This window comes from Actinomadura sp. B10D3, assembly GCF_039871695.1.
Classification (GTDB): domain Bacteria; phylum Actinomycetota; class Actinomycetes; order Streptosporangiales; family Streptosporangiaceae; genus Spirillospora; species Spirillospora madurae.
This window is the reverse complement of the sequence record NZ_JBDPLY010000029.1, coordinates 1-55918: the sequence shown is the minus strand read 5'-3', so window position 1 is coordinate 55918 and position 55918 is coordinate 1. Positions and strand designations below refer to the sequence as shown.

General features: G+C 72.8%; 54 protein-coding genes (1 of these 54 cut by a window edge). 21 read left to right on the top strand and 33 right to left on the bottom strand.

The window, feature by feature from the left end; genetic code table 11:
* Positions 1-94: the 3' end of a TetR/AcrR family transcriptional regulator gene (locus ABGB11_RS33025; protein ID WP_347639369.1), read on the top strand. It extends 575 nt beyond the left edge of the window; only the last 94 of its 669 coding nucleotides appear in the window; its start codon lies beyond the left edge, outside the window; it ends in the stop codon at positions 92-94.
* Positions 95-381: 287 nt separating this feature from the next.
* The gene (locus ABGB11_RS33020; protein WP_347639367.1) at positions 382-612 is read left to right on the top strand and encodes a hypothetical protein; all 231 of its coding nucleotides are present in this window, start codon (positions 382-384) and stop codon (positions 610-612) included.
* A gap of 136 nt (positions 613-748) precedes the next feature.
* Here ABGB11_RS33020 and ABGB11_RS33015 read toward each other — a convergent pair whose 3' ends face one another.
* The gene (locus ABGB11_RS33015) at positions 749-1048 is read right to left on the bottom strand and encodes a Dabb family protein (RefSeq protein WP_347639366.1); all 300 of its coding nucleotides are present in this window, start codon (positions 1046-1048) and stop codon (positions 749-751) included.
* Between the two features lie 30 nt (positions 1049-1078).
* Positions 1079-1534: a flavodoxin gene (locus ABGB11_RS33010; protein ID WP_347639364.1), complete on the bottom strand. Its 456-nt coding sequence runs from the start codon at positions 1532-1534 to the stop codon at positions 1079-1081.
* Between the two features lie 166 nt (positions 1535-1700).
* Between ABGB11_RS33010 and ABGB11_RS33005 the strand changes: the two genes are divergently transcribed.
* The 5 genes from ABGB11_RS33005 to ABGB11_RS32985 all read left to right on the top strand — a co-directional run bounded on the left by ABGB11_RS33005 (position 1701) and on the right by ABGB11_RS32985 (position 6794).
* Entirely contained in the window at positions 1701-3353 is a 1653-nt protein-coding gene (locus tag ABGB11_RS33005; RefSeq protein ID WP_347639362.1) for a phosphatidylglycerol lysyltransferase domain-containing protein, read from the top strand.
* 70 nt (positions 3354-3423) lie between these two features.
* The gene (locus tag ABGB11_RS33000; RefSeq protein ID WP_347639360.1) at positions 3424-4590 is read left to right on the top strand and encodes a serine hydrolase domain-containing protein; all 1167 of its coding nucleotides are present in this window, start codon (positions 3424-3426) and stop codon (positions 4588-4590) included.
* A 19-nt stretch (positions 4591-4609) separates the two neighbouring features.
* On the top strand, positions 4610-5305 hold the full coding sequence (nfi, locus tag ABGB11_RS32995) for a deoxyribonuclease V (RefSeq protein WP_347639358.1): 696 nt from the start codon (positions 4610-4612) through the stop codon (positions 5303-5305).
* Between the two features lie 85 nt (positions 5306-5390).
* Positions 5391-5960 (top strand): TetR/AcrR family transcriptional regulator, encoded by a 570-nt coding sequence (locus ABGB11_RS32990; protein WP_347639356.1) that lies wholly within the window; start codon positions 5391-5393, stop codon positions 5958-5960.
* A gap of 72 nt (positions 5961-6032) precedes the next feature.
* Positions 6033-6794, top strand: a complete 762-nt coding sequence (locus ABGB11_RS32985; RefSeq protein WP_347639354.1) for a glucose 1-dehydrogenase — start codon at positions 6033-6035, stop codon at positions 6792-6794.
* A gap of 58 nt (positions 6795-6852) precedes the next feature.
* Here the strand turns inward: ABGB11_RS32985 and ABGB11_RS32980 are convergent, their stop codons facing one another.
* The gene (locus tag ABGB11_RS32980; protein ID WP_347639352.1) at positions 6853-8229 is read right to left on the bottom strand and encodes an amidase; all 1377 of its coding nucleotides are present in this window, start codon (positions 8227-8229) and stop codon (positions 6853-6855) included.
* A 72-nt stretch (positions 8230-8301) separates the two neighbouring features.
* Between ABGB11_RS32980 and ABGB11_RS32975 the strand changes: the two genes are divergently transcribed.
* Positions 8302-8859 carry a TetR family transcriptional regulator gene (locus ABGB11_RS32975; RefSeq protein ID WP_347639350.1) on the top strand — a complete coding sequence of 186 codons (558 nt, stop codon included), beginning with the start codon at positions 8302-8304 and terminating at the stop codon, positions 8857-8859.
* A gap of 1030 nt (positions 8860-9889) precedes the next feature.
* Positions 9890-10585 (top strand): MHYT domain-containing protein, encoded by a 696-nt coding sequence (locus ABGB11_RS32970; RefSeq protein ID WP_347639348.1) that lies wholly within the window; start codon positions 9890-9892, stop codon positions 10583-10585.
* 77 nt (positions 10586-10662) lie between these two features.
* Here the strand turns inward: ABGB11_RS32970 and ABGB11_RS32965 are convergent, their stop codons facing one another.
* From ABGB11_RS32965 to ABGB11_RS32935, 7 genes are all read right to left on the bottom strand, one after another.
* Positions 10663-12216, bottom strand: coding sequence for a tannase/feruloyl esterase family alpha/beta hydrolase (locus ABGB11_RS32965; RefSeq protein WP_347639346.1), 1554 nt, complete (start codon positions 12214-12216; stop codon positions 10663-10665).
* Positions 12217-12308: 92 nt separating this feature from the next.
* Entirely contained in the window at positions 12309-13118 is an 810-nt protein-coding gene (locus tag ABGB11_RS32960; RefSeq protein ID WP_347639344.1) for an SDR family NAD(P)-dependent oxidoreductase, read from the bottom strand.
* 8 nt (positions 13119-13126) lie between these two features.
* Positions 13127-14683, bottom strand: coding sequence for an AMP-binding protein (locus ABGB11_RS32955; protein WP_347639342.1), 1557 nt, complete (start codon positions 14681-14683; stop codon positions 13127-13129).
* Position 14684: 1 nt separating this feature from the next.
* Positions 14685-15926 (bottom strand): thiolase family protein, encoded by a 1242-nt coding sequence (locus ABGB11_RS32950; RefSeq protein ID WP_347639340.1) that lies wholly within the window; start codon positions 15924-15926, stop codon positions 14685-14687.
* A 31-nt stretch (positions 15927-15957) separates the two neighbouring features.
* Positions 15958-17244 carry an MFS transporter gene (locus ABGB11_RS32945; protein WP_347639338.1) on the bottom strand — a complete coding sequence of 429 codons (1287 nt, stop codon included), beginning with the start codon at positions 17242-17244 and terminating at the stop codon, positions 15958-15960.
* 148 nt (positions 17245-17392) lie between these two features.
* Positions 17393-18547 carry a helix-turn-helix domain-containing protein gene (locus tag ABGB11_RS32940; protein WP_347639336.1) on the bottom strand — a complete coding sequence of 385 codons (1155 nt, stop codon included), beginning with the start codon at positions 18545-18547 and terminating at the stop codon, positions 17393-17395.
* 171 nt (positions 18548-18718) lie between these two features.
* Complete coding sequence (locus ABGB11_RS32935; protein WP_347639334.1) at positions 18719-18964, bottom strand: hypothetical protein; 246 nt, start codon at positions 18962-18964, stop codon at positions 18719-18721.
* Positions 18965-19089: 125 nt separating this feature from the next.
* On the opposite strand from ABGB11_RS32935, the gene ABGB11_RS32930 reads away from it, so the two are divergent.
* Positions 19090-19539, top strand: a complete 450-nt coding sequence (locus ABGB11_RS32930) for a YdeI/OmpD-associated family protein (RefSeq protein WP_347639332.1) — start codon at positions 19090-19092, stop codon at positions 19537-19539.
* Here ABGB11_RS32930 and ABGB11_RS32925 read toward each other — a convergent pair.
* Both ABGB11_RS32925 and ABGB11_RS32920 read right to left on the bottom strand, forming a co-directional pair.
* Positions 19508-20902, bottom strand: coding sequence for a HAMP domain-containing sensor histidine kinase (locus tag ABGB11_RS32925; RefSeq protein WP_347639330.1), 1395 nt, complete (start codon positions 20900-20902; stop codon positions 19508-19510). The two genes, ABGB11_RS32930 and ABGB11_RS32925, sit on opposite strands and share 32 nt — an antisense overlap.
* The gene (locus ABGB11_RS32920; RefSeq protein ID WP_347639328.1) at positions 20899-21585 is read right to left on the bottom strand and encodes a response regulator transcription factor; all 687 of its coding nucleotides are present in this window, start codon (positions 21583-21585) and stop codon (positions 20899-20901) included. Before ABGB11_RS32920 ends, ABGB11_RS32925 begins: the two co-directional genes overlap by 4 nt.
* Before the next feature lie 27 nt (positions 21586-21612).
* On the opposite strand from ABGB11_RS32920, the gene ABGB11_RS32915 reads away from it, so the two are divergent.
* On the top strand, positions 21613-22137 hold the full coding sequence (locus ABGB11_RS32915; protein ID WP_347639326.1) for a hypothetical protein: 525 nt from the start codon (positions 21613-21615) through the stop codon (positions 22135-22137).
* A gap of 123 nt (positions 22138-22260) precedes the next feature.
* Entirely contained in the window at positions 22261-23592 is a 1332-nt protein-coding gene (locus tag ABGB11_RS32910; RefSeq protein WP_347639324.1) for an MFS transporter, read from the top strand.
* Here ABGB11_RS32910 and ABGB11_RS32905 read toward each other — a convergent pair.
* Both ABGB11_RS32905 and ABGB11_RS32900 read right to left on the bottom strand, forming a co-directional pair.
* Entirely contained in the window at positions 23576-24208 is a 633-nt protein-coding gene (locus tag ABGB11_RS32905; protein ID WP_347639322.1) for a PaaI family thioesterase, read from the bottom strand. The genes ABGB11_RS32910 and ABGB11_RS32905 overlap by 17 nt on opposite strands.
* 121 nt (positions 24209-24329) lie before the next feature.
* Positions 24330-25766, bottom strand: a complete 1437-nt coding sequence (locus tag ABGB11_RS32900) for a serine/threonine-protein kinase (RefSeq protein ID WP_347639320.1) — start codon at positions 25764-25766, stop codon at positions 24330-24332.
* A gap of 103 nt (positions 25767-25869) precedes the next feature.
* On the opposite strand from ABGB11_RS32900, the gene ABGB11_RS32895 reads away from it, so the two are divergent.
* Complete coding sequence (locus tag ABGB11_RS32895; RefSeq protein ID WP_347639318.1) at positions 25870-26418, top strand: DUF4870 domain-containing protein; 549 nt, start codon at positions 25870-25872, stop codon at positions 26416-26418.
* A 45-nt stretch (positions 26419-26463) separates the two neighbouring features.
* Here the strand turns inward: ABGB11_RS32895 and ABGB11_RS32890 are convergent, their stop codons facing one another.
* From ABGB11_RS32890 to ABGB11_RS32880, 3 genes are all read right to left on the bottom strand, one after another.
* On the bottom strand, positions 26464-27288 hold the full coding sequence (locus ABGB11_RS32890; RefSeq protein WP_347639316.1) for an LLM class F420-dependent oxidoreductase: 825 nt from the start codon (positions 27286-27288) through the stop codon (positions 26464-26466).
* Between the two features lie 69 nt (positions 27289-27357).
* Positions 27358-28107, bottom strand: a complete 750-nt coding sequence (locus ABGB11_RS32885; protein ID WP_347639314.1) for a hypothetical protein — start codon at positions 28105-28107, stop codon at positions 27358-27360.
* Positions 28108-28145: 38 nt separating this feature from the next.
* Positions 28146-28835, bottom strand: coding sequence for a cyclase family protein (locus ABGB11_RS32880; RefSeq protein WP_347639312.1), 690 nt, complete (start codon positions 28833-28835; stop codon positions 28146-28148).
* Between the two features lie 45 nt (positions 28836-28880).
* Here ABGB11_RS32880 and ABGB11_RS32875 point away from each other — a divergent pair, with 45 nt between their 5' ends.
* Positions 28881-29708, top strand: coding sequence for a HipA family kinase (locus ABGB11_RS32875; RefSeq protein WP_347639310.1), 828 nt, complete (start codon positions 28881-28883; stop codon positions 29706-29708).
* 11 nt (positions 29709-29719) lie between these two features.
* Positions 29720-30124, top strand: coding sequence for a DUF3037 domain-containing protein (locus tag ABGB11_RS32870; RefSeq protein ID WP_347639308.1), 405 nt, complete (start codon positions 29720-29722; stop codon positions 30122-30124).
* Between the two features lie 18 nt (positions 30125-30142).
* Here the strand turns inward: ABGB11_RS32870 and ABGB11_RS32865 are convergent, their stop codons facing one another.
* From ABGB11_RS32865 to ABGB11_RS32820, 10 genes are all read right to left on the bottom strand, one after another.
* Positions 30143-31051: a hypothetical protein gene (locus ABGB11_RS32865; RefSeq protein ID WP_347639306.1), complete on the bottom strand. Its 909-nt coding sequence runs from the start codon at positions 31049-31051 to the stop codon at positions 30143-30145.
* Positions 31052-31171: 120 nt separating this feature from the next.
* Complete coding sequence (locus ABGB11_RS32860; protein WP_347639304.1) at positions 31172-32098, bottom strand: hypothetical protein; 927 nt, start codon at positions 32096-32098, stop codon at positions 31172-31174.
* Between the two features lie 77 nt (positions 32099-32175).
* Positions 32176-33018 (bottom strand): GNAT family N-acetyltransferase, encoded by an 843-nt coding sequence (locus tag ABGB11_RS32855; protein ID WP_347639448.1) that lies wholly within the window; start codon positions 33016-33018, stop codon positions 32176-32178.
* A 137-nt stretch (positions 33019-33155) separates the two neighbouring features.
* A complete protein-coding gene (locus ABGB11_RS32850) occupies positions 33156-34748 on the bottom strand; it encodes an alpha/beta hydrolase (RefSeq protein WP_347639302.1) in 1593 nt (530 codons plus the stop codon).
* Positions 34749-34900: 152 nt separating this feature from the next.
* Positions 34901-36490 carry an alpha/beta hydrolase gene (locus tag ABGB11_RS32845; RefSeq protein WP_347639301.1) on the bottom strand — a complete coding sequence of 530 codons (1590 nt, stop codon included), beginning with the start codon at positions 36488-36490 and terminating at the stop codon, positions 34901-34903.
* Positions 36491-36665: 175 nt separating this feature from the next.
* The gene (locus ABGB11_RS32840; protein WP_347639299.1) at positions 36666-38327 is read right to left on the bottom strand and encodes an alpha/beta hydrolase; all 1662 of its coding nucleotides are present in this window, start codon (positions 38325-38327) and stop codon (positions 36666-36668) included.
* Positions 38328-38583: 256 nt separating this feature from the next.
* Positions 38584-39777 (bottom strand): flavodoxin-dependent (E)-4-hydroxy-3-methylbut-2-enyl-diphosphate synthase, encoded by a 1194-nt coding sequence (gene ispG, locus ABGB11_RS32835; RefSeq protein ID WP_347639297.1) that lies wholly within the window; start codon positions 39775-39777, stop codon positions 38584-38586.
* Positions 39778-39892: 115 nt separating this feature from the next.
* A complete protein-coding gene (locus ABGB11_RS32830; protein ID WP_347639295.1) occupies positions 39893-41092 on the bottom strand; it encodes an RIP metalloprotease in 1200 nt (399 codons plus the stop codon).
* Positions 41093-41130: 38 nt separating this feature from the next.
* Positions 41131-42348, bottom strand: coding sequence for a 1-deoxy-D-xylulose-5-phosphate reductoisomerase (gene dxr / locus ABGB11_RS32825; protein ID WP_347639293.1), 1218 nt, complete (start codon positions 42346-42348; stop codon positions 41131-41133).
* Positions 42349-42377: 29 nt separating this feature from the next.
* Positions 42378-42758, bottom strand: a complete 381-nt coding sequence (locus ABGB11_RS32820) for a helix-turn-helix domain-containing protein (RefSeq protein ID WP_347639291.1) — start codon at positions 42756-42758, stop codon at positions 42378-42380.
* A 122-nt stretch (positions 42759-42880) separates the two neighbouring features.
* Here ABGB11_RS32820 and ABGB11_RS32815 point away from each other — a divergent pair, with 122 nt between their 5' ends.
* Positions 42881-43729 (top strand): NAD(P)H-binding protein, encoded by an 849-nt coding sequence (locus ABGB11_RS32815; RefSeq protein ID WP_347639289.1) that lies wholly within the window; start codon positions 42881-42883, stop codon positions 43727-43729.
* Between the two features lies 1 nt (position 43730).
* On the opposite strand, the gene ABGB11_RS32810 is transcribed toward ABGB11_RS32815, so the two are convergent.
* Complete coding sequence (locus tag ABGB11_RS32810; protein ID WP_347639287.1) at positions 43731-44777, bottom strand: HAMP domain-containing sensor histidine kinase; 1047 nt, start codon at positions 44775-44777, stop codon at positions 43731-43733.
* 252 nt (positions 44778-45029) lie between these two features.
* On the opposite strand from ABGB11_RS32810, the gene ABGB11_RS32805 reads away from it, so the two are divergent.
* A complete protein-coding gene (locus ABGB11_RS32805; protein ID WP_347639456.1) occupies positions 45030-45416 on the top strand; it encodes a hypothetical protein in 387 nt (128 codons plus the stop codon).
* Between the two features lie 9 nt (positions 45417-45425).
* On the opposite strand, the gene ABGB11_RS32800 is transcribed toward ABGB11_RS32805, so the two are convergent.
* The 4 genes from ABGB11_RS32800 to ABGB11_RS32785 form a co-directional block, all read right to left on the bottom strand.
* Complete coding sequence (locus ABGB11_RS32800; RefSeq protein WP_347639285.1) at positions 45426-46643, bottom strand: ABC transporter substrate-binding protein; 1218 nt, start codon at positions 46641-46643, stop codon at positions 45426-45428.
* A gap of 467 nt (positions 46644-47110) precedes the next feature.
* Positions 47111-47476, bottom strand: coding sequence for a hypothetical protein (locus tag ABGB11_RS32795; RefSeq protein WP_347639283.1), 366 nt, complete (start codon positions 47474-47476; stop codon positions 47111-47113).
* A 221-nt stretch (positions 47477-47697) separates the two neighbouring features.
* Entirely contained in the window at positions 47698-49197 is a 1500-nt protein-coding gene (locus ABGB11_RS32790; RefSeq protein ID WP_347639281.1) for a CoA-acylating methylmalonate-semialdehyde dehydrogenase, read from the bottom strand.
* Positions 49194-50498, bottom strand: coding sequence for an aspartate aminotransferase family protein (locus ABGB11_RS32785; RefSeq protein WP_347639279.1), 1305 nt, complete (start codon positions 50496-50498; stop codon positions 49194-49196). Before ABGB11_RS32785 ends, ABGB11_RS32790 begins: the two co-directional genes overlap by 4 nt.
* A gap of 145 nt (positions 50499-50643) precedes the next feature.
* On the opposite strand from ABGB11_RS32785, the gene ABGB11_RS32780 reads away from it, so the two are divergent.
* Positions 50644-52260 carry a PucR family transcriptional regulator ligand-binding domain-containing protein gene (locus ABGB11_RS32780; protein ID WP_347639278.1) on the top strand — a complete coding sequence of 539 codons (1617 nt, stop codon included), beginning with the start codon at positions 50644-50646 and terminating at the stop codon, positions 52258-52260.
* Between the two features lie 61 nt (positions 52261-52321).
* Positions 52322-53116: an alpha/beta hydrolase gene (locus tag ABGB11_RS32775; protein ID WP_347639276.1), complete on the top strand. Its 795-nt coding sequence runs from the start codon at positions 52322-52324 to the stop codon at positions 53114-53116.
* Here ABGB11_RS32775 and ABGB11_RS32770 read toward each other — a convergent pair.
* Positions 53079-54077, bottom strand: a complete 999-nt coding sequence (locus ABGB11_RS32770; protein ID WP_347639274.1) for a hypothetical protein — start codon at positions 54075-54077, stop codon at positions 53079-53081. The two genes, ABGB11_RS32775 and ABGB11_RS32770, sit on opposite strands and share 38 nt — an antisense overlap.
* Positions 54078-54171: 94 nt before the next feature.
* Here ABGB11_RS32770 and ABGB11_RS32765 point away from each other — a divergent pair, with 94 nt between their 5' ends.
* Together ABGB11_RS32765 and ABGB11_RS32760 are read left to right on the top strand one after the other, a co-directional pair.
* Positions 54172-55326, top strand: a complete 1155-nt coding sequence (locus tag ABGB11_RS32765) for a glutamate--cysteine ligase (RefSeq protein ID WP_347639272.1) — start codon at positions 54172-54174, stop codon at positions 55324-55326.
* Between the two features lie 17 nt (positions 55327-55343).
* A complete protein-coding gene (locus ABGB11_RS32760) occupies positions 55344-55820 on the top strand; it encodes a methyltransferase domain-containing protein (RefSeq protein ID WP_347639270.1) in 477 nt (158 codons plus the stop codon).
* Positions 55821-55918 lie beyond the last annotated feature (98 nt).

The following is a 55918-nucleotide window of genomic DNA, read 5'->3' as shown; positions in this document are numbered from 1 at the left end:
GGTCCGCTGGTTCCGTCCCGGCGGCCGGCTGAACGCCCAGGGGCTCGCCGAGCACTACCTCAAGGTCATGTTCGACGGGATCAACCTGCACTAGCCGCGGCGCGCCCGCGTCCCGCCCCGCCGGACGCGCCGGTCGTCACCCGAGCGCGCCGTGGACCGCCGGACCGGCGTCCGGCGGCGGCTCCGCCTTCATCCCAGGTCATGCCTCCGGTGGCCCCATTCGGGCCGACCAGATACATACATTCGGCCACATCGGCGCGGTATCCCACCGTTCGGCGCCCCCAGCCTCCATAGTGTGCTTAGTCACTGTTTGCCGAGTAGGGGTGACGCTTTGGTCCCGGAGGACGCTGTTGCCGGAGAGATCTACGGGGGGAGGTCGGCATGACGACCCATCAGGGTGCCGCCGGCCAGGGCGAACCCACGCCCCCGGCCCTGCGCGCCGCCACCGTGCGCGCTCTTCAGGAGCAGTTCCCGGGTGTACGCGTCTGGTACGGCGAGGCGACGGGGTCGTGGTGGGCCATGGTGCCGCTGCGCGACGGGCCTCGACTCCTGGAGGCTCCGGCTCCCCAGCAGCTCCGCGACGACATCATGAACCTGCGGTCCCTCGGATGACGGCGGACGGGGCGGTGTGCCGCCCGCCGGAAACGGGGCGCGATCCGTCCCCGGCGGACGTCTCTGAGGAAATTAACCCGAAAACTCTTCAGACACAAGCGCTTGCTCGGTTCCACGCCCTCCCGTGCCCGCGCCGCTACGCCTCGTACTGGATGGACGCGCGCTCGACCGCGATCGGCGTGATGTACTCGTCCACCACCGCGCGGTGGACCGGGTCGTCGCGGTAGGCCAGGTAGGCGTCCCGGTCGGCGAAGTCCGCGACCACGACGAAGTCGTACGCGCCGGGGTTCACGCCCGCGTTCACCCCCACGCTGTACTCCCTGATCTCCGGAATCGCTCCGGGGAGCTCGCGCAGCCTGGCCGCGACCTCGTCCTGCTGGCCGGTCGTCGTCCCCTCGGCCCACCTGAACATCGCCACATGCCTGAAACCACTCATGATCGGCACGTTACCGGTGACTCCCCCGGTTCAAACGCCGCCGAGTTCGGCCGCCGTGATCGCGCCGAGTTCCCAGCACGCCTCCAGATCGTCCTTCCCGGGCTCGCCGAGCACCACCACGGGCGGCTGGACGGCCTTCCACTTCAGGCCCGTGGTGATGGAGTCCAGCGCCCGGAGCGCACCCGCGGCATCGCTGTTGCCGTGCAGGAACGCCCCGAACGGGCGGCGGACCGTCTCCTCCAGGCACGGGTAGTAGATCTGGTCGAAGAAGTGCTTCAACGCCCCGGACAGGTACCCGAGATTGACGGGCGAGCCGAGCAGGTAGCCGTCCGATTCGAGCACGTCCACGGCGGTCGCGGCCAGCGCCGCGCGGCTCACCACCTCCACGCCCTCGACCTCGTCGGTGGACGCGCCGGCGCGCACCGCCTCGACCATGGCCTGGACGGACGGCGACGGCGTGTGGTGCACGAGCAGCAGCCTCTTCATCGCCACGAGGCTAGCGGGGTTCCCCGCGACCCCCGCCCGGGTATGGCTTGTGAAGCCCTGACCAGCGAGTCCGGTTCCAGGCCGGCGCCGAGGGCCGTCGTCAACGTCCGAACGCGGGAATGGGTTCCAGGGGATCTTGGTTGAGGGCTCAGCGGAGGTGTCCTTCGTGCAATCAGCGAAACCCGCGGTACCGCCGTGGGCACGGCCGGTGTGGCCGCTCGCCCTCGCCGCGCTCCTGGTCTCCGTGCTCATCGCGGTGCCGGCGTTCTCGCAGTCCCCGCAGTGGCTCGGCCGGCTGTCCCGGCTGGTGACCGGCAGCCCGCTCGCCCCCGCGCACGCCATCGCCATCGGCCTCGCGCTCGCCCTGCTGGCCCGCGGCGCCCTGCTGCGCCGCCGCGCCGCCTGGTACGGCCTGGTCACGCTGGTCCTCCTCGGGCTGCTCGCGGTCCTCGCGGGCGACGACCCCCTGTGGCGGCTGCCCCTGCTCGCCGCCGTCCTCGGCGGCCTGTGGCTGGAGCGCGACCGGTTCCCGGTCCGCCCGCACCCCGAGCGCGTCCGCGCGGCCGTGCGGACCGGCGCGGTCCTGGTCGCCGCCGCCACCGCGGCGTCGCTGGTCTTCGGCGGCGTGTCGATCCGCTCGGTCGGGCACGTCGCGACCGGGCTCGGCGCCACCGGCGGGCCCACCGACGGCGCGTCCTGGCTGCCGGGCGTGCTCGGCCTCGCCGGCGCCGCCGGGCTCCTCGTGCTGATCAACACCCTGCTCGCGCCCGACCCCGCGCCGCCGCCCGGCGACGAGGCGGAGCGCCGGCGCGTCGCCGGGCTCGTCGCCCACCCGGGCTCGGACACCCTCGCCCCGTTCGCCCTGCGCCGCGACAAGGCGTACGTGTTCAGCGCGGACGGCCGCGCCGCGATCGGCTACCGCGTCCTGTTCGGCATGGCGGTCGCGGGCGGCGACCCGGTCGGCGACCCCGCCTCCTACCCCGCCGCCGTCCGCGCGTTCCGCGCGATGTGCCGGACGACCGGCTGGCGCCCGGCCGTGCTCGGCGCGAGCGACGGCCTGCTCGCGGCCTGGGGGCCGGGCCGGGCGATCGGGTACGGCGACGAGGTCGTCCTCCGCCCCGACGAGTTCTCCCTGTCCGGGCGGCAGATGCGCAACGTCCGGCAGGCCGTGAAGCGCACCGGGAACGCGGGCGTCACCTCCGAGATCGTCCTGGAACGCGACCTGGACCCCGTGCTCCGCGCGAAGCTGCTGGACGTCGCGTCCCGCTCCCTGGGCGGCGCCGCCGAGCGCGGCTTCTCCATGAACCTCGACGAGCTGCTGACCGGCTACCACCCGGGCGCGGTCGTCGCCATCGCCTACGACCAGGACAAGGAGCCCATCGCCTTCCAGCGGTACGTCTCCGCGGGCCAGGGCATCAGCCTGGACGCGATGCGCCGCGCGCCCGGAGGGCCGAACGGCGTCAACGAACGGCTCATCGTCGAGATGGTCCGGTACGCGGGCGAGCGGGGCCACGGGGTCGTGTCGCTGAACTTCGCCGCGTTCCGCGAGCTGCTGGACGCCGACGAGCGGACCCTGCCGGAGAAGGCGGGCTACCGGGCCCTGCACCTCCTCGACCCGTGGATCGCGGTCGAGTCGCTGTACCTGTTCGACAGGAAGTTCAGGCCGTCCTACCGGCCGCGCAACGTCGTCTTCCGGTCCTGGCTCGACCTCGCGTGGCTGGCCGCCGCCCTGCTCACGCTGGAGTTCGGGCGGACGCGCCCCGCGCAGCGCGCCGCGGACCCGGTCACCGAGCCCGTCCACCATCTCGGCCGCTTCTAGCGCGCCACCCGGCACGGCGGGCGATCCTAGAACGTGATTCCATAGAGCTCCCCGGTGAGAGGATCGCGCCATGAGCACGGTGCAGGGTCACTGCGACCCGGCGTTCGCCGGCGTCCGCGAGGTGTTCGAGCAGAACTTCGCCGAGGGGCGCGAGCTGGGCGCCGCCGTCGCCGTCTACGCGGGCGACCGCAAGGTCGTCGACCTGTGGGGCGGCGTCGCCGACCGCCGCACCGGACGCGAATGGCTGCCCGGCACCCCCTGCTTCGGCTTCTCCTGCACCAAGGCGGTGACGGCCGCCGCGGCGCTGCTGCTCGCCGAGCGCGGCGCCTACGAGGTCGACGGCCCGGTGACCGCCTGGTGGCCGGAGTTCGGCGCCGAGGGCAAGGACGGCGCGACCGCGGCCCACCTGCTGTCGCACCAGGCCGGGCTGCCCGCGTTCGCGCGTCCCGTGACGGCGGAGGAGGCGGCCGACGCCCCGGCGCTCGCGTCCGAGCTGGCCGCGCAGAAGCCCGAGTGGACGCCGGGCGAGGCCCACGGCTACCACGCGCTGACCTACGGGTGGCTGGCCGGGGAGATCGTCCGGCGGCTGTCCGGCCGGACGGTCGGCGCCTTCGTCCAGGACGAGTTCGCCCGCGGCCTCGACCTGTGGATCGGGGCGCCCGAGGACGTGATCGAGCGGGCCGCGAAGCTGTCGGCGGGACGGCGCCGCGGCGGCGGCACCGACGCCCCCCGGCCCGGCGCGCCCGACGTCCTCAAGCGGCTCGCCGAGGCCTACCTCGACCCGCAGAGCCTGATGAACCGGTCGCTGAACAACCCGCACCCGGGCAAGGGCGGCTACAACAACCCGGTCGTGCTGCGGGCCGGCTGGCCGTCCGCCGGGATGATCGCCACCGCGCCCGGGCTCGCCGGCTTCTACCGCGACCTCGTGGCGGGCCGGATCCTGCGCCCGGACACGCTGCGGGACGCCCTGCGCCCGCGCGTCGCCGGCGCCGACCGGACACTGCTCGTGGACAGCTCGTTCGGCCTGGGCTTCATGCGTCCCTCGCAGACGTTCTACACGCCCAAGGCGGGGCGCGAGTCGGCTTTCGGCCACACCGGCGCGGGCGGCTCGATCGGCCTCGGCGACCCCGAGGCCGGGCTCGCGCTCGCCTACCTGCCCAACCTGATGGGCGACCAGGCGTCCGGCGACCTGCGCGCCTTCCGGCTGACGCAGGCCGCGTACGCGTCGCTGTCCTGACCGCCGGTAGCGTCCCCGCATGGACGTACGCGATCTGCACCCCTGGCCGCCCACGCCGCAGGAGGCCGAGGCGATCCAGGACCGGTTGCGCCCGCTGCTCGACCTGGACGTCCCGGGCCCGGCCGCGCCGCGCACCGTCGCGGGCGTCGACGTCTCCTACGCGGGCGACGGCGGCGGTGCCGGCGACCGCGTGGCCGCCGCCGCGGTCGTCCTCGACGCGGCGACCCTGGAGGTCGTGGAGGAGTCGGTCGCCGTCGGCACGGCCGCGTTCCCGTACGTCCCGGGACTGTTCGCGTTCCGGGAGCTGCCCACGCTGCTGCGCGCCCTCCGCGCGCTCACGACGACACCCGACCTGCTGGTGTGCGACGGGTTCGGGATCGCGCACCCGCGGCGGTTCGGGCTGGCCTGCCACCTCGGCGTCCTGACCGGCCTGCCGTCCATCGGCGTCGGCAAGACGGCGTTCGTCGGCACCTACGACCCGCCCGGCCCGCGGCGCGGCGACGCGAGCCCGCTGCTCGACGGGGGCGAGGTCGTCGGGCGGGTGCTGCGGACGCGCGACGGCGTGAAACCGGTGTTCGTGTCCGTCGGGCACCGCACCGATCTCGACACCGCGTGCCGGGCCGTCCTCGCCCTCGCGCCCGAGTACCGCCTCCCGGAGACGACGCGGCGCGCCGACCGGCTGTCGCGCGAGGCACTGGCCGCGCCGTCCGGGTAGCGCTCTCCCCTGGGAGATGGCAGGCTCGTCCAGTAAGCAGGCGTGGACCACCCCAGGTCACGCGCTATATCGCTGGACGGTGCCCATGGACACCCGCCCGATGCGGGCCGACGCCCGCCGGAACTACGAGCGACTCATCACGACGGCCCGCGTCGCGTTCATGGAGCACGGCACGGGGGCGTCCCTCGACGACATCGCCAAGCGCGCGGGTGTCGGCTCGGGCACGCTCTACCGGCACTTCCCCACCCGCGACGCGCTGCTGCACGCCGTCCTGCGGGAGCGGATCGACGGACTCCTCGCGCGCGCCGAGGAGCTGCTCGCCGAGCCCGATCCGGACGCCGCGCTCTGCCTGTGGCTGCGCACCTACCTGTCGGGCGCGGCCACCCCGCGCGGCACCTCCACCGTGATCATCGAGGCGATGTCGGCGGAGTGGGCCGACACCGGGCTCGGCGCCGCCGCGGCGGCGATCTGCGAGGCGCTCGGCCGGCTCCTCGACCGCGCGCAGCGCGCGGGGGCGATCCGCGCCGACATCGACCCGGGCGACCTGCTGCGGCTCACCAACGCGATCGGCGTCGCGTCCGAGCGAACGCCCGACCGCGAGGCGTACGCGGCCCGGATGCTCGCGCTCCTTTTCGACGGCCTGCGCACGGCGTAGGACCCCCGCCTTGTTCCGTTGACCAAGCGTTCGCTAGGTTTTATCCGACGGCAGCGGCGACGAGGAGCGTTGATGGGGCAGCTTGACGGCAAGGTGGCACTGATCACCGGCGGCGCGCGCGGCATGGGCAAGGCGCACGTCCGCCGGTTCCTGGACGAGGGCGCCAAGGTCGTGTTCGGCGACGTCCTGGAGGAGGAGGGCGCGAAGCTCGCCGCCGACCTCGGGGACGACGTCCGGTTCGTCCGGATGGACGTGTCCAAGCAGGGGGACTGGGAGCGTGCCGCCGACATCGCGACCAGTACGTTCGGGGCCCTGAACGTCCTGGTCAACAATGCCGGGATCCTCCGGCACAAGACCATCGAGGACATGACGCTCGACGAGTTCCGCACGATCCTGGACGTGAACCTCGTCGGCCAGTGGCTCGGCGTCAAGACCGTCACCGCCCCGATGCGCGAGGCGGGCGGCGGCTCCATCGTCAACGTGTCGTCGACCGAGGGCTTCATCGGCGCCGCCGGCCTCGCCGCCTACAGCGCGAGCAAGTTCGGCGTCCGCGGCCTGACGAAGTCCGCCGCGCGCGAGCTCGGGCGGTACGGGATCCGGGTGAACTCCATCCACCCCGGCGCCGTCCTGACGCCCCTGACCATGCAGGACGACATCGTCTCGGCCACCGCCGACAACGCGGACGCGTTCATGAAGGCCCTCCCCCTCGGCCGGATGGGCAAGTCGCAGGAGGTCTCCGGGCTGATCGTCTACCTGGCCTCGGACGACTCGTCCTACTGCACGGGCAGCGAGGTCCTCGTCGACGGCGGCATGCTGACCGGCGCCGGGTACTGAAGCGCGACGGGCCGCCGGTACCGGCTCGGACCCCCGCACCGGCGGCCCGTCGCGTGCTCTAGGGGCGCAGGGCCGTCCATCCCTCGACGGCCTCCAGCTGCGCGGCGAGCGAGATGAGCGTGGCCTCGTCGGAGTCATGCCCGAGGAGCTGGGCGCCGATGGGCAGCCCGGCCTTGGTGAACCCCGCCGGCACGTTCACCCCCGGCCAGCCGATGACGTTCCACGTCCACGCATAGGGGCACGCCGCCGCGACGCCCGACTGCGTCTTCTGGTACCCCATCCCGTCGAACGCCCCCACCTTCAGGGGCGGCTGCGCGGTGGTGGGCGTCAGGACGACATCGGCGACCTGGAAGATGCGGCCGATCCTCCTGCGCAGATACGGGTCCATCCTCTTCGCGAGAGGCAGCAGCCGCTTCCCGACCAGCCGGCCCATGCGGGCCTCCACCTCGGTCCTGTGCTCCGGCCTCGGGTTCGGCATCGAGTCCAGCCAGTCGGCGACACCGGACGTCCCCCGCGGGACGAGCCCGAGCGCCACGGGCCCGTAGTCGGGGTCGGCGGGGAACACCTTGTGCCCGAGATCGGCCAGCCTCCGCGCGAGCCGCTCCACCGCCGCGCGGATCTCCGGGTCGAGCCAGCCGCTGACGCCGAAGGCCGTCCGGAACGACACCGCGATCCGCAGCCGCCGCGGCTCGCGCCTCGCGGCCTCGGCGAACGGGGTCAGCGGCGGGTCGACCTGGTACACATCGTCGGGATGGCTCCCGCTGAGCACGTCGAGCAGCAGGGCCGCGTCCCCGACGCTCCGCGCGATCGGGCCCCACACCGTGATCCCGTTGAACGGGTCGGTCTGCGGGTATCCGGAGACCCGTCCCCGCTGCGGCTTGATGCCGACCAGCCCCGTCCACGCCGCCGGGATGCGGATCGACCCGGCCCCGTCCGATCCCACGGCCCCCGCGACCATGCCGGCGGCGACGGCGGCCGCCGACCCGCCCGACGAACCGCCCGGCGTGTACTCCGGATTCCACGGGTTCCTCGCGACGCCGTACCCGGGCGACTCGCTGAACGGCCAGAGCCCGATCTCGCACGTCGTCGTCTTCCCCACGATCACGGCGCCGGCCGCCCGCAGCTTGCGGACGACCTCCCCGTCCTCCACCGCCGGCCGGTGGTCCCCCATCACCGCGAACGGCGTGGTCTCGCCGGCCAGATCCGTGTCGTCCTTGATGGCGACGGGCACCCCGAGCAGCGGCAGCCGCTCCCCCTCCGCCAGCCGCTTGTCGGCCTCCAGCGCCTCCTGCCCCGCCGCCTCGCTGCGCACCACCCGGAAGGCCCCGAGCGACTCCTGCCGCCCGATGACCTCCAGGCTCTCCTCGACCAGCTCACTGGAGGAGATCTCGCCCCTCGCCAGCGCCTCCGCCTGCCCGGCCAGCCCCAGCTCCACCCACGCCTCCCGGTATCGTTCGTTCGAACGAACGATACGTAAGATGCCCGTTCTAGGGAAGACTGTGCAGCGATGAGCGCCCGCGATCAGATTCTCCAAGCCGCCCTCCGCCTCATCGGCGAGCAGGGCATCGGCGCCGTGACCAACCGGGCCGTCGCCCGCGCGGCCGGCGTCTCCCTCGGCTCCCTGACCTACCACTTCCCCAACCAGGAGGACCTGCTCCGCGAGGCCCTGCACACCTTCGTGGACGCCGAGATAGCCCGCATCACCGCCTACGTCACATCCCTCGCAGAATCGGGCATCGCCCCCATCGAGGCGGCCGACCAGGTCGAGAAGGCCGTCGTCGACTTCGCCTACGGCCCCGAGCAGATCGCGAATCTGGAACTCCACCTGCACTCGGCCCGCGACCCCGCCCTGCGCGCGACCTCCGCCCGCTCCGTCGAGGCCTACGACCGGCTGGCCGCCGCGATCCTCGACGCCCTCGGCATCCCGGACGCCGAACGCCACGCCCCCGCGATCGTCGCGATGCTCTACGGCCTGGCCGTCCGCCGCCTGGCCACCGGCGACACCGCCGCCACCGGCACCGCCGACGCCTTCCGGCTCCTCCTCCTCGGCGCCCTGCCCCGCTGAGAAAAGCTTCTGGCCCGCACGGCCCAAGAGCGGGAAGAACAAGGCCGTGCAGGCCAGAAACCTGTCTCAATCAGGAACCTCAGTCGGAACCTCAGCCGACGTTCGCTCTGCTCTCCGCCTGTGCACCTCCGCCGTGTCTCCGATGTGACGCCTGCAACGCTAAGCCGCCAGAACCCCCAACAGGGGCCCCTTAAGGCTCCTTTAGGGAACCGCTGAGCCACCCTTATTCAGACCCCCTCCGAAGCCGTCCGGGGACGTCGACGAGAGAGCCACCCACCTGCGAGAACCAGGGAGGAGGGGATCTCCATGACCCTCGAAATCACCGAAACAACAATGACCGCGACGGTAAGTAACGGGGCCATCGGCGCCTACCCCACGGCACGCCTCGTCCCGTTCACGGTGGGCGGCCCGATCTAGCCCCAGTCCGTAGTGACCCCGGACTGGGCCGGCAGCACCCTCACGCCGCCGTCCGACTCCGAGCCGCCACCTCATGCCACCCGGGTAATGGACCAGAGAAAGTCTCGACAACCCTGGTCTACTGAGAATCCAATTCGCGTCCGGACGCCCGGCGGGTGAGATCTTTGTCATGAACATAAAAATGGTGGACCATACGCAACCAAAACGCCTGCCCAGCAAAGGCTGACGCCGGATCTGACTACACAGCGTGCATGGCGAAGCGCGCTGAGATGATCTTGTCATCACCGGTGAAGTCCTGTTTACTTGGGCCGCTTCCCCGGCCGGAGGGTCAACACATTCTCGGTGCGGTGCAGCAGAGATCTTGAATCGCTACCCAACGTGATCGGTCACCTTTTTTCAGTTGACCGTTCTCGTCGCATTACTCATCACAGGATGAGGGTTTGGAGTCGTCTTGGGCCACATGGAAATGGGAACGGGAATGGGGCATTGGACCTACGCCCCGCTGCTGAGCTATCTGGTGTCATGTCTCGGCTGCGGCCTCGGCCTGGTATGCACGAGCCGGGCATGGGTGGGCACCCGCTCCGTTCGCACCCTGTGGCTGGCATGGTCGGCGGTGTCGATCGGCGGCACCGGAATCTGGGCCATGCACTTCACCGCGATGGTGGGCACCACCATCGCGGGCTCGACGGTGACCTGGAACGTTCCGCGTACGGTGCTGAGCCTGCTGATCGCGGTCGTGATCGTCGCGGTCGGCATGTTCCTGGTCGGCTACAGCAGGCCCGGGCTGCCGGCGCTGCTGGTGGCCGGCCTCGTGACCGGCGCCGGCATCGCGGTCATGCACTACACCGGCATGTCGGCGATGCAGGTGCAGGGGTCGATCCACTACGACATGCGCATCGTCGCACTGTCAGTGGTGATCGCCGTCGTCGCGGCCACCGCCGCCCTGTGGGTGATCCGCGACGTCCGCAACAGGCTGGCGATGGCCGGAGCGATCCCGATCATGGCAACGGCGGTCAGCGGTATGCACTACACCGGCATGGCGGCCGCCGGCTTCACGATGGACACCGCCGCACCGGAACCGCACGGCGCGGGGGTGCTCTCCCTGACCTGGCCGCTGATCATCTGGATCGGCGGCTGCCCCGTCATCACCTTGATGCTCATCGCGCTGGCGCCGACCGGCGAGGAAATCCTCGAAGACAAGCACTACGAAGAAGTCGTTCACCAGCTCAAAGAACGACGCCAAGCAGTCCCGGACGCAGCCCAGGCCACCCATCTCCGCCCTGGCCCCCCATACGGCACCAAGCGCTGAACACGGTTCCGTCTTCTCCGAACGCCGTGCCACCGGTCGGGTCGCCCCGGGGATGACGGCGTTTCGGGCTCATCGGATCATTTCTTGGGCTCGCATTCTAGTGTTCTGCCATTCCAGTGGCACCATTTCTGGTAGCCCGATCGCAGAGGAGCACCTAGCCAGGGGTAGGTGTCGTCTGGCGGGTTTTTCGGCATGACGCCCTTGAAGTTGGCGGCGTCGTCGATGCTCCCGGTTCCCGTGTACTTCGCTTGCATCGGGTAGGGGTAGACGGGTCGGGTGCGCTTCTGACCTTCCCTGGTGTCGGCTGCGATGATCTGGTGCGGAGAGGTTCCCTTCTCCACCCAGTCGTAGAGTGGGTTGAAGAGGTCGAATTTGTGAGGGCCGTGGCCGCTCGCGCAGTGGTAGACGCCTGGGAACAGGAAGAGCCGCGCGAATTCCTGGGTTGCCTTCAAGCCGCCCATTCGTTCGGTGACGGCGTGGTAGTAGGCGATGGTGCTCTGAGCGGGAATGCCGGGGTCCGCCCAGCCGTGCCAGAGGATGAGCTTGCCGCCGCGGTCGCGGTAGCGGGTGAGGTCGGGGTCGGCGGAGTCGTAGATGCCGCTCATGCGGCGGAGCTTCTTGAAGGTCGTGATGTCGAACCGGTGGTCGTCCAGGGTGAAAGAGGAAGGTGGGTTGGTCCAGGACGACATGTATTTCAGGTAGTTGAGGCCGAGTGTGCCCAGGATGCTGGTCTTGCCGGCGGGGGCGATCACGTAGTCGCGCCAGGCCGCCTCGGAGCCCAAGGGCAGGCCCGAGGGGTAGAGCCGACGGCCCTTGCGGTCGACCGGTCCCCCGTAGAGCTTGCGGACGACGTCCACCTCTTCCGCAGTGAGGCAGTCCTGCTGCGTCCTTGTGCAGCGAAGGGCGGCCGGGTCGAAGCGGCAGTTCCGCGGATCGTCGATGAGACCGTCCTTGAGCCCGTCTGCTGGGTCGCAGGCGGCCATGACCTCTCTGTGGAGGAACGGCAGCTTGTCGGGGTCGAGGATCTGGCGGCCGTCGGCGCCCTTGTTGACCCGGGCGTTCCATGGGAGCAGTTCACCGGATAGGGCGGTGAGCATGTTGCTGGGGGCGCCGGCGATGATGCCGTCGAAGTCGTCCGGGAAACGCTGGGCCTCCATGAGGGCCTGCCGTCCGCCGTTGGAACACCCGTTGAAGTAGGAGTACCTGGGGGCCTGCCCGTAATAGGCCTTGATGATGGCCTTGGAGGCGAGTGCGATGACGTGCTCGGACCTGTAGCCGAAGTCGACGCGCAGTTGCGGGTCCGAGTGCGCCCACAGGCCGTCCGTGGAACCGGCGCCGGTATGGCCGCCTCCGCCGGACGCGATGGCGGTCCCGCCGTCATCGGGAGGCGCGCATCCGCCGGGCAGATGCTGCATGGGGTCGTCCGGCTGCACCGTGCCGCAGAGGCCCCCGCAACCCAGTTGGAGGTAGCGCCCGTTCCAGGAGCCGGTCGGCAACCGAAGCTCGAACTCCACCTGTGGCGAGACGTAGCCCTTGATCAGGCAGTGCTCTTCGGGGATGGCGCTGATGATCCTTGTGGGGGCGTCCCGCAGGCCTGAGAGGTCGAGGGTTTCGAGACGCTCGCAGGCCATCTTCGGCGAGGGTGAGGCCGCGGAGTGGGCTGCGGGGAACTGTGACGCTCCCATCAGCAGGCACATTCCGAGGAGCGCTCCGAGGCGTAGTTTCACTGGTTCGCGAACCCGAGGGAGATGCCGCCGTCGACCAGGAGCTCGATGCCCGTGATGTAGCGGGAGCGGTCGCTCGCCAGGAACAGTGCGGCGTTGGCCACGTCCCAGGCGGTGCCCATGTGCCCCATCGGGACCTGGGAGTCGCGCTTGGCCCACATCGCCTCGACGTCGTCGGCACGGTAGGCGTCCGCCAGGTTCGCGGTCGCCTCGACCATCGGGGTCTTCATCAGGCCGGGCAGGACGGCGTTGACCCGGACCCGCCGGTCCGCGAACTCCGCGGCGGTGGTGCGGGTCAGGTGGTTGAGCGCCCCCTTGCTCGCGTAGTAGGTGGCATAGGGCACGCCGGTCCACCGGATGCCCGCGACCGAGGAGATGTTGACGACCGATCCGCCGCCCTGGTCGACCATGGCCGGGATCACGTGCTTCATCGTGAAGAACGCTCCCTTGAGGTTGATCGCGAACACGCGGTCCCATTCGGTCTCGTCGAGGTCGGTGACCCCGCCGACGGCGGCGATCCCGACGTTGTTGTCGAGGACGTCGATCCGCCCGTGCCGGGCCAGCACGTCCGCGACGACCTGCCGGACCTGCGCCTCCGAGGTGACGTCCAGGGGCACCGCCTCGCAGGTTCCCCCCTCCGTCCGGATCAGCTCGCAGGTCTCCTCGGCGGACTCCTGACTCCGGTCGGCGCAGATCACCGTGGCGCCCTCGCGGGCGAACAGGACCGCGGTGGCCCGCCCGTTGCCGGTGCCGGGGCCACTCGAACCGGCCCCGACGACGAGTGCGACCTTGTCCTTGAGCTCGTTCATGGTTCTCCTCAGATCACGCGGGTCCGGTTCGCCCAGAAGGGGGCGCGGACGTCCTTCTTCAGGACCTTGCCGTTGGCGCTTCGGGGCAGTTCGTCGACGAACAGCACGCGCTTGGGGGTGCGCACCGGTCCGAGCCGCTCCCGGCACAGGGCCTTCAGCTCCTCCTCGGTGACGTCCTTGCCCTGGCCGGTCTCGACCACGGCCGTCACCGCCTCGCCCCAGTCCTCGTGGGGAACGCCGACGACCGCGCAGTCCCGTACCGCCGGATGCGACCAGATGACCTGCTCGACCTCGCCGGGGTAGACGTTGAACCCGCCGGTGATGATCAGGTCCTTCTTTCGGTCGGTGAGGTGGAGGTAGCCCTCGGCGTCCAGATGCCCCAGGTCACCGGTGTGCAGCCATCCGTCGACGATGGTCTCGGCGGTCAGCTCGGGGTTCTTGTAGTACCCCTTCATCACCAGGTCGCCGCGCACGCAGATCTCGCCGGTCTCCCCCGGGCCGACCTCCTCGCGGGTGTCGGGGTCGAGGATCGCCACGGTCGCCATGGGGTACGGGCGCCCGCATGAGGCGAGCCGGCCGTCCGGTGCGGGCATGCCGTCGACGAGGTGCTCCTCCGGACGCATGAAGGTCACCGCGGCGGGCGCCTCCATCTGCCCGTAGCACTCGATGAAGACGGGTCCCAGGCGCTCGATGCCCTGCCGGAGCTTCTCCAGGGACATCGGGGCCGCCGCGTAGACGAGGTACCGCAGCGAGGACGTGTCCACCTCGCGGTTCTCCAGCGCGTCCAGCAGGCGGTAGATCACGGTCGGGGGCAGGAACAGGTCGGTCACCCCGTGGCGCTCGATCGCGTCGAGGACGTCGTCCGGCGCCGCCCGCGGGATGATCACCACCGTGCCGCCCCGCGCGGAGGCCTGGAGGCTGAGCAGGCCGGCCGTGTGGGTCAGCGGCGCGGCCGCCAGGTTCACGATCGGCTCGCCGGGGGCGTGGGTGAGCGCCATCATCTGGTGCGTCACCATCACGGAGAGGCTGCGGTGGGTGTTCATCACCCCCTTGGGGAGCCCGGTCGTGCCGCCGGTCGGGGCGACCGCGACCACGTCGTCCATCGCGTAGGGGACGCGGGGCTTCGTCGCCGGCCGGGTGGCGACCAGGTCCATCAGGACGGGGTCCTCCGTACCGGAGCCGAGCGCCACGAAGTGCCCGACGCCGGTCAGGTACGGCTTCATCTCGGCGACCACCGGCGCCAGGTCGGCGTGGTAGACGAGCACCTCGACGTCGAACCGGTTGAGCAGCTCGATGTTGTCGGCGACGGGCGTGCCCGGGTTCAGCGGCACCCAGGCGCCGCCGCTGCGCCAGATGCCGAGGACGCACAGCCACGCCGACGGCGCGTTCGGGGAGAGCACCGCCACCGTGGTCTCGCGCCGGACCCCGAGGTCGATGAGCAGGTGCGCGATGCGGCAGGACAGCTCGCCGGCCCCCGCGAACGTCCAGGTCTCGTCTCCCATCCGGTAGGCGGTGCCGGTCGGGTTGGCGGCCCATCCCCGGTCGAAGAAGTCGATGATCGCCATGTCAGCCCTTCCCCAGAATCGTGACCGCGGTGACCGCTTCCTCACCGCGGTGGAACCCGCCGCCGTTCTCCGCGAGCGCGACGCGCGCCCTCTCCACCTGCCGCGCACCCGCCTCGCCGCGGACCTGCTGGACCAGTTCGAAGATCTGACCGAGCCCGGTCGCCGCCAGCGGGTGTCCCTTGGACTGGAGGCCGCCCGACGGGTTCACCGGGACGCGTCCCCCGAGCGCGGTCACGCCCGCCTCGGCGGCGGGACCGCCGCCGCCCGCCGGGACCAGGCCCAGCAGCTCGGTCTGCAGGATCTCGGCGAAGGCGGTGGCGTCGTGCACCTCGGCGACGGACACGTCCTCCGGCCCGACCCCCGCCGCCTGGTAGGCACGCTCGGCCACCCGCGCTCCGATGTGCCCGTCGAACGAGGTGACGTCCCGGTCGGTCCCCGTGCCGACGACGGCGGCCAGCACCTTGACCGGACGGGTGGCGCGCAGCCGCCGCAGGCCCTGCGCATTGCACAGCACCGCCGCGGCGCCTCCGTCGGTGACCGGTGCGCACATCGGAACCGTCAGCGGGTAGGACAGCCGCCTGGCGGCGAGGACCTCCTCCACTGACAAGGCCGTCCGGTAGTGGGCCCGCCGGTTCTCGGCCGCGTGCCGGTGGTTCTTCGCCGACACCGCGGCGATCTGCCGCTGGGTGGTGCCGTGCAGCCGCATGTGGTTGCGGGCCATCGCGGCGTAGATGTCCATGAAGATCGAGCGGCGCCCGAGATCCGGTTCGTCGACGTCCCCGCCGAGCAGCGTGAGGGTCCGGTCGAGCCCCTCCCGGTCGGAGACGTCGTAGGCGCCGTCGAACACCGCCATGGTGCGCTCGGGATCCCCGATGCTCATCTTCTCCACGCCCACGGCCAGCGCGACGTCGGACGCCCCGGAGCGGATCTGCGACACCGCGAGCGAGAAGGCCGAAGCACCGGTGGCGCAGGCGTTCTCGACGTTGTACACGGGGATCCGCTGGACGCCCATCTCCCGTAGGGCGATCTGACCCGCGACCATGTGCTGGTTCCCCAGCGGTCCCTGGGTCGTCGTGCCGAACAGGGCGACGTCGATGTCGCCGGTCTCGGCGCCTGCGTCGGCAAGGGCGTCGGAGACCGCCGAACATGCGAGGTCTTTGAACGAGCGGTCGGCATGGACGCCGAAGGGAGTCATTCCCACACCGGCGACCCACACGGTTTCTGACATGGCGGTCGAACTCACGCTTCCTCTTTCACTCGTCAGGTCTGCCGGATCACTTCAGGGGCTTCCGGGCGGTCTCCGGAAGCGCGAGGTAGACGAGCGTGCTCCCCAGCGCGATGAGCGCGATGTACCAGGGGAACCAGGTGGCCCGTCCCTGGTCGACCAGCCAGGTGGCGACGTACGGGCCGGTTCCGCCGAACAGCGCGACGGACACGGCGTAGGGCAGGCCGATCCCGGCGCTGCGGAACCGGGCGGGGAAGAGCTCGGCGGCGACCGCGCTCGAGATGGACGACCAGCAGGCCAGGAAGGTCAGGCCGATGAGCTGCACGGCCAGCATGCTGCGGAACGAGCCGTCCAGCAGGCCGAGCATCGGCACGGTCGCCACGGCGAAGAAGACGCCGAAGACCAGCAGCATCGGGCGCCTGCCCACCCGGTCGGACACGACGCCCAGGATCGGCTGGAGCAGGAGGAACCAGGTCAGCGCGATCGCGCCGGAGGTCAGGCCGAGCTTGGGGTCGAAGTCGACGGTCAGCGAGGCGTAGGTGGGCAGGTAGGCCGTCCACACGTAGAACGTGAGCCCCGGGGCCGCGGTGAGCCCGAACACCAGCAGGGACTGCTTGGGGTACCGGACGAGGAAGTCGAAGAAGCCGCGACGCCCCCGTCCCGGCCGGTCGGTCGTCTCCTCGTCGAGGGTCTCGTGGGCGTGCCGTCGCACCAGCAGCCCGGCCAGCGCGGCCACGGAGCCGAGGAGGAACGGGATGCGCCAGCCCCAGCCGGTCATCTGCGAGTTGCTGAGCAGGTTCGCCAGCAGCGCACTGATCCCGATCGCGGCGAGGTTGGCCGACGTGGCGCTGATGTAGAAGAAGCTGGAGAAGAAGCCCCGCCGGTGGTCGGGCGCCGACTCGATGACGAAGGAGGACGCGGCGGCATACTCACCGCCCGCCGACAGGCCCTGGATCAGCCGGGCCAGCAGCAGGATGGCGGGCGCCGCGATCCCCGCCTGCGCGTAGGTCGGAGCGACCGCGATCAGCAGGCTGCCCGCCCCCATGCCGATGATCGTCATGCTCAGCGCCCGCTTGCGGCCGTAGCGGTCGGCGAGGCCGCCGATCACCAGGCCGCCGAGGGGACGCATGAAGAAGCCGACGGCGAAGATGGCCAGCGTGGAGAGCAGGGGGGTGAGGCTCTCGTCGGTGGACTTCGGGAAGAACTGCCCGGCGAAGTACACCGCCAGCATCGAGTAGACGTACCAGTCGAACCACTCGACGGCGTTGCCGACGGCGCCGATCACCAGTTGCCTGGTGCGGCGGATGGCGGTCGGCTGCTGTGTCAGCGTCGTCATCCAAAACTCCCATGGTCAGCGGTCCGCGTGGGGCACCGGACGGCTCGTCCCTCCGAACCCGGACTGGAACTGAGCACAAGGATGTGACCGCCGCGATCGCCTGACCATGGGTGACGCCCCAACGCTCGGGGGCGCCGGTTGTGGCGGGCTACAACGCGTCGAGGTCGTCCGGCCGCAGTCCCGCGAGCAGCCAGGCGAGCTCGACGAGCGTGTCGCTCTCCTCCAGGGAGCAGGACGCGATCTCCTCGAACCGGCGCAGCCGGTAGCGCAGGGTGTTGTGGTGCACGTGGAGGGCGGCCGCCGCGGCGGGGATGTTGCGGCGGTGGCGCAGGTAGCCGTCGAGCGCCTCGACGACGACCCGGCCGAACTCGCCGTGGCCGCGCAGCGGGGCGAGGTACCGGTCGCGGAGGACCTGGGTGACCTCGGGGCACTGGGCCACGCCGAGCCGCCAGGTGACGGACTCCAGGCTGTGCACGCCCGCGCGCAGCGGCCGGCGCACGGCGGCCAGGACGCGGGTGGCGATGTCGAACGACTCCCGCGCCTCGCTCAGCGGCCGTGCCGGGCCCATCGCGACGACGCCCTGCTGGATCTCGGACGGCACGCGCCTGACCAGCCCGACGACCTCGCCCCCCGACTGGATCACGAGATCGCCCGCACCGGGCTGTGCCGCGAGCCGCTCGATCTCGCGCCGCAGCACCAGTGGCGACACGGTGTCGAGAGGAACCCCCCGCAGCGCGTACAGGTGCGACTCGCGATGCAAGCCGTAGGCGACCACCCCCTGGTGGAGCTCCGTGGACGGGAGCCCCAGGGTGAGCACGCGCATGACCCAGTCGGTTCGGCGCTGCTGGTCGGCGACCGCGGCGGCGATGTCGTGCTGGCGGTAGACGACGGCCACCCGTGCGGAGAACGTGTCGCCGAGCCGCCAGAGCAGGGAGGACAGAGCGACCACGTCCGCCGGTTCGACCCCGTGGCAGGGGGCCACGTCCACCAGATGGGCCTGGATGCTCGTCAGGACGACCCGGAAGCCGCGCATGATGTCCTCGATCGGGACGCCCTGCTCCAGCCGCTCCAGCGTGGACACCTCGGCCTCGGAGATCTCCTCCGCGGTGGGCACCCGCCCGGTGCTGATCGTGCGGGCGGCCAGCCCGAGGTTCCGCTTCACACTCGCGATCAGCGACTCGTGCGGCACGGGGGCGTACGAGGGGATCTCCTCGCACACCCGGGCGATGATCTGCTCGACCAGCCCCTCCTCGGGTGCCAACGCGCCGACCAGCGCCTCCATGGTGGCCTCACGTGCCTGCACTGCCCTTCACCCCCTCGGTGTCCTCCGAGAGGTACAACATGCAGGCCCGGACCCACCAGTCCGGGTGCCGGTCAGCCGGCGAAGGCGCGGGTGAAGGCGAGCGGCTCCTGGTCGATGCTGCCGCAGGTGGGGTCGGCCTGCGGCTTCGGGCCGCCAGGGCACGGCCGGCCTTCAGATCGGGGTGCTTCTTCTCGACGTCTCCACCAGGTCGAACGGCGGGGAGAGGCTGCCGTCGACGTAGGGCGCGAACTCGGGGCCGGTGCTCGCGACCCGGACGACCTGGACCTGGTACGAGGTGGGCGCGGTGGGCTCGTACCCGCTGGCGATGAAGCCGGCGACGGCGATGACCACGGCGACGATGAGTCCGACGACGCCGATCACCCCGGCGGCGACGTACTGCGGGCGGGGGCGCTTCATGGCGATCAAGCTAGGGCCGCGCCCGGGCGGCACCTCCGGATTTAAGGCGGACTTAATCCCGTTCTATGTCGATTCGGTCGCCGGTCGTTCGACGCGTTGCCGAAGCGCACCGGAGAGGAGTCATCATGAGGTTTCGCGCGACGCTGGAGCTGGGCGGGAAGACGGCGACCGGGCTGGAGGTGCCCGGCGAGGTCGTGGAGGAGCTCGGCGGTGGACGGCGGCCCGCCGTGACGGTCACGATCAACGGGCACGCGTACCGGTCGACCGTGACGCCCAGGGGCGGCCGGTACATGCTGCCCGTCAGCGCGGAGAACCGGCGGGCCGCGGGGATCGCCGCGGGCGACGACGTCGACGTGGACATCGCGCTCGACACCGCGCCGCGCGAGGTGACCGTCCCGGACGACCTCGCGGAGGCCCTGGCGGCGGACGCCGGGGCACGGCGGTTCTTCGAGGGCCTGTCCTACAGCAAGCGGCAGTGGTTCGTCCTGTCGGTCGAGGGCGCGAAGAAGCCGGAGACGCGCCGGCGCCGGGTCGAGCAGGCCGTCACGATGCTCCGGGAGGGACGGAGCCGCTAGCACGGGAGCGGCGCGGCTGGGTGCGGGAGTGGCGGCGGCGGCCCACCAGGCGGCGGGAGCGGCGGGCGGGCGGCAGCCACTTCGTGCGGAACCACATCTGGACCTGGGCGCCGCCGAGGACGCTGCGGTGGATGCGCAGGTAGCCGCCCGTCGACTCGGCGGCGCGGCGGGCGATGTCCAGGCCGAGGCCGGTGGAGCCGCCGCCGCTGCTGCCGCGCTTGAGCGCGGCGTCCGGGTCGCTGATGCCGGGTCCGCCGTCGGCGACGAGGATGCCGGTGACGCCCTGCCCCTGGTGCAGGGTGACGACGAAGCCGGTGCCCTCGGCGGTGTGCCGGAAGATGTTGCCGAGCAGCGCGTCGACGGCGGCGGCCAGCTCGGTGCCCGGGATGGGCAGCGGCGCCGGCCCCTCGGCGCCGATCAGCTCGCAGGAGCGCCCCTCGTCCTCGGCGAGGACGGACCAGAACGCGACGCGGTCGCGCAGCACCTTGGAGGCGTCGCAGCTGCCCCGCCCGGTCGGCCGCCGGACCGTCCGGATGATCTGGTCCACCTCGCGCTCGATGCGGTCGACGGCCTCCCGGGTCTGGTCGGCGACGGGCCCGTCCCCGAGCGCCTCGGCGTTGAGGCGCAGCGCGGCGAGCGGCGTGCGGAGCCGGTGCGACAGGTCGGCGGCCATCTCCCGCTCGGCCGACAGCAGCTGCACGACGTGGTCGGCCATCGCGTTGAACGCCAGGCCCGCCTCGATCAGCTCGGGCGGCCCGTCCGGCTCGATCCGCACCGACAGCTCCCCGTCCCCGAACTCGCCCGCCGCCTCGGCGAGCCGCCGGGTGGAGCGGATCATGCGGGCGCCGAGCCGGTCGGCGACCGCGACCGACCCCGCGACGAGCGCGGCGGCGACGGTCGTCATGACCAGCCACGCCTTCCACACGCCGCGGGACAGGTCGTCGTCGGGCAGGAACACCTCGACGACCGCGGTCCGGCCCGCGTCCAGCGACACCGGCTGCAGCAGCGCGTACCCGCCGTTCACGCGGGCGGTGTAGGAGCGCCCGCGGCGCCCGGCCTCGGTGAGCTGCTCGGGCGCCGCGCTGAAGTCGCCGTGCGTGTTCTTCGGGACGAGCCCGCCGTCGGGCATGTGCACGGTCATCCGGCCCGCCGCGCCGGCCTGGGTGCTCGCCACGGCGCGTTCGAGGGCGGCCGGGTCCTCGGTGACGACGAGCACCGGCCCGAGCGCGCTGGCCTGCCGCTCGGCGGTGGTCAGCGCCCGGTCGCGGGCGATCTCCCGCACGGTGAGCGCGAGCGGGATCAGGAACGCCAGCGCGACCATCGAGGTGACCGCCAGCGAGACGAGGACGAGTGTCTTCCTCATGACCGCGGATCGGGTTCGGCCAGCCTGACCCCGACGCCGCGCACCGTGTGGAGGTAGCGGGGGGCGGCGGCGGTCTCGCCGAGCTTGCGGCGCAGCCAGGACAGGTGGACGTCGATGGTCTGGTCGTCGCCGTAGGCCTGCCGCCACACCTCCGCGAGCAGCTCGCGCCGCGCCACGACCCGGCCGGGACGGGCCGCGAGGTAGGCCAGCAGGTCGAACTCGCGCCGGGTCAGCTCCAGCGGCTTGCCGTCCAGCATCGCCTCCCGCCGGTCCAGGTCGATGTGCAGGCCGCCGACGCTCAGCTCCGCGGTCGGCCCGGACCGCGCGGACCGGCGCAGCACCGCGGCGAGCCGCGCGCTGAGATGCTCGATCGAGAACGGCTTGATGAGGTAGTCGTCCGCTCCGGCGTTCAGCAACCGGACGATCTCGGGCTCGTCGTCCCGTGCCGTCGCGATGATGACCGGGACGTCGGAGATGCCGCGCAGCATCTTCAGCACCTCGGCGCCGTCGAGGTCGGGCAGCCCGAGGTCGAGCACGACGACGTCGGGCGGCGCCTGGGTGACCTCGCGCAGCGCGTCCATCGCGGTCCCGACGCTGCGTACGACGTGGGACCGCACGCTCAGCTCCCTGATCAAGGCGGTCCGGACATTCGCGTCATCCTCGACCACCAGAACACTCGCCATGGCGGAACCGTATGCCACCATGTGCCCATGCGTCGCGCGATGTCGTATGTTGCCCCGTGGGCGGGGGTGACCGCGCTCGCGGTCGCGCTGTCCTGGCTGGGGGTTCGCGGCGTCGTGCGCGGAGCGGTGTCGGAGCGGTCGGCGCCGCCGCCGATGGCCGGCCCGGTCATCCACTCCAGCCCGTCGACGCCGCCGGGCCCGACCAGCATCGGGTCGCCGACCGCGCGGCCCGGCCCGGGGACGGGCGAGGACAAGGGGCCCAGGCCGTCCAAGAGCCCGAAGGCGCCGGCCGGCGGCCCCACGGGCACGCCCACCTCCCCGAAACCGCGCGACAACGTGCGCAGCTTCGCGACGCGCGGCGGGCGCGCCGCGACGGCCATCGAGAAGGACCGGGTGCGGCTCGTGTCGGCGACGCCGAACCCCGGCTACGAGACGCGCGTGACGCAGGCCGAGGGCTGGCTGCGGGTCGACTTCCTCTCCGACAAGCACACCTCGTCGGTCGTCGCGTCCTGGTACGGGCACGACCCGGCGGTCAAGGTCTACGAATACTGACCGCGCGACCAGCAGATTGTAGACAGTCGGCCGGAAAGCGGTTTCGGGCGCCGAGGCGGCGGGAAACAGTCGGGCACGTTCACCAGAGCCGGCGGGGGCGGCCACCGAGAAAAGAGCTCCCCCATGGTCCTGGATCCCGGAGAGGCGGGACGCGCCCGGGCCGCCGGCCCCGGCGAGCGCCGCGCGCAGGTCCGCAAGGCCGCCGCCGCGAGCGTCATCGGCACGTCCATCGAGTGGTACGACTTCTTCCTCTACAACACGGCCGCCGCGATCGTCTTCAAGGACGTCTTCTTCCCCGAGTCGAGCGACTACGCCGGCACCCTCTCGGCGTTCGCGACGTACGCGGTCGGGTTCGCGGCCCGGCCGGTCGGCGCCGCGATCTTCGGGCACTGGGGCGACCGGCTCGGCCGGAAGGCGACGCTGATCGTCACGCTGGTGCTGATGGGCGTGTCGAGCGCGCTGATCGGCCTCCTCCCGGGGACGGGGACGATCGGCTGGGCGGCGCCCGTCCTGCTCGTCCTGCTGCGGATCCTCCAGGGCATCGCGGTCGGCGGCGAGTGGAGCGGCTCGGTGCTGCTGTCCATGGAGTGGGGCGACCGGAACCGGCGCGGGCTGATGGCGAGCCTGCCGCAGCTCGGCGTCCCGATCGGGCTCATCCTCGGCACCGGCATGATGACGACGATCGCGCTGTCGGCGGAGGACGCGTTCAAGGACTGGGCGTGGCGCATCCCGTTCCTGTTCAGCGTCGTCCTGGTCGCGATCGGGCTGTGGGTGCGGATCCGGGTGATGGAGACGCCGCTGTTCGCCGAGGTCGTCGAGCGGAACGAGGTCGCCCGCGTCCCGGTGGCCGAGGTGGTCAAGCGGCACCCGCGGGAGATCCTGCTGAGCGCGCTGCTGCGCTGCTCGGAGCAGATGCCCTTCTACCTGTTCACCTCGTTCGCCCTCACCTACGTCCACGAGGACCTCGGCAAGGCGCAGGGGCTCGCGCTGAGCGCGGTGACGGCGGCGGCGGTCCTGGAGCTGTTCACGATCCCGGCCGCCGGGCACCTCGGCGACCGGATCGGCCCGCGCCGGGTGTACGCGGCCGGCTCGATCTGCGTCGCGCTCTTCGCGTTCCCGTACTTCGCGCTGCTCAACACCGGGGTCGCGGCACTGATCGTCGTCGCGGTCGTGGTGGCGCAGATCCCGCACGCCGTCCAGTACGGGCCGCAGGCGTCGCTGATCGCCTCGACGTTCCCGACCCGGCTGCGCTACGGCGGCGCGGGCATCGGCTACCAGCTCGCCTCGGTGTTCGCGGGCGGCCCGGCGCCGCTGCTGGCCACCTGGCTGCTGCACGACTTCGGCTGGCAGGCGATCTCGATCAGCATGATCGTGGCGTCGGCGCTGACGCTGACCGCGCTCGGCCTGCTGCCCGCGCCCGCCGAGGAGCGCGTCAAGGTCAGTACGGCGAAGTGACGAACCGCTGCGGCATGATGAACATCGCGGTCGCCTCGACCGTGACGCGGCCGTCCGGGGCGCTGATCGCCCCGGACGCGTAGACCTTGCGGCCCTCGACCCGGCTCGCCTTCGCCTCCACCCGGAGCGGGACGCCGAGCGGGGTCGGGCGCCGGTAGCGGGTCTCCAGGGTCGCGGTCATGCCGGGCGTGCCGGAGGCGGCCGCCGCCATCCCGAGGGCCTGGTCGAGCACCATCGCCGAGACGCCGCCGTGCACGTACGACGGCGGCCCCTCGTACAGGTGCCCGAGGGTGAACTCGCCGCGGACGATGCCGCCGGAGCCGACCGTGAGGACGACCGGCGGGGCGATGGGATTGGCCGTCCCCGTCACGGGGTTGGCGATCTGGCGGTCCATCGTGCGCTCGCCGGGCGGGACGAACGGCGGCGCGTCCCGGCGCTCGGCGGTGAGGCGCGCGGTCAGCGCCGCGACCTCGCCGGCGATCGCGGCGGCCTGCGCGGCGCCCGCGCGGGTGAGGACGGCGGCCTCGGCCAGCTCGCGGACGCGGGCGGCGAGTTCCGCGAGCGCCGCGGCCTCGTCGTCCCCCAGCTCGGGCCGCTCCGTCGGGATCGCGCTCACTCCAGCCTCCTCGCGGGGACGCCCCCGGACATCGCCCCATGGATCGAATCAGATTCTAGAACGTGCGCGCGGCCGGACCGGCCGCCGGGTCCCGGTCAGCGGCATTGCGTTCCGCGGCCCCTCAGGAGCGCGACAGCGGACCCACGACCGTCCACGCGCGGCCGCCCGACCGGCCCACGTAGCGGAACATCAGCCGGTCCCCTCCGGCCTCCGGGGTGAGCGTGACCGTCCCGGTGTCCACGCATCGCTGCGTGCCGAAGGTGATCCGCTCGCGGAACCTCAGCGCGCCTCCCGACTCGCCCAGGTAGGTCTCGGTCCCCGTGCAGTTCTGCTCCGGATAGGCGATCCTGCCCGCGGCGCCGCCCGCGGGGAGCACGAGCCTCGCGGAGAAGACCTTCCCGTCGTTCTGCGTCAGCCGGCCCGTCCACGCCCCGGCGTACCGCTGCGGGATGCCGTTCTCCGGCTCAGAGGTGCCGGGGGACGGAGACGGCGTGCTCTCCGGCTGCGTCGTGCCGGACGTGGCGGCCAGCGGCCGTCCGCTCGCGCCCGGCCCTCCCCCGTCCTCCCCGCCGTCCCCGCGGGACAGCGCGAGCACCGTCACCACGACGGCGGCCGACACCGCGACCACGGCCGCCGACACCGCGACCACGCCGGTGACCGGCCGCCGCCGATCCTGCGGTGCGGGCGGGACGGGCGGCGGCGCCGTCCGCGTCCCGGTGGAACCGGGCGGGACGGGTGCTCGCTCCGCGTCGCCGAGCAGCGCGCGCAGCACCTCCGACGCCGTCGGGCGCGCCGCCGGGTCCTTGGCCAGGCAGCGGGCGGCGAGGTCCCGCAGCGGCCCGGTCAGCTCGCCGAGGTCCGGCTCGCCGTGCATGATCCGGCCGACCATCGCCGGCATGGTGTCGGCGGCGAACGGCAGCCGCCCGGACGAGGCGAACACCATCGTGCCCGCCCACGCGAACACGTCGGCGGCGGGCCCGGCGCGCAGCCCCTCCAGTTGCTCGGGCGCCATGTAGGCCGGCGTGCCGATCGCCCCGCCGGAGGTGATCGTCCCGGTGTCCAGGGCGCGGGCGACGCCGAAGTCGATCACGCGCGGCCCGTCCGGCCCGAGCAGCACGTTGTGCGGCTTGAAGTCGCGGTGCACGACGCCCGCCCGGTGGATCGCCACGAGCGCCGTCGCGGTGCCGACCGCGAGCCGCTCCAGTGCCCCGCCCGCCCGCGGCCCCTCGGTCGTCACGACCCGGTGCAGCGACGGCCCGTCGACGAACTCGCTCACGATGTAGGGGCGGTCACCCGCCACGTCGGCGTCCAGGATCGCGGCCGTGCAGAACTCCGCGACGCGCTTGGCCGTCTCCAGCTCGCGCAGGAACCGCGACCGCGCCTCGGTCTCGGGGCCGAAGCCGCCGTTCAGCAGCTTGACCGCGACCCGCCCGTGCGCGCCGCGCCCGTCCTCGCCGAGGAAGACCACGCCCTGGCCGCCCTCGCCGAGCCGGCCGAGCAGCCGGTACGGGCCGAGCCGCTCGGGGTCTCCGGGACGCAGGGTGCCCGCCGCCGACATGTACGCCTCCCGTTTCGGCGAGACCCGCGTCGGCGAGCCCGGTTCCTATAGATTCCTGCAGTATCTCCCACAGAGCCATGCGCAGAGGACCCGAGGAACACACGTGTCGGACCAGCCCCCGCCGCCGCCTCCCGAGCAGCCGCCGCCCTACCCCGGTGCCTACGGCGGGCCACCTGGGCCTCCTCCCGGGCAGCCGCCGGGCCCGCCGCCGCCCGGAACGCCGCCCGGCGGCGGCTACGACCCGCGCTACGGGTACGGTCCCCCGGGCGTGCCGTACGGCACGGCCGGCCCCGCCCCCGGCGAGGAGACGACCTGGGCGATCTTCGCCTACGTCGGCAACGTCCTGATCGGCTTCCTGCCGCCGCTGGTCATCTACCTGTGGAAGAAGAACCTCTCGCCCTTCACCCGGTTCCACGCGGCGCAGTCGATGAACTACCAGCTCACCATGCTGATCCATCTGGTGGCGGTGGCGGCGGTCTGCGTGCCGCCGGCCATCCTGCTGGACGCGCCCGCGTTCCTCGCCCTGTTCATCCTCCCGTACCTGGAGCTGCTGTTCGGCGGGTGGGTGTTCCTCATCCTGGGCGCGGTGAAGGCCGGCAAGGGCCAGTACTACCGGTTCCCGACCTTCTTCTGCTTCCGCATGATCCGCTAGAGCCGCTGCGAGGTCGCAGGGACGGGCTCACAGGGCCGGGAGGGCTCACAGATACGAGCGGGCGTACTCGTCCAGGACCGGCAGGACGGTGTCGCGGTCGCCGCCGGTGACCCGCAGCACGACCTCCTCGATCCCGAGCGAGGCGTAGTAGGCGAGCTTCTCCGGGGTGGGCAGCGTCCCGAACGGGATGACCGGCACGGGGTCCCGCCCCGCCTCCGCGCAGGCGCGGCGCAGGGCGGGCAGCGCCTCGCGGATGCCTGCGCCGCCGATCGGCAGCCATCCGTCCCCGTACTCGGCGAGGTGCGCGAACAGCGTGGGCCCGGCCGCGCCGCCGAGGAGCACGGGGATCCGGCGGGACGGCTTGGGCCACGACCAGCTCGCGTCGAAGCGCACGAACTCGCCCGCGAAGGACGCCTCGTCGTCCGTCCACAGGGCCCGCATGGCGAGGACGTGCTCGCGCGCCACGGCCCGCCGCCGCTTCCAGGGGACGCCGTGGTCGGCGCCCTCCTCGGCGTTCCATCCGTAGCCGACGCCGAGCGCGACCCGGCCCGGCGCGAGCCGGTCGAGGGTGGCGACGGCCTTGGCCGTGACGATCGGGTCGCGCTGCGCGGGCAGCAGGATGCCGGTGCCGAGCGTGATCCGCTCGGTGGCGACGGCCGCGGCGGCGAGCGAGACCAGCGGGTCGAGCGTGCGGGCGTACTCCTCGGGCAGGCTCTCGGCGCCCGTCGGCGGCGCGGTCTCGCGGGCCACCGGGATGTGGGTGTGCTCGGGGACGTAGAGCGAGGCGAACCCGCGGCCCTCCGCCTCCGCCGCCAGCTCGTGCGGAGCCATCGTCCGGTCGGTGGCGAACATCGTGATTCCGAGCCGCATGCCGCTCCTCTCCCAGGGGTCGCGGGGCACCCTACGGCGCGGCCCGCCGGATGGTCGCGGCGGTCTCGCTCAGCGGCCGAACGCGCACACGGCCACCGTCGCGTCGTCGTGGATCTTGGTCCGCGGCCACCGGGCGGCCCGCGGGTCGGTCCGCTCGGCCTCCCGCGTCCGCCCGATCAGGCCGGCGGGCCCCGGGTCCACCGCCAGCGCGGCCAGGCCGGCCCAGTCGGTGGCGCCGAACATGTCGGCGAGCCGAGTCGCGCCGTCGGTCAGCAGCACCGCGCGGCTCAGCTCGGCCGCCGGGACGGTGCCGGCGATCGCGGCGTCGGCGACGGCGGGATCGGCGGCGGCGTAGTGCCGGCCACCGGTGATCTCCCGCACCCCGTCCCCTCCCTCCAGCAGGACGGTCGAGTCGGCGAGCACCAGGTAGTCGACCAGTTCGCCGCGCAGCCGCAGCGCCAGCACGGTCGCCGCCGGTGTCGTGGGGACGCGCAGATCGCAGCTCAGCCGGTGGGCGGCGGCCACGTCCGCGATCGCGCCGGCGAGGCGCGCCACCAGCGGGCGCGTGCCGGGACGGTGCGCGCCCTCGGGCGGGCCCACCGGCGAGCCGGCCGGCGGTCCGAGGCCGTCCAGCATCCGCGCGAGCAGCCGGGTGCCGAGCGACCGCGCGTACCAGGCGGTCCCGTGCACGCACCCGAGGTCGGTGCCGAGCGGCAGCCCGCACCCGTCGAGGACCACGACCGCTCCCGCCGCCGCGGCCACGAAGTCCTCGTTGGGCCGCTCGGGGCTCCCCTGATCCGTCGCCCATTCCACCCGCACGCGTTCCCGCCCTCCGTCGCCCGGGTCCCAGTATGGGGTCAGGCTCGGCCGGGTGCGGCGCGGCCGCCGACGCGGGCCACGGCCCGGACGGGGGCGCCGTCCGCCCCCGCGAGCGCGAGGGGGAAGAGCGAGACCTCGATCGCGCGGCCCGCGGCCCGGGCGTCGATGAGGCGCTCCAGGCCGGTGAGGTTCTCCGCGATCACGGCGCCCGCCCCGCAGAGCACCCGGTGGGCCGCCAGGGAGAAGTCGTCGGAGCCGGGCGGCGGGGTGCGGTCGACGCTGAGGGCGTCGATGCCGACCGTCCGGACCCCGGCGGCGGCGATCGCCTCCGCGGTCTCCGGCGAGAGAAAGGGATGGGCCAGGTAGCCGCCGGTCCCCCAGTGCTCCGGCCAGCCGGTCGCGATGAGCAGGACGTCACCGGGAGCGAGGCCGGGCGGGACGGCGTCCGGCGGTATCGCCGTGCGGGGCGGCAGCCCCCGGACGTCCATCACCACCGCCGGGCCCGTGAAGCGCTCCAGCGGCAGCTCGTCCAGTTTCGGCAGCGTGTCGTCGATGTGGAAAGGAGCGTCCACGTGGGTGCCGGTCTGCGAGCCCATGTGCAGGCGCAGGACGTTCACTCCCGCGTCGGCGACGGTGAGCGCCGGCACGGCCTCCACCTCCGGGTCTCCCGGATAGACCGGCATGCCCGACACGACCGGGACCGAGAGGTCGACCAGCTCAACGCCCATGAAACCGATTATCCCGGCCGGAGGCCCACCCGGTAGCGTTGCGCCGTGTTGCCACATGTGACCGCCATCCGATACGTGACGCCGCTGCGCGAGGGCGGTTCGCTGCCGGGCGTCGTCGAGGCCGACGATCTCGGCACCTACGTGATGAAGTTCCACGGGGCCGGGCAGGGGCGCAAGGCGCTGATCGCCGAGGTGATCGCCGGCGAGCTGGCGCGCGGGCTCGGCCTGCGGGTGCCCGACCAGGTGCTCATCGACCTCGACCCGGCGATCGGGCGGCACGAGCCCGACCCCGACGTGCAGGACCTCCTCAAGGCCAGCCCCGGCTGGAACCTCGGCGTCGACTTCCTCCCGGGGTCGCTCGGCTTCGACCCGCTCGGCTGGACGCCCGACCCCGGCTTCGCGTCGCGGGTGCTGTGGTTCGACGCGTTCATCGGCAACGTGGACCGGAGCTGGCGCAACCCCAACATGCTCGTCTGGCACGGCGACGTGTGGCTCATCGACCACGGCGCGAGCCTCATCTTCCACCACGCGTGGACGAACGCGGCGCGGCTGTTCTCCGGCCCGTACGACGTCGACGACCACGTCCTCACCCCGTACGCGACCGCGCTGCGGGACGCCGAGGCCGAGCTCGCCCCGAAGATCACCGAGGGGCTGCTGCGCGAGGTGATCGAGCTGGTGCCCGACCGCTGGCTGGAGGGCGAGCCCGGCTTCGCCGGCCCGCGCGCCGTCCGGGACGCCTACCTCGACATCCTGCTCCCGCGGGCCGGCAAGCCGCGCGACTGGCTGCCCGACCCGGATATCGGCGGCCGCCGCCCGGACACCTCCGCGCGGCGCGGCCAGAACCGCCCCGACTGGCTCGGCGGTACCGCATGAGCCGCGACCGGGTGAGGACCAACATCAGGACGGCCGCCGAGCCGACGGTGTTCGAGTACGCCGCGCTGCGCGTCGTGCCGCGCGTCGAGCGGGGCGAGGCCATGAACGTGGGGGTGGTGGTGTACTGCCGCGCCCTCGACTACCTGGGGTGCCGCACGCACCTGGACGAGAGGCGCCTGCTCGCCCTGGACCCGGCGCTGAACCTCGACGGCGTCCGGGCCGCGCTCAAGGCCGTGGACGCGATCTGCCGCGGCGGCGAAGAAGCCGGCCAGGCGGCGGCGGAGGCGCCGGGCGCGCGGTTCCGCTGGCTCACCGCGCCGCGCAGCACGATCGTCCAGCCGGGGCCGGTGCACGCCGGCCTCACCGAGGATCCGGCCGCCGAGCTCGACCGGCTCCTCGACCTGCTCGTCAGGTAGCGGCGGGCCGGGCGCCGGTCACGTCCACTCCCAGCGGATGCCGTGGTACCCGGCGGCCATGCCGAACTCGATGAAGTGGACGCTGTGGTAGCTCGACAGGCGCAGGTCGGCGGTGTCCTTGAGCGCGGTGTGGCCGTCGGGCCGCCACGTCCGGTAGCAGCGGGCGGGCAGCGCCGCGGGATGGAACCGCACCTCGATGAGGTACTCGTGCTGGGGGGCGCGGAAGCCGCGCCCCTCCTCGGTCACCGGCGGGCCCGTCTCGTCGAACCCGAAGCCGAACTCCACCAGGTACGTCTCGCCGCGGCCGAGCGCCCGGTCGAAGAGCAGCTCGGCGGCGATCAGGCCGCTGGACTCGTCCATCCGGACCCGGCCGAACCGGCAGCCGCGCACGGTGCGGGACGACGGCAGGACGCCCTGCGGATGGTGGTAGACGGCGGTCCAGCGGTCGGCGCCGCGCTGCTGGGCCTGGAACACCGCGCGGACCCGCACCTCGCGCAGCTCGCGGCGGCGGCCGAGGATGTACTGGTCGTGCATGCTGAGGCCGGTGAGCTGCCGTTCGCCGCGGTCGCCGATCTCGTCGAGCAGGTCGCGCACGCCCGGCTCGGGGCACAGCTCCTCGACCGGCCGCCACGTGCCCGCGGGGCGCTCGGCCGTCGGCCGCAGCAGCGTCAGCAGCGAATGGCGCGGCAGTTCGAGGATGGTCTCCAGGCCGCGCACGGCGCGCAGCGAGTCGGCGCGCTCGGGTCTCGTCCGGCCGCGCTGCCAGTAGCTCAGCGTGGACAGGCTGACGGCGATGCCCTGCTCCTCCAGGCGGCGCCGCAGCGAGTCGAGACTCAGCCCGCGGGCCTGGATGGCGGCGTGAAGGGCGACGTTGAACGGACCGTAGTGGAGGACCTGTAGGAGATCGTCCTCTGCGACACTCTGCACTTTCCGGCCTCCGGATCGGCTCCGGCCGGCCCCCGCGCGACGGCCTTGACTCCTGCGATTGCTACCACCGCGCTCACTGTAAGGCCCCCGGGGCCGGTTGCCAACAGGTGAGCTGCGCCATCAGTGCCATTCCCATTCGATCCCGACGATGCCGCGCCGGACGGCGCCGACCGCGATGTTCGCGCTGCCGGACGTGCCGATCCACAGCTCGCCGAGCCGCCGCCGTGGGGCCGCGGAGGTCTCGGCGGTGAAGCCGTAGCAGCGCGCCGGGAGCCGGTCGCCGGCGAACTGGACGATCGCCACGTAGTCGTGGACGGGATGGGAGAACCGCCGGTCGTAGCTGTCGCACGGCGGCTGGGCGACCCGCCCGAGCTCGTACTCGACGACCGCGGTGTCGCCCGCCGACAGCACCCGGTCGAAGACCAGCTCGAACGCGACCAGCCCGCCCTCGGCGCGGACCCGGCCGGGCCGGCAGTACCGCAGGCCTCCGAGGCGGGCCGCGCCGTCGTCCGGCTCGTCCTCCGCGCGGGAGCGGTCCCCCGTCTGGTGGACGCAGACGACGCGGTCGACGTCGTCGCCCGCGGCGCGCAGGACGGTGCGCACCGACAGCGTCCAGCAGCGGCGGGCCTCGTCCAGCCGGTAGACGTCGTGGATGCTGAGCCGTTCGAGCCGGTGGTCGCCCGACCGGTCGAGCTGGCCGACGAGGCAGGCGTAGCGCTCCGGGTCGGACCACAGGTCATGGACCGTGCGGTCTCTCTCCCCGGTGCCGGCCCGGCCCGGCGCCGGTGCGGCGCGCACCCCGCGGACCGCCACGGCCTCGGCCGCCGGGTCGTCCAGCAGGTCGGTGAGGCCGCCGGGCGGCACCTGGAGGATCTCCTCCAGCGCGGCGACGACCGTGCGCGACCGCGGGCGGCTGCGGCCCCGCTGCCAGTAGCTGAGCGTGGCGACGCTGACCGTCAGGCCCTGGCTGCCGAGCCGGTGCCGGATCCGGTCGAGGGTCAGCCCGCTCGCCTGGACGGCCTGCCGCAACGCGCCGGCGAACTCCACGGCCGGATGGTACCCGCCCCGCAAGATCGATTCAGAGAACCGGGCAGATCAGGCACGCAGCGACAAATCAGAAGACATCAGAACAGGATCGAGGTGAACGAGCCCAGCTCGGTGAAGCCGACCCTCCGGTAGGCCGCCCGCGCCCGCGTGTTGTAGTCGTTGACGTACAGCGACACGGTCGGCGCGATGGTGCGCAGCGCCTCCCGCACCACCGCCGACATCCCGGTCTCCGACAGGCCCCGGCCGCGCAGGTCCGGCGGCACCCACACGCCCTGCACCTGGCAGGCCCGCGGGGTGACGGCGCCGACCTCGGCCTTGAACATGACGCGGCCGTCCTCGATGCGGGCGAACGCGCGGCCGTCGCGGATCAGCTCGGCGACGCGGGCGCGGTAGAGCACTCCCCCGTCGCCGGCGTTCGGCGACACCCCGACCTCCTCGGTGAACATCGCCACGCAGGCCGGGTAGACGATGTCGAACTCCTCCATCCGGACGCGCCGGACCCGCGGGTCGGCGGGCACGGCGGGGACCGCGGAGGTGGCCATCACCGGCTGGACGGCGCGGACGGCCCGGGCCGGCCCCCAGTAGGGCGCGAGGATCTCCCACAGGTCGCCGACCGCGTCCACGGGGCCCACGATGGACGAACAGCGCCGTCCCTGGGCCTGGGCCCGCTCGGCGAACGCGCGGACCGCCTCGGGGCCGGCCTCGACGGGGATGAGGTTCGCGCCGGAGTAGCACAGCGAGACGAGCCGCCCGTCGCGCAGGTAGCCCCACATCTGGGCGCCGAGCCGGCGCGGGTCGAGCCCCGCGGCGTGCACGCGGGAGCTGACGAACACGTTGGACACCGGGTCGGCGTCCAGGATCGCGAGGGCCTCCGCCCGGTGCCGGTCGTCCAGCACGCGCACCGGCATCGAGCCCAGCATGCGCACGGCTACCGGCCCCTGGACGGGCGCGGCCTCCGGTCGGCCCTCACCACAGAAAGCTCCACGTGGACAAGCCTATGTCGTCCAGGGGCCGCGTACCCCCACCGGCTCCGGTCACGCTTCGATCGGGCGCCGGGTCACGGGTGGGTGGCCACCACCCGCCCGGTCTCCCGTGCGGTCGCGCCCTTCGCGGGCTGGGGCGCGGGCCCGCGCGCGCACCTCGCGTCGGGGCCGGGCCGGGACGCGGGCACCCGGCCGGTCGCGAAGTAGCCGGCGACGGCCCCGTCGACGCACTCGTCCCCGCCCAGCGTGACGCCGTGGTCGCGCCCGCCGGTCTGCACGAGCAGCCTGGACGTGGGGAGCCTGCGGTGCATCTCCAGCGCGCCCCGGTAGGGGGTCGCGGCGTCCTCGCTGCCCTGGACGAGCAGGATCGGCGGCAGTGACGAGGCGCCCTTCACCCGCGGCGGCGGCCCGCCCGGAACCGGCCAGAAGGCGCACGGCGCGTTGTACCAGGTGTTGCTCCAGGTCTCGAACCGGTAGCCCTGGTCGAAGAGGCGCCGGCTGTCGGCGTGCCAGCGGGCCCAGTCGCGCGGCCAGGGCGCATCGCGGCACTCGACGGCGACGTACATGGTGTAGTTGTTCTGGTCGAGCCGCCCCGGCGGCTGCCACGCCTTGCGCAGCGGCCCGGGGTCGTGCCGGACGACGAAGGCGGACAGGGCGCTCGCGTGCGACGCCCAGGAGTGCTCGCCGTAGCCGTCGGCGAGGAACACGTCGTCCAACTCGGACGGGCCGATCTTCCCGTCGACGGGCCGGGCCTCGAGCGCGGCGCGGGCCTTGGCGTAGGCGGCGGCGACCTTCTGCTCGGTCCTCCCGAGCCGGTACACGGCGTGGTGCCGGGCGATCCAGGAGAAGTACGCGCGGATGCTCTTCTCGAACGCGACGTTCTGGTCGAGGTTGTTGCCGTACCAGACGCCGCTCGGCCGGACGACGCTGTCGAGCACCATGCGGCGGACCCGCCCGGGGAACATCGTCGCGTACACCGCGCCGAGGTAGCTGCCGTACGAGTACCCGAAATAGCTGATCTTCTTCTGACCGAGGGCGGCGCGGATCGCGTCCAGGTCGCGGACGGCGTCGGCGGTGCCCATGTGCGGCAGGAGCCTGCGGTACTTGCGGGCGCAGTCGCCGGCGTAGGCCTTGGCCCTGGCGGTCCAGGCCCGCTCCTCCGCGGCGTTCGCGGGGATGGTGTCGGGGCGTGCCCGGCCCGGGTCCTGGTAGCTCGGGTCGCAGGTCAGCGCCGGTTTGCTCGCGCCGACGCCGCGCGGGTCGAAGCCGATCCAGTCGTAGGACGCGGCGACCTGCTTCGGGAGCCTGCGGGCGAAGAAGCCGGACAGGTCGCGTCCGTGCGCGCCGGGCCCGCCGCGGTTGAGCAGCACCGCGCCCTTGTACGTGCGGCCGGTGTGCCGGGCGCGGGTCAGCGCGAGCGCGATGTGCTCGCCCCGGGGCCGCGCGTGGTCGAGCGGCACGCTGAGGGAGGCGCACTCCAGGCCTTTGAGCCGGGTGCCCTCGACCGGGTCCTTGGCGGGGCAGGGCTTCCACGCGAGGCCGGCGGGCCTCGGCTCGGGACGGGGCGCGGTCCGGGCGGCGGCCGGCGTCCCCTGGAGGGCGACTCCGAGCGTGAGTGCGGTGGCGGCCGTCCCGGCGGCGGCCTTCTTTCCAGCGTCTTTCAGCACCTTCGATTTCTACAGGCGCGAGGCCCTGAACAGCGCGAACTCCCACATCGCGCGATTCCGGCCGCAACCGGCGGAAACGAGCGCGGCGTGCCCGGCCCCGTCCCGCGTAGGGGACGGAGCCGGGCACGCCGCAGTGGTGTGCTACCCGCGTGTTACGGGCGCCCGACCGGGAGGTCCTTGCCCGCGGCGGCGCGGGCCGCCTTCGCGGTCATGGCGGTCGGGTCGGGGTCGTTCAGCTCCGGAACGGCCTTGCAGTAGGCGTCCGGACCGCGGTGGCTCGCCGGCAGCGCGCCCGTGTCGAGGTACGCGGCGACCTTGTCGTCCAGGCAGACGTTGCCGTTGAGCGTGTTGGCGTGGGTCTTGCCGCCGACCTCGAACACCAGCCGGGAGGACGGGAAGACCTTGTGCATCTCCAGGCCGCCCGCGACCGGCGTCGCCCCGTCCTGCGTGGACTGGACGAGCAGCATGCCGGGCAGCCCCTTGGCGCCCTTCAGCTTGAACTCCGGACCGCCCTTGAACGGCCAGAAGGCGACGGGGGCGTTGTACCAGACGTTGCCCCAGGTGACGAACCGGTAGCCCTGCTTGTAGAGCTTCACGGCGTCGCGGTGCCACGTGCTCCAGTTGCGCGGCCACTTGGCGTCGGCGGCCTGGACGGCGTTGTAGACGGCGAAGCCGTTGTCGTCGCCGCCGGGGCTGAGCCAGTCGAGGAGCCCGGACGGGTCCTTGTCGTTGGCCCACGCCGAGAGCGCCTGCGCGAACGGGATGTAGAAGCCCGTGTTGTAGCCGGCGGACAGGACGATGTCGTCCAGCTCGTCCGGGCCGATCTTGCCGCCGATGGACGCCTTCTTCGCCGCCGTGCGGACGGCGTAGTACTTCGCCTCAACGGCCTTCGCGCTCGTGCCGAGGTGGTAGACCGAGTCGTACTTGGCGATCCAGGCCCACCAGGCCTTCATGTTGCGCTCGAACGCCTTGTCCTGTTCGAGCTGGGCGTCGTACCAGACCGTCTTCGGGTTGACGTTGCCGTCCAGCACCATCCGGTTCACGCGGTTGGGGAACAGCGTGGCGTAGGTGGCGCCGAAGTAGGTGCCGTAGGAGAAGCCGTACCAGCTGATCTTCTGCTGGCCGAGGGCGGCGCGGATCGCGTCGACGTCGCGCGCGGCGTCGGTGGTGCGCATGTGCGGCAGCATCCAGCCGAACTTCTTCGCGCAGTCCTGCGCGTACTTCTTCGACTTGGCGATCCAGGCCTTCTCCTCCTTCCACGACGCGGGGTTGTAGTCCGGGCGGATCGGGTCGGAGAAGTTCGGGTCGCAGGTCAGCGCGGGCTTGCTGGAGCCGACCCCGCGCGGGTCGAACCCGATGATGTCGTACTTGGCCGCGACGTCGGCGTGGCCGGTGCCGCCGATCCAGCGGGCGAGGGCCGGGGAGTACGCCAGGCCGGAGCCGCCGGGACCGCCCGGGTTCACGAACAGGGCGCCCTGGTAGTTCTTCTCGTCGGTGTGCTTGAAGCGCGACACCGCGATGGAGATCTTGCGCCCGCCGGGCCTGGAGTGGTCGAGGGGGACCTCGACCTGGGCGCACTGGGCCTGGTTCATGGGGTCGTCGGGGCCGCTGACCTCGCACTTGCCCCAGGCGATGCCCTTGGCGGCACCGGCGGGGCCGGTGTCCGCGCTCGCGGAGACGGCGACGCCCGCGCCGCCTGCCGTCACGACCAGCGCGGTCGCGACGAGGATGGTTCTCTTCACGTGACCCCCTCAGATCGGCGGCCCCGGACGCCCGGCACGGGCCGGAGGGGGGAGCGACGCCGATGCGTTGCGGATGTGTACTGCGACATGGATGCGCCGGCCGCGCCGGGCCCCGGAGATCGCTCCCCGGGGCCCCACGCGGACGGCCCTGTGCCGACGGCCTGGCGGCCGGGCCTCAGCGGATGACGTCGGCCTTCAGGCGCGCGGCCTTCTGCGAAGCCGAACCGCTCAGCGTCCTGGCGGTCGCCGACGACGGCGGCGTCGGGTCGCCGAGCTGCGGAACGTGCACGGTGCGCTGCCCCGGACGCTCTCCCCGCAGGAAGTAGGCGTCGAAGTAGGCGTCCACCTCGGCGGAACCGCGGTGGACGATGCAGTGCGTGCGGTCACCGTCCTGGACGACCAGGCGCGAGCCCTTGAGCCGGCGCTGCAGCTCCAGCGCACCCTCGTACGGGGTGGCCGCGTCGGCGGTCGACTGGAACATCAGGATGTTCTTCGGCAGGTCGCGCGTGTGGCCGATGTTCACCGGCTTGCCGGCCTTGGCGGGCCAGAACAGGCAGGGCGCGTTGAACCAGGCGTTGCTCCACGTCATGAACGGGTGCTTGCGGTTGATCTTCTCGTTGTCCCGCTGCCACTTCTTCCAGCTCAGCGGCCACTGGGCGTCGGTGCACTCGGTCGCGGCGTACATCGCGTAGCCGTTGTCGTCGGACTCGCCGGACGTCGGGGAGCCGAACGTCCCGGCGAACGTGGCGGTGTCGCCGGTCTTGAAGGCGGCGAGGCCGGCGGCGTAGCCGTGCCAGATGGCCTGGCTGCGGCGGTAGGCGGCGTTCAGGATCACGTCGGTCAGCTCGTCCGGTCCGACGGCGAACTGCTGCCCGCTGTCGGGGTCGGTGAAGTAGACCGGCTTGTCCTTGAGCTTGCCGCGCAGGTCGTAGAAGAAGCTCCGCACCTTCTTCTGCGTCGCGCCCAGGTGGTACACCGAGTCGTACTTGGCGATCCAGCCGAAGTAGTACTCGATGTTCTTGTCGAAGGCGATGTCCTGGTTGAGGTTGGCCTGGTACCAGACGCCGGACGGGCCGACGTTGCCGTCGAGGACCATCTTGTCGACGTTCTTCGGGTACACGGTGGCGTAGGCCGAGCCGAGGTAGGTGCCGTAGGAGGCGCCGTAGTAGTCGAGCTTGTCGCCGCCGAGCGCCTTGCGGATCGTCTCCACGTCGTTCACCGAGTCGATGGTCTTGACGTGGTCCAGCAGCCCGATCTTGTCGGCCTTGCCGCAGTCGTCCGCGTAGCCCTTGGACAGCTTCAGCCAGGTGGCGACGGACGTGCGGTCGCCGGTGCCGTAGTCGGGCCTCGGGGCGTTGGTGTAGGTGGGGTCGCAGCTCAGCGCGGGGACGCTCATGCCGACGCCGCGCGGGTCGAACCCGATGACGTTGTAGGCCTCCCGCATCGGGGCGGAGTTCTGCGCGAACACGCGCGGCCCGAAGAGCGCGCCGCCGCCCCCGGGGCCACCCGGGTTGACGACGATGTCGCCCTTCGCCTTGCCCTCGCCGGTGTGCGGCGTCCTGGTGAGCTGGAGCGTGATCTTCTTGCCCTGCGGCTTGGCGTAGTCCAGGGGCACCGACAGCTCGGCGCACTGCACGATCTTGGAGACCGGGTACAGGGCGTCGTAGAGGTCGTGCACCGTCTGGACGAAGTCGGTGGGGCAGGCGTGCCATTTGAGCGCGGCGGGGTTGAAGCCTCCGGCCGTTCCGGCGGATGGACCCGCGGCCTGTGCGCTTGTGGCGCCGAGGCCGGTGAGACCGAGCCCGGCCACCGCGGCCACGACAACGATCCTCTTCACATATCCCCCTATCGTGCCGACTCCGGTTGAGTCAGACATACGGGTAAATGAGTGAAGATTGTTGCGGTTCGGGCATCCGGCTCGACAGGTCCTGATCAGAGTGGATGCCGAATCGTGACAAGATCAGCGGAACTCCGTGATATGCAGGATCGTTCCGGATCCGGGATCGCGGCCCGCGGTCCCCGGGCATGCGAAAGGGCCCCGGGTCGACCACCCGGGGCCCTTCGGACGCTACGGCGTCAGCGCATCGGCGGGATCAGCCGACCACCACGTCGGCGCCGGGGCCGGAGACCGAGCCGTCCTCGCCGATCTCGATGCCCATCTCGTCGGCGATCCGCATGGCCTCCTCGATCAGCGTCTCGACGATCTGCGACTCGGGGACGGTCTTGACGACCTGCCCCTTCACGAAGATCTGGCCCTTGCCGTTGCCGGACGCGACGCCGAGGTCGGCTTCGCGAGCCTCGCCCGGCCCGTTCACCACGCAGCCCATCACCGCGACGCGCAGCGGGACGGGGAAGTCCTTCAGCCCGGCGGTGACCTGCTCGGCGAGCGAGTAGACGTCCACCTGCGCGCGCCCGCAGGACGGGCAGGACACGATCTCCAGGCCGCGGGTGCGCAGCCCGAGCGACTCCAGGATCGCCGCGCCGACCTTGACCTCCTCGACCGGCGGCGCCGACAGCGACACCCGGATCGTGTCGCCGATGCCCTCCGCGAGCAGCGCGCCGAACGCGACCGCCGACTTGATCGTGCCCTGGAACGCCGGGCCGGCCTCGGTGACGCCGAGGTGCAGCGGGTAGTCGCAGGCCGCCGCCAGCTTCCGGTACGCCTCGATCATCACGACCGGGTCGTTGTGCTTGACGGAGATCTTGATGTCGCGGAAGTCGTGCTCCTCGAACAGCGAGCACTCCCACAGCGCCGACTCCACGAGCGCGTCGGGAGTGGCCTTGCCGTGCTTCTCCAGCAGCCGCTTGTCGAGCGAGCCGGCGTTCACCCCGATCCGGATCGGCACGCCCGCGTCCTTGGCGGCGCGCGCGATCTCGCCGACCTTGTCGTCGAACTTCTTGATGTTGCCGGGGTTGACCCGGACGGCCGCGCAGCCCGCGTCGATCGCCGCGAACACGTACTTGGGCTGGAAGTGGATGTCGGCGATGACGGGGATCGGCGACTTGCGGGCGATCGCCGGCAGCGCGTCGGCGTCGTCCTGCGACGGCACCGCGACCCGGACGATCTGGCAGCCGGACGCGGTCAGCTCCGCGATCTGCTGGAGCGTGGCGTTCACGTCGGCGGTGAGCGTGGTGGTCATGGACTGCACCGACACCGGCGCGTCGCCCCCGACCGGAACGTTCCCGACCATGATCTGCCGGGATGCGCGGCGGGGCGCGATCGGACCCGGCGCCCCCTGCCCGTCGCCTTCGCCGCGGACGCTCGGAATTCCCAGTGAAACGCTCATCCCTCTCCTCTGACTTGCGGCCCCGTACAAAGCCTAGGCGCCCTGCGCCGCTGAGTTGACGCCGCGCGGCATATATCACTGTGAGCATTTGACCCCGGAACGTGAACATTTTGGGTCATTCCGGTAGCCGGAGCGGATTGAACAGGTCGGCGAGGATCAGCAGCACCCCGAGTCCCACGAGCACCAGGACGGCCAGGTATGTCAAGGGCAGCAGCCGGGTCATGTCGACCGTGCCCGGATCCGGCCGCCCCCGGATCCGGTTGACGCCGGCGCGCGCCCGCTCGTAGGCGACGACCGCGAGGTGGCCGCCGTCCAGCGGCAGCAGGGGCAGGACGTTCAGCGCGCCGAGGAAGATGTTCACCGACACGACCAGCGACAGGTACAGGGCGAGCTTGTCCCGCGTGGAGCTGTCGGAGGCGAAGATCTGCCCGGACACGTCGGTCGCGCCGACCACGCTGCCGACCTGGCCGCCCGGCGTGCTCTCCCGCTCGGGCGTGAACAGCTTCGGCACGGCGGACGGCAGGTCCGCCGCGACCTCGCCGATCCCGGCGACGGTCCGGCCGATGCCCTGTCCGGCGAAGACGGCCGCGTTCAGCGGGCCGGTCCGCTCGTACCCGGCGCCGACGACCTTCGCGGACATGCCGACGAACGGCCGCCCGTCCACGTCCGCCAGGGTGATGGGCAGAGTCACCGGCCGCGGCGTGCCCGGCCGCTGGACGACCACCTGGACCGTCTGCCCCGGCTTCGCGTCGTCGATCGCCCCGGTGAGGCCGTCCCAGTCGGACACCGGCGTGCCGCCGAAGGAGACGACGCGGTCGCCCGCGCGCAGCCCCGCGACGGCCGCCGGGGACCGCGGGCGGTCGCCGCCGCAATCGCTCGTCATCGCGGCCGGCACGCAGGGCGTGACCTCCTCCACCGTGCTGGTCACCGTGCCGGACTCGCGCACCCCGACCGTCATGGCCATCACCATGAGCAGCAGGAACGCGAACGCGAAGTTGGCGACGACGCCCGCGACGATGACCACCGCGCGGCGGCCGGCCGGCTGCCGGTAGAAGGCGCGCGGGCGGTCCGCCGGGGCGATCTCCTCCAGCGGCGTGTAGCCGACGATCTTGACGAAGCCGCCCAGCGGGATCGCCTTCACCCCGTACTCGGTCTCGCCGCGCCGGACGGACCACAGGGTCGGCCCGAAACCCACGAAGTACTGGGTGGCCTTCATGCCGAACCGCTTGGCGGTCAGCAGGTGCCCGCCCTCGTGCAGCATCACCGACACCAGCAGCGCGACGACGAACGCCACGGCGCCGAGGACGAAGGCCATCGGGTCTCCTCGGGGTCGGTCCCGAGGCGGGCCCCGGGTCAGCCGGTTCCGGTCAGTTCCGCGGTCCGGGCCCGCGCCCATCCGTCCGCCGCGAGGACGTCGTCCAGCGACAGGTCTGCGGTGGCTCCGGAACCGTGCTCCTCCACTACCCGCGCGATCGTGTCGACTATCCCGAGGAACGGAAGCCGTCCGGCGCGGAACGCGTCCACACATTCCTCGTTGGCGGCGTTGTAAACCGCCGGGACGGTACCGCCCAGCTCACCGGCGTGCCGCGCCAGCGCGACGGCCGGGAACGCCTCGTCGTCGAGCGGGAACAGCTCCCAGGTGTGGGCCCTCGTCCAGTCGAGGCCGGGCGCGGCGTCCGGGACGCGGTCGGGCCAGTCGATCCCGAGCGCGATCGGCAGCCGCATGTCGGGCGGGCTGACCTGGGCGAGCGTGGAGCCGTCGGTGAACTCGACCATCGAGTGGACGACCGACTGCGGGTGCACCATGACCTCGATCCGGTCCATCGGGACGTCGAAGAGCAGGTGCGCCTCGATGACCTCCAGGCCCTTGTTGACGAGGGTCGCGGAGTTGATCGTGACGACCGGGCCCATGTCCCAGGTGGGGTGGTTCATCGCCTCCTCGGGGGTGACCTCGGCCAGCTCGGCGCGGCGGCGCCCGCGGAACGGGCCGCCGCTCGCGGTCAGCACGAGCCGCCGCACCTCCTCGGCGCGCCCGCCGCGCAGGCACTGGGCGAGCGCCGAGTGCTCGGAGTCGACGGGGACGATCTGCCCCGGCCGCGCCCGCTCCTTGACGAGGGGGCCGCCGATGATGAGCGACTCCTTGTTGGCGAGGGCGAGCGTCCGGCCCGCGTCCAGCGCGGCGAGGGTCGAGGCGAGGCCGAGGGCTCCGGTCACCCCGTTCAGCACCACGTCGCACCGCCACGCGGCGACCTCGGCGACCGCGTCCGGTCCCGCCGCGATCTTGGGTAGGGGGTAGTCGCCGGTGGCGTAGCCGCGCCGTTTCGCCTCGGCGTAGAAGGCGAGCTGGAGCTCCTGCGCGGCGGACGCCTTGGCCACCGCGACGACCTCGGGACGGAACTCCAGCGCCTGCGCGGCCAGCAGGTCGACCCGGCCGCCGCCCGCCGCGAGGCCGGTCACCCGGAACCGGCCGGGGTTGCGGCGGATCACGTCGAGCGCCTGGGTGCCGATCGAACCGGTGGAGCCGAGGACGGCGACCTCGCGGACGGTCGCGTCGGGGCTGGGTGCAGACATCACCGTCCCATTGTCGGGCATCGGCCCGGTCAACTCCCGGCGGCGTCGTAGGCGTGCCGCGCCCGCTCCACCTTCTCCAGGTTCTCCGCGGACCACTCGGCGAGCGACGCGAACAGCGGCGCGAGGCTGCGTCCCAGCTCGCTGATCTCGTACTCGACGCGCGGCGGCACCTCGGGGTGGTAGGTGCGGACGACGAGCCCGTCGCGCTCCATCTGCCGGAGCCGCTGCGTCAGCACCTTCGGCGTGATGGAGCCGATGCGGCGCTGCAGCTCGACGAACCGCTGCCGGCCGTACTCGTGCAGCGTCCACAGGATCGGGGTCGTCCACCGGCTGAACACGATGTCGACCACAGGGGCGATCGGACAGGCGAGCTCGGCGTCGAGCTCCTCCGCGTTCCACACGGTCCCCACGGCGCCCTCCCGGGTAGTCACTATCTTCTAGGTACCTACTATATCGAGGATGCTAGCTTCGCCGGGTCGCACCGCGACAGCGCCGCCGCGGCGGCGTCAGCGCAGCTCATACGGAGTGACTCATGATCGTTGTCACGGGTGCCACGGGGAACGTCGGACGGCCGCTCGTCCGGGCGCTGGCCGGGGCGGGCGAGGACGTGACGGCCGTGTCCCGGCACGTCCCGGACGATCTGCCGGACGGCGTCCGCCACCGCGCGGCCGACCTCGCCGACCTCGAAACCCTCCGGCCCGCCCTGGACGGAGCGGACGCCCTCTTCCTCCTCATCGCCGGGCCGCTGCTCGGCTCCCCTGCCGGCCCCGGCCCGCGCGACGTCCTCGACGTGGTGAAGGCCTCCGGCGTCGCGAACGTCGTGCTGCTGTCGTCCCAGGGGGCGGGGACGCGCCCGGAGTCGCCCGCCCACGCGCGGCTGAGGGCGTTCGAGGAGGCCGTCCGGGAGTCGGGGCTCGACTGGACGATCCTGCGGCCGGGCGGCTTCGCCAGCAACGCGTACGCGTGGGCGGAGCCCGTCCGCGCGCACCGGTCGGCCGCCGCGCCGTTCGCCGGCGTCGCGCTGCCGTTCGTCGACCCGGCCGACATCGCCGAGGTCGCGGCCGCGGTGCTGCGGGAGGGCGGGCACGCCGGCCGCGTCTACGAGCTCACGGGCCCGGCGCCGGTCACGCCGCGGGACCGCGCGCGGATCATCGGCGAGGCGCTGGGCGAGCCGGTGGCGTTCACCGAGCAGACGCGGGAGGAGGCGAGGGCCCAGATGCTGGAGTTCATGCCCGAGCCGGTCGTCGACGCCACCCTGGACATCCTCGGCGAGCCCACGGCCGCCGAGCGGCGGGTCAGTCCGGACGTGCAGAAGGTCCTCGGCCGCCCGGCGCGGTCGTTCGCGCAGTGGGCCGCCGGCGCCGTCGCCGCGTTCCGCTGAGTCACCGGACGAGCGGGAGCCGCAGGACGAGGCGGGCGCCGTAGGTGCCGTCGGCGACGTACAGGCTCCCGCCGTGGCCGATCGCGATCTGCCGGGCGATCGAGAGACCGAGGCCGCTGCCGCCCTTGTCGCGGCTGCGCGCCGTGTCCAGCCGGGCGAAGCGCTCGAAGACGCGGTCGCGGTCGGCGTGCGGGATGCCGGGGCCGTCGTCGCGCACCTCGACGACGGCGTCCACGCCGTCCGCGCGCGCCTCGACCTCGATCTGCCCGCCCGCGTAGCGCTCGGCGTTGGCGAGCAGGTTGAGGACGACGCGGCAGAGGCGCAGCCGGTTGCCCATCACCATGACCCCCGGCTCCACCTTGACGGTCGTCGGGACGGCGGAGGAGCGGCGGGCGACCTCCGACTCCACCAGCGCGCCGAGGTCGATGCGCTCGCGGACGGGGACGTCGCCGGCGTCGAGGCGGGCGAGCACGAGAAGGTCGTCCACGATGTGGTGCAGGCGCTCGATGTCGGCTAGCGAGGACCGCAGCGTCTCGGCGACGTCCCCGTCCTCGGGGGCGGCGAGGGCGAGCTCGATGCGGGTCCGCAGGCCGGTGATCGGCGTGCGCAGCTCGTGCGAGGCGTCGGAGATGAAGGCGCGCCGCTGGGCGGCCGCGCCGTCCAGCCTGCCGAGCAGGCGGTTCACGTGGCCGGCCAGCCGCTGCACGTCGTCGCCCGTGGCCGGGACGCCGACCCGCTCGCTCAGGTCGGCCTCGTCGAGGTCCTCCAGGTCCCGGCAGAGCCGGCGCACCGGATCCCGCAGCCCGCGGGCGAGGCGGACGACGCCCCAGCCGGCCAGGCACGCGGCGGCCGCGGCCAGCACCGCCATGACCGCCGCAAGCACTCCGGGGCGGCCGACGTCGGCCAGCAGGGCCAGCGCCACGGCCGCCAGGGCCACCACGGCCGCCAGAAGGGAGCCGAGTGCGGTGACCGCGAACGTCACGCGCGCCCGTACGGGGCGGGGCCTGCGCGGCCGGACGCGCCGGAGACCGACGTTCCAGGCAGACATGTCTCCTTTGTACGCAACTGCCGCCCAACGGACGGCAAAGATCCCCGCCCGCGACCGCATAGCCCCGGTCTGCAATCCCCCGCTCCGCGGGGCTTCCGGCGCGGGCCCCGGACGCGCATAGCCCAGCCGATCTTGGACGTCCCGGCGACACGGGATGCTTTGCCGCCCTTTTCACCTTCGGTAACGGAGACCACACCCTTCCCCGCCTATAAAGGAGTGACGTGAAGCCGACTCCCGCCGGGGGATGGAGACATGGGCCAGACAGGCGAGCCGCTCGTCGACCATGGCGGGCTCAGCAGAGCCCAGCGCCTGGGCGACGCATGCGTCGTCTGCCGCAAGAGCTGGCCCCGGCCGCGCGTCCGCGTCGGCCGCCTGCCGGACTCGTCCGGGGTGTTCGCGTGCGACGACTGCGCACCCGCCCCGCCGGCACCCCGCGCACGCCGGGGCCCCAGGGAGCCGTTCACGGACGCCGGGCGGCCGGTCGGGGAGCCGCCGCCCGCGCTGACGGCGGTGCCTGCCGCCGCCGTCATGGAGGTCTCTCCAAGGAGAAGGGTGACCCGGGCGTTCGGGGGGAAGTCCGGGACCACCCCGCAGGCGCGTCCGGCTGGGGGCGGCCGGACGCGCCGGAGAGACCCCTAGGGGCCGCCGTCAGCCCTTCGTCCGCGTCGCCGTGAGCCAGGTGCGGGTCCACTCGGCGTAGTCCGTGCAACCGGCCTTCTCGTCCTCGTCCTTCTTCCCGCGGCACGCCTTCGACGGCGCGTGCGCGAAGATGATCTTGTCGAGGTAGGCGCGGTCGCCCACGTGGTAGGCGGCGCAGAACCCGGCCCGGAGGCGGTCGCCCGAGCACGCCTGCGGGTTGGCGGGCGCCACCCCGGTCCACTCGGCGACCTGCTGCTGGACGTCCGGCGAGGCCGTCCACTGGAGCCACTGGTACATGCAGTTGGGGTGCTGGGCGCGGACGCCGATCATCCACGCGTCCATCCACCCGGTCGCGCCCTCCGACGGGATGACGCCCTGGACGGGACGGGACGCGCGGTTCAGCACGTCCACGTGGTAGGGCCACGCCTGCCCGAGGACGGCCCGGCCCCCGGCGAACGCGCTGACGGCGTCGGCCGGCAGGTCCCAGTACTCCCCGACGTACGGGCGCTGCTCGGCGAGCACGCGCCCGGCGGCGGCGAGCTGCTCCGGCGTCAGCGAGTACGGGTCGCGGATCTTGAGCTTGCGCCGCTCGCCCTTGAGGTAGAGCGCGGCCTCGGCGATGGCGAGCGGGCTGTCCCGCATGATCAGTTTGCCGGAGTACCGGCGGGCCTGGCCGGGGTCGAACAGCGCGGCCCAGCTCGCCGGCGGCGGCACGGTCCGGGTGTCGTAGGTGAGCAGGTTGGAGCCCCACACGTACGGGATGCCGTAGTGCTTGCCGCCGCGGTCCAGCAGCTTGCGGAGCTTCGGCTCCAGCTTCTTGTAGCCGTCCACGAGGTCGGGGTTGACCGGGACGACCTGGTCGTCCTCGATCAGCCCGCCGGCGACCTCGGGCGGCGCCGCGACGCCGTCGTAGCGGCGGCCGGGGTCGCGCATGAGGGCGGCCATCTCCTCGGGCGTCTGGACCATCTTCAGCCCGACCTTGCAGCCGGTGCGCTTCTGGAACGGGGTGACCCAGTCGACGCGCGGGTCGGTGGTGCCGCTCTCGACGGACCCGGGGAGGGCGACCAGGTTCAGCATGCCCTCACCCGGCCCGAGGGTGCTGGCGACCTTGGCGACCGCGGCCGGCTTCTCCTCGTCCCCGCTGCAGGAGACCAGCCCGGCGGCGAGTGCCGTGGCCGCCACCAGGGCCCCTGCCGTCCAGACCCGTGCCGTGGCCGTCAGCCGCATCTCGCTCCCGATCCTTGCCAGGGTCCTCCCCCTTCACGAACGGGGCCCGTCGGCGCAGCGTAGCGTCTCCGGCGCCGCGGAGCGGCGCGCACCCGGCACCGGCCGGGGTCCGCACCCCTCCGGCCGCCATTCCGTCCGTCCCGGAGGCGGTCGGCGAATTTATCGCCGGTCGGGCGCGGTATTTCCCGCCGACTTCGAGCCGCGCGGTCGGCAATTACCGGTGATCGCGACTCGGGAGTTCCGCCGAAACTTTCCCGGAGGTAAGAACGCTATAGCCATTGCCGTACCGTTTGCTGGCGCATTTCGGCCGGCGGCTCAACGGAGAAACCGCCGGGGCCCCGGGAGACGGCGGGTGCTGGCGTCCGCGCCATACACGGAGGTTGCTGGAGAGGGATATGGCGCGGGCTGCCGTCCTGCCCGGGACCGCGGCGGCACCGGCGGGCGTGGCGAGGTTGGGGAACAGCGGATCACCGTGCGGTGCTGCCTGGCCACGCGATCACCGGTACCCGGCCGAACGGCGACGGTGTGACGCCCTCGAGACGGAGGAGGTTCGAGGGACGCCGCACGTCCTTCCGGGTGTCGCGGGACGGCCGCGGAGGGCCGTCGGGGGATGCCGGCGCACCGGCCGGCGGCCGCCTGGGAGCGGCGTGCTTGACCACCTCGATCCGTGCGATGAGCCGCTGCGGGGTGTCGGCCTCCAGGAAGTCGCCGACGTCGCGGTCCTTGGGCGGCAGCGCCCACCAGTGGCCGGTGCACAGGCCGAACCAGATGGTCCAGCCCGGGAATCGCCTTGCGAGGGCGTCCACCTCTGCGGCGTGGTCGCCTGCGGTCATAGCGCGGCTCTCCTGCACGTCCCGGCCCCATGTGGCCTCTCGGCCCTGGACTCCGTGTTTCTGACTGCCAACCCTGACTTTTGAATTCATCCCAATTAATTGAGACAGTCAGATTGTGTCGCCGGACACAGACTCCGTCAATGGGTGTAGCCATTATTCGTCCGCGCGCGGCGGACGAAAATCAACGACGTGAAACGCCGGAGGTAGGAAATTCCCGTACCTCAGCCGCCGGCGGGAAATCCCAGCTCAACGCCCCGGTGGCTGGGATCGGCCCAGCGCGCGGTGACGGCCTTGGTCCGGGTGTAGAAGTGGACGCCCTCCATCCCGTGGGCGTGACTGTCGCCGAACAGTGAGTCCTTCCAGCCGCCGAAGGAGTAGTAGGCCATCGGCACCGGGATGGGCACGTTGACGCCGACCATGCCGACCTCCACCTCGTTCTGGAAGCGGCGCGCCGCGCCGCCGTCGTCGGTGAAGATCGCCGTTCCGTTGCCGTACGGGTTGGCGGAGATCAGCTCCATGGCGGCGTCGTAGGAGCCGGCCCGCACGACCGACAGGACGGGCCCGAAGATCTCGTCCTTGTAGGCGTCCATGTCCGGGGTGACGTGGTCGAGGACGGCCGGGCCGAGCCAGAAGCCGTCTCCCGCGCCGCCGAGCACCTCCGGGTCGCGCCCGTCGACGGCGAGGGTGGCGCCCTGCGCGACGGCGCCGTCCAGGTACGAGGCGACCTTGTCGCGGTGCGCCCGGGTCACCAGCGGACCCATCTCCGCCTCGGGATGGTCGCCGGGACCGATCCTGAGCCGGGCGACCCGCTCGCGGATCCTGGCCGTCAGCTCGTCCCCGACCGGGTCCACGGCCACGACGACGGAGATCGCCATGCACCGCTCCCCCGCCGACCCGAACCCGGCGGACACGGCGGCGTCCGCGGCGAGGTCGAGGTCGGCGTCCGGCAGCACGAGCATGTGGTTCTTGGCGCCGCCGAGCGCCTGCACCCGCTTGCCGTTCGCCGCCGCCGTCGCGTAGATGTACCGCGCGATGGGGGTGGAGCCGACGAAGCTGACCGCCTTGACGTCCAAATGGTGCAGCAGCCCGTCCACCGCGGCCTTGTCGCCGTGCAGGACGTTGAAAACGCCGTCCGGCAGCCCCGCCTCGGCCCACAGCTCGGCGATCCGCACCGACGCCGAGGGGTCCTTCTCCGACGGCTTGAGCACGAAGGTGTTCCCGCACGCGATCGCCACGGGGAACATCCACATCGGCACCATCGCCGGGAAGTTGAACGGGGTGATCCCGGCGGCCACGCCGACCGGCTGCAGGATCGAGTAGGCGTCGACGCGGGACGAGACGTTCTCGGAGAAGCCGCCCTTGAGCAGGTGCGGGATGCCGCAGGCGAACTCGACGACCTCCAGGCCGCGCGTCACCTCGCCCGCCGCGTCCGGGACCACCTTGCCGTGCTCTGCGGAGATGAGCCGCGCCAGCTCGTCGCGGTGCCGGGCGACCAGCTCGCGGAACGCGAACAGCACCGCCGTGCGCCGCGAGAGCGAGGTGTCCCGCCAGCCGGGGAACGCCTGCTTGGCGGCGGCCACGGCCGCGTCGACCTCGGCCTGCCCGGCGAGGTCGACCGCCCCGGCGAGGCGGCCGGTGGCGGGCTCGTAGATGTCGCCCTGCCGGCCGGGCTCCCCGTCGTAGGGCTTCCCGCCGATCCAGTGGGTGACGCGGCGGCTCATGCGGACTCCTTCCCCAGTGCTTCGAGGCACGCGATCAGGATGCCGAGGCCTTCGGCGGCCTCGTCGTCGGTGAGGGTCATCGGCGGTGCCATGCGGACCACGTTGCCGTACAGGCCGCCCTTGCCGACCAGCAGCCCCCGCTCGCGGGCCGCCTCCATGAGGGCGGCGGCGAGCGGCGGGCTCGGCTCGCCGGTGCGGGGGTCGGCGAGCTCGACGGCGAACATCAGGCCCTTGCCCCGGACGTCCGCCACCATCGGGAACCGGGGGGCCGCCTCCGCCAGCCCGCCGATGACCGTCGCGCCCTGGCGCGCCGCGTTGGCCTGCAGGTCGTGGTCGAGGAGGTGGTCCAGCGTCGCGTTCGCCGCGGCCATCGAGACCGGGTTGCCGCCGAAGGTGGAGATGCCCACCGCGTGCAGGCCGTCCATGAGGTCGCCGCGCGCGACGACACCGCCCACCGCGAAGCCGTTGCCGAGGCCCTTGGCGAACGTCATCGCGTCCGGGGTCACGCCGTGGTTGTCGATGCCCCAGAAGCCCTGCCCCGTCCGCCCCCACCCGGTCTGCACCTCGTCGGAGACGAACAGGATCCCGTGCTCGTCCAGGACGCTCTTGTAGGCGGCGAACAGCCCGTCCGGCGGCATCGTGAAACCGCCGACGCCCTGGATCGGCTCGGCGATGAGCGCGGCGACGTCGCCGCCGGTCGCGGTGGCGAGCACGTGCCGGAGGTCCTGCGTGCAGGCGTCGATGTACTGCTCGTCGGACATGCCCGCGAACTGCGGGAGATGGCGGTCGGCGCCGTGCAGGAAGTGGACGTCCAGCGGCGAGAAGGACAGGTTCGTCCAGGCCCGGTTGCCGGTCACGCCCGTCGCGGCGAACGACCGGCCGTGGTAGCTCTGCCGCATCGCGAGGACCTGGTCGCTGCGCCGCGCGTACGCGGCGAGCAGCAGCGCCGCCTCGTTCGCCTCCGTCCCGGAGTTGACGAAGAACACCTTCGCGTCCGGGATGCCGGACAGCCGGGCGATCTTCTCGGCCAGCTCCACCTGCCCGCGCAGCAGGTACGCGGTGGAGGTGTGCACGACGCCCGTCGCGATCTGGCGCTCCACCGCCTCCCGGACCTCGGGCACGTCGTACCCGAGCATGTTGGTCAGGATGCCGGTGAAGAAGTCGAGGTAGACGTGGCCCTCCGCGTCGGTCACGCGGTTGCCCTTGCCGCCGACGATCTCGATGGGGTCCCGGTAGTTGAGCGCCATCCACGACGGCATGACCGCCCGGTGGCGCCGGAGCAGGTTCGCGTGTTCCGACATGGCACAAGTCTGGTTCCCGGGAGGGGCCGGAGGCCACCCGCAGAGTGTCAGGACCGCGCGGCCGCGCTTGACGGTCTGCTCGCGGCTGACACACTGTAATGGCCTGATCATCGCCGTTGACACCCTGTCGGCTACCATCGCGGTGATGCTGCCCACTGTCGACGACGTCCTCCAGCTCGACGCGGTTCGCCGCGGCCAGCCGCACGTCGTCGCGGGCGCCGACCGCACCGGCAACCGGGTCCGCTGGGTGCACGTCGCCGAGGTCACCGACATCGCCCACCTGCTGCACGGCGGCGAGCTGGTGCTCACGACCGGGATCGCGCTGCCGGACGAGCCGGAGCGGCTGCGCGCCTACATCGCCGACCTCGCCGAGGTCGGCGTCAGCGGCCTGATGATCGAGCTCGGCCGGCGCTACGCCAGCGTGCTGCCGCCCGCGCTGACCGCCGCCGCCGAGGAGTTCGGCCTCCCGGTGATCGTGCTGGCGCACGAGCCCGCGTTCGTCGACATCACCGAGTCGCTGCACGCCCGGATCGTGCAGGAGCAGTACGCGGAGCTGCGCGCCTCCGAGCAGCTGCACGAGATCTTCACCCAGCTGTCGGTCGAGGGCGCCTCCACCGACGAGGTGGTCCGGCAGGTCGCGGCGCTCGGCGGGCATCCCGTCGTGCTGGAGAACCTCGCCCACCAGGTCCTCGCCGCCGACGCCGGCGGCGCCGACCCCTCGGAGCTGCTGTCGGCGTGGGAGACCCGGTCCCGCGCCGTGCGGCCGGGCCGCCGCACCGGCTACGACGAGGCGTCCGGCTGGCTGGTCACCATGGTGGGCGCGCGCGGGGAGGACTGGGGCCGGCTCATCATCGACCTCGGCGCGCCCCCGTCGCCGCGGGAGACGGTCCTGGTCGAGCGGGCCGCGACCACGCTCGCCCTCGGCCGCCTCCTCGACCGGCACGCCGAGGGCCTCGAGCGCCAGGCGCACGGGACGATCATCGCCCGGATCCTCGCGCACGCCTACTCCGACCCGCAGGAGGCCGCCGCCCGCGCCCGCGCCCTCGGCGTCCCGCTGTCCGGCCGCCGGCTGCTCGGCGCGGTGCTGCGCCATCGCGGCCCCGCCTCGTCCGCCCCGCCGGTCGGGGAGCTGTCCCAGCTCGCCGAGACCGCGGCGGCGGCCTGCAAGGACGCGCGGCTCGCCGCCCTCGTCGGGGTGCTGGACGAGGGCGGCCCGCACGCCCGCGTCGGCGTGCTTGCCTCCCTGCCCGCCCGCGCCGACGTGGAGACGGCGCTCGCCGAGGTCGCCACCCGGATCCGCGCGCAGTCCGGCGGCACGGTCATGGCCGCCGGGTCCGTCGTGGAGACGATCCGGGACGTCCGCCGCTCGTTCCTGGAGGCCGAGCAGGTCGCCGACGTCGCCGCCCGCGGCTCCGGAGCCCGCCTCTTCTACCGCCTGCCCGACCTGCGCCTCCGCGGCCTCCTGCACCTGCTCCGCGACGACGCCCGCGTCCAGACGTTCGTGGAGCGCGAGCTCGGCCCGCTCCTGGAGTACGACGCCGAACGCGGCGGCGACCTGACCCGCATTCTGGAGCTCTATCTTGAATCGGGGCGCAACAAGGCGGTGGCCGCCCAGCGGGCGCATCTGTCCCGTCCCGCCTTCTACGAACGGCTCCGCCGGATCGAGCGCGTACTGGACGCCGACCTGGACGATGTGGAGTCCTGCGTGTCCCTCCACGTCGCGCTGCTGGCCCTGTCGTCGGTCCGCTGGGAACGTTCCTGACATCCCGGCGTGACCGGTGAAGGCCGTCCGCGCGGGTGCTTCCGCGCATACGCTTTACCTCATGGCGGACTCGGCATTGCACGTTCATCGGTATGGGGATCCTGCCGGCGACCCCGTGGTCCTGCTGCACGGCGTCACAGGGCACGGAGCGCGCTGGCGCCGGACCGCCGAACGGTACCTGGCGGACCGGTCCGTCCTGGCACCCGACCTGCGCGGGCACGGGAGGTCGACGCACGAGCCGCCGTGGACGGTCGAGCGGCACGTCGCCGACGTCCTCGCCCTGATGGACGCCGAGGGCGTCGAGCGCGCCGACCTCGTCGGCCACTCCTACGGCGGGATGATCGCGGTGCACCTGGCGCGGAGCGCGCGGCGCCGGGTGCGGCGGCTCGTGCTGCTCGACCCCGCGATCGGCCTCGAACCGGCCAAGGCCGCCGAGGAGGCGCGCGGCTACCTGGCGCCCGTGTCGTTCGGTGACGTCGCCGAGGCGCGGGCGCACCGGGCGGCGCGCTGGCCGAAGTCACCGGACGAGGCCGTGGACGAGGAGGTCGCCGTCCACCTGGAGCACGGCGCGGACGGGCGGCTGCGGTGGCGGTTCGAGCCGGCCGCGGTCGTGACGGCGTACTCGGAGATGGCCCGCCCCCACCTGCCGCCGCCGGCGGACGTCCCGACGCACCTGGTCATCGCGGCCGAGGCCGACCTCGTCCGGCCCGAGTTCGTGGTGGACCTGCGCGCGGCGCTCGGGCCCGGCCTCGTCATCAGCGAGATCGAGGCCGGGCACATGCTCTACCTCGACCGGTTCGAGGAGACCGGATCGCTGCTCAGCTCCTGGCTGGACGGAGCAGGCGCCGCCCGGTGAACGGCGGCAGGGTCAGCGGCGTGTGCAGTCCGGGCGGGGCCCCGGCCACCGCCGGAACGGCGGCCGCCATCCGCAGCGCGGCCGGGTCGCCCGGACCGGCGATCTCGGCGCACCAGGGCGGCTCGCCGGCGATCTCGACGCGGTGGCCGCCGCCGGAGGGGGCCGCGGGCCAGTGCGGGGCCACGTCGGCGCGGGCCCGCGCGATTCGCTCGATGGTGATCACCGGGCGCCCGCCCAGCATGCCCGACACCCGGAGCCGCAGCCCCGCCTGGGCGCCCTGGGCGATCCGGCCGATGTCCTCGGGTGCCGTGCACAGCTCGTAGGTCTCGCGCAGCTCGTCCAGCGGGACGGCCAGATGCTCGGCGAGAAGGCGGACCACCGGGCCCCAGCAGCGCCGCGGGGCGCCGGGCCGCACGGCCGGCGGGCGGTGGCCGGCGGGCGCGCCGAACCCGGCGCCCTCCGGGGCGTCCGGGCCGGTGAACGTGGTGATCGTGACGGCCTCGATGCGCAGGCAGGCGCCGCTGAGCAGCAGCGGGAGCACGTCCTGTGCCGGGCCGGGGCCGAGCGTGAGGCAGGCGGCGCCGCCGGTGGCGCAGGCCGAGCGGACGCGCCGGACCAGGCCCCGGCCGGCGGACGGCGGATGGACGAGCGAGGGCACGGCGTCCGACACGACACCGGCGCCCGCCTCCAGGAGGCGGCACAGCTCTCCCACCGCGTCCGCCCCGTCGGACTCCGTGTGGCAGACGACATGGGGGCGGCGGGCCAGGAGCTCCGCCGGGTCATCGGTGGCGAGGACGCCGAGAGGGCGTCCGCTTCCGGCCAGTTCGGCGGCGTCCGCGCCGACGTGCCGGGGGTCGCCGGTGACGACCCCGGCGAGTTCGAGGTCCGGGTGCTCGATCAGGGCTCTGAGCACCCGCGTGCCGGCGGTTCCGGTGCCCCACTGGCCGACAAGAAACGACATATCACCACTTTTCAACCAAGCGCTCGGTCAACGGCGGCGCGCATTGTAAGCACGCTCGTCGACTCAGGACGAGACCCGTCCGGGACGTACATCCGTGCACCCCGGGAAGTACTCTCTTGTGACGTTTCGTACCGACCCGCGCACTTTCGGGGTGGAAGAGGAACTGCTGCTCGTCGATCCCGAGAGCGGCGCGCCGCAGGCCGTCTCCGGGTCCGTCATCATGTACGCCCGGCGCCACGACGAGCTCTTCCTGACCGGCGGGCGGCGGTCCAAGCCGCTGGAGACCGAGCTGCAGCGCGAGCAGCTGGAGACGGCCACCCCCGTCTGCACCTCGCTCGGCGAGGTGTCCGAGCACCTCCGGTCGGCGCGGCTGGCCGCGGCCGGGTGCGCGGCGGGCGCGGGCGTCGCGGTGGCGGCGCTCGCGACCTCGCCGGTCAGCGTCCGCCCGTCGCTGACCCCGACGCACCGCTACCTGCGGATGGCCGACGCCTACGGGCCCACCGCCGACGAGCAGCTCACCTGCGGCTGCCATGTGCACGTCGGCATCGAGTCCCCGGACGAGGGCGTCGCCGTCCTGGACCGCATCCGGCCGTGGCTGCCGCCGCTGCTGGCCCTCAGCGCCAACTCGCCGTTCTGGCAGGGCGCCGACACCGGCTACGACAGCTGGCGGCACCAGGTCTGGAGCCGCTGGCCGTCGAGCGGCCCGACCGAGCTCTTCGGCTCGGCGGAGGGGTACCGGGCGACGGTCGAGGCGCTGCTCGCGACCGGGGCGCTGGTCGACGAGGGCATGATCTACTTCGACGCCCGGCTGTCCCGGCGCTACCCGACCGTGGAGATCCGCGTCGCGGACGTGTGCCTGAAGGCCGACGACGCGGTGCTGATGGCCGCCCTCGTCCGCGCCCTGGTCGACACGGCCGCCGCCGCGTGGCGGTCCGGCGAGCCGCCCGACCCGGTGCGGGCCGACCTGATGCGGCTGGCGATGTGGCGGGCCGGACGCTCGGGCCTGCGCGACGACCTCGTCCACCCGTGCACCCGCCGCGCCGCGCCCGCCCGCGAGGTCGTGGCCGCGCTGCTGGACCACCTGTCCCCCGCGCTCGACCGCTCGGGCGACCTCGGAACCGTGGCCGGGCTCCTGTGCGACGTGCTCGAACGCGGCAACGGCGCCCAGACGCAGCGCGCCGACTTCACCCGCACCCACGACGTCACGGCCGTCGTCACGAGCGCCATCGAGCGGACGGTCGCGTTCTGATCAGAGACAATCCCCGGATGCTCCTCGACGACGCCGCCCTGGAACAGTCCGCGGTCGTTGCCAACTGCGCCATGAACCGCGAACGCCGTCTCGACGGCTACGCCCGCGAGCTGGGCATCGACATCACCGAGCTCGCCGGGGACCGATGGCTCGACCTGTGCTGCGGAACGGGCCGAGCCCTCGCCGACGCAGCGGCCGTCCTGCCGGAAACGGAGATCGTGGGCGTAGACCTGGTAGACCACTTCGTCCCCGGAACAAACGCGCTCCGCCTGATCACCGCCTCGGTAACGACCTGGCAGCCGGACGGACCATCCGACCTGATCACCTGCGTCCACGGCCTGCACTACATCGGCGACAAGCTGGGCCTACTCACCCGAGCCGCATCATGGCTGACCGAGAACGGCCTGCTCATCGCGAACTTCGACGCCGGAAGCGTCCGGCTGCCCGACGGAACCCCGGCCGGACGCCGCCTAATGGGAGCTGCCGGGTCGTAGAGACTCGGTAGCCGTAGCCGCCAGCAGGTGAGCACTTCCGCCGCCGGAAGCGTCCGACTTCTGTGGTCAGACCGTGCCCCTGCTGGCCGGCCGGGAGG

Excerpts from the sequence above, each read along its gene's own strand:
- ABGB11_RS32960 (WP_347639344.1), bottom strand. The coding sequence starts at position 13,118 with ATGAACGAGCTCAAGGACAAGGTCGCACTCGTCGTCGGGGCCGGTTCG.
- ABGB11_RS32965 (WP_347639346.1), bottom strand. The coding sequence starts at position 12,216 with ATGGCCTGCGAGCGTCTCGAAACCCTCGACCTCTCAGGCCTGCGGGAC.
- ispG (WP_347639297.1), bottom strand. The coding sequence starts at position 39,777 with ATGAGCGTTTCACTGGGAATTCCGAGCGTCCGCGGCGAAGGCGACGGG.
- ABGB11_RS33020 (WP_347639367.1), top strand. The coding sequence starts at position 382 with ATGACGACCCATCAGGGTGCCGCCGGCCAGGGCGAACCCACGCCCCCG.
- ABGB11_RS32830 (WP_347639295.1), bottom strand. The coding sequence starts at position 41,092 with ATGGCCTTCGTCCTCGGCGCCGTGGCGTTCGTCGTCGCGCTGCTGGTG.
- ABGB11_RS32985 (WP_347639354.1), top strand. The coding sequence starts at position 6,033 with ATGGGGCAGCTTGACGGCAAGGTGGCACTGATCACCGGCGGCGCGCGC.
- ABGB11_RS32785 (WP_347639279.1), bottom strand. The coding sequence starts at position 50,498 with ATGTCGGAACACGCGAACCTGCTCCGGCGCCACCGGGCGGTCATGCCG.
- ABGB11_RS32925 (WP_347639330.1), bottom strand. The coding sequence starts at position 20,902 with ATGAGGAAGACACTCGTCCTCGTCTCGCTGGCGGTCACCTCGATGGTC.
- ABGB11_RS32910 (WP_347639324.1), top strand. The coding sequence starts at position 22,261 with ATGGTCCTGGATCCCGGAGAGGCGGGACGCGCCCGGGCCGCCGGCCCC.
- ABGB11_RS32810 (WP_347639287.1), bottom strand. The coding sequence starts at position 44,777 with ATGTCTGCCTGGAACGTCGGTCTCCGGCGCGTCCGGCCGCGCAGGCCC.
- ABGB11_RS32760 (WP_347639270.1), top strand. The coding sequence starts at position 55,344 with ATGCTCCTCGACGACGCCGCCCTGGAACAGTCCGCGGTCGTTGCCAAC.
- ABGB11_RS33000 (WP_347639360.1), top strand. The coding sequence starts at position 3,424 with ATGAGCACGGTGCAGGGTCACTGCGACCCGGCGTTCGCCGGCGTCCGC.
- ABGB11_RS32915 (WP_347639326.1), top strand. The coding sequence starts at position 21,613 with ATGCGTCGCGCGATGTCGTATGTTGCCCCGTGGGCGGGGGTGACCGCG.
- ABGB11_RS32770 (WP_347639274.1), bottom strand. The coding sequence starts at position 54,077 with ATGTCGTTTCTTGTCGGCCAGTGGGGCACCGGAACCGCCGGCACGCGG.
- ABGB11_RS32775 (WP_347639276.1), top strand. The coding sequence starts at position 52,322 with ATGGCGGACTCGGCATTGCACGTTCATCGGTATGGGGATCCTGCCGGC.
- ABGB11_RS32795 (WP_347639283.1), bottom strand. The coding sequence starts at position 47,476 with ATGACCGCAGGCGACCACGCCGCAGAGGTGGACGCCCTCGCAAGGCGA.
- ABGB11_RS32920 (WP_347639328.1), bottom strand. The coding sequence starts at position 21,585 with ATGGCGAGTGTTCTGGTGGTCGAGGATGACGCGAATGTCCGGACCGCC.
- ABGB11_RS33010 (WP_347639364.1), bottom strand. The coding sequence starts at position 1,534 with ATGAAGAGGCTGCTGCTCGTGCACCACACGCCGTCGCCGTCCGTCCAG.
- ABGB11_RS32790 (WP_347639281.1), bottom strand. The coding sequence starts at position 49,197 with ATGAGCCGCCGCGTCACCCACTGGATCGGCGGGAAGCCCTACGACGGG.
- ABGB11_RS32805 (WP_347639456.1), top strand. The coding sequence starts at position 45,030 with ATGGGCCAGACAGGCGAGCCGCTCGTCGACCATGGCGGGCTCAGCAGA.
- ABGB11_RS32780 (WP_347639278.1), top strand. The coding sequence starts at position 50,644 with ATGCTGCCCACTGTCGACGACGTCCTCCAGCTCGACGCGGTTCGCCGC.
- ABGB11_RS32935 (WP_347639334.1), bottom strand. The coding sequence starts at position 18,964 with ATGAAGCGCCCCCGCCCGCAGTACGTCGCCGCCGGGGTGATCGGCGTC.
- ABGB11_RS32975 (WP_347639350.1), top strand. The coding sequence starts at position 8,302 with ATGAGCGCCCGCGATCAGATTCTCCAAGCCGCCCTCCGCCTCATCGGC.
- ABGB11_RS32990 (WP_347639356.1), top strand. The coding sequence starts at position 5,391 with ATGGACACCCGCCCGATGCGGGCCGACGCCCGCCGGAACTACGAGCGA.
- ABGB11_RS32890 (WP_347639316.1), bottom strand. The coding sequence starts at position 27,288 with ATGCGGCTCGGAATCACGATGTTCGCCACCGACCGGACGATGGCTCCG.
- dxr (WP_347639293.1), bottom strand. The coding sequence starts at position 42,348 with ATGTCTGCACCCAGCCCCGACGCGACCGTCCGCGAGGTCGCCGTCCTC.
- ABGB11_RS32945 (WP_347639338.1), bottom strand. The coding sequence starts at position 17,244 with ATGACGACGCTGACACAGCAGCCGACCGCCATCCGCCGCACCAGGCAA.
- nfi (WP_347639358.1), top strand. The coding sequence starts at position 4,610 with ATGGACGTACGCGATCTGCACCCCTGGCCGCCCACGCCGCAGGAGGCC.
- ABGB11_RS32955 (WP_347639342.1), bottom strand. The coding sequence starts at position 14,683 with ATGGCGATCATCGACTTCTTCGACCGGGGATGGGCCGCCAACCCGACC.
- ABGB11_RS33015 (WP_347639366.1), bottom strand. The coding sequence starts at position 1,048 with ATGAGTGGTTTCAGGCATGTGGCGATGTTCAGGTGGGCCGAGGGGACG.
- ABGB11_RS32800 (WP_347639285.1), bottom strand. The coding sequence starts at position 46,643 with ATGCGGCTGACGGCCACGGCACGGGTCTGGACGGCAGGGGCCCTGGTG.
- ABGB11_RS32880 (WP_347639312.1), bottom strand. The coding sequence starts at position 28,835 with ATGGGCGTTGAGCTGGTCGACCTCTCGGTCCCGGTCGTGTCGGGCATG.
- ABGB11_RS32930 (WP_347639332.1), top strand. The coding sequence starts at position 19,090 with ATGAGGTTTCGCGCGACGCTGGAGCTGGGCGGGAAGACGGCGACCGGG.
- ABGB11_RS32900 (WP_347639320.1), bottom strand. The coding sequence starts at position 25,766 with ATGTCGGCGGCGGGCACCCTGCGTCCCGGAGACCCCGAGCGGCTCGGC.
- ABGB11_RS32815 (WP_347639289.1), top strand. The coding sequence starts at position 42,881 with ATGATCGTTGTCACGGGTGCCACGGGGAACGTCGGACGGCCGCTCGTC.
- ABGB11_RS32855 (WP_347639448.1), bottom strand. The coding sequence starts at position 33,018 with ATGCTGGGCTCGATGCCGGTGCGCGTGCTGGACGACCGGCACCGGGCG.